General features: G+C 62.8%; 47 protein-coding genes and 1 tRNA gene (1 of these 48 running past the window's edge). 17 read left to right on the top strand and 31 right to left on the bottom strand.

What is annotated here, in order from left to right:
* Positions 1-1,097, top strand: partial view of a glycosyltransferase family 2 protein gene (locus KBY67_RS00240; protein ID WP_255107353.1) — the 3' portion only. It extends 334 nt beyond the left edge of the window; 1,097 of the gene's 1,431 nt are visible here — the last part of the coding sequence; its start codon lies beyond the left edge, outside the window; the stop codon is at positions 1,095-1,097.
* Positions 1,098-1,133: 36 nt separating this feature from the next.
* Here the strand turns inward: KBY67_RS00240 and KBY67_RS00235 are convergent, their stop codons facing one another.
* The 5 genes from KBY67_RS00235 to tig all read right to left on the bottom strand — a co-directional run bounded on the left by KBY67_RS00235 (position 1,134) and on the right by tig (position 7,228).
* Positions 1,134-2,954, bottom strand: coding sequence for a DNA polymerase III subunit gamma/tau (locus KBY67_RS00235; RefSeq protein ID WP_255107345.1), 1,821 nt, complete (start codon positions 2,952-2,954; stop codon positions 1,134-1,136).
* A 34-nt stretch (positions 2,955-2,988) separates the two neighbouring features.
* Complete coding sequence (locus KBY67_RS00230) at positions 2,989-3,669, bottom strand: lecithin retinol acyltransferase family protein (protein ID WP_255107343.1); 681 nt, start codon at positions 3,667-3,669, stop codon at positions 2,989-2,991.
* Between the two features lie 83 nt (positions 3,670-3,752).
* Positions 3,753-5,093: an ATP-dependent protease ATP-binding subunit ClpX gene (gene clpX / locus KBY67_RS00225; RefSeq protein ID WP_255107341.1), complete on the bottom strand. Its 1,341-nt coding sequence runs from the start codon at positions 5,091-5,093 to the stop codon at positions 3,753-3,755.
* A gap of 90 nt (positions 5,094-5,183) precedes the next feature.
* Positions 5,184-5,825: an ATP-dependent Clp endopeptidase proteolytic subunit ClpP gene (clpP, locus tag KBY67_RS00220; RefSeq protein WP_255107339.1), complete on the bottom strand. Its 642-nt coding sequence runs from the start codon at positions 5,823-5,825 to the stop codon at positions 5,184-5,186.
* A gap of 47 nt (positions 5,826-5,872) precedes the next feature.
* Positions 5,873-7,228 carry a trigger factor gene (tig, locus tag KBY67_RS00215; RefSeq protein WP_255107338.1) on the bottom strand — a complete coding sequence of 452 codons (1,356 nt, stop codon included), beginning with the start codon at positions 7,226-7,228 and terminating at the stop codon, positions 5,873-5,875.
* A 398-nt stretch (positions 7,229-7,626) separates the two neighbouring features.
* Between tig and KBY67_RS00210 the strand changes: the two genes are divergently transcribed.
* From KBY67_RS00210 to KBY67_RS00200, 3 genes are all read left to right on the top strand, one after another.
* Positions 7,627-8,712, top strand: a complete 1,086-nt coding sequence (locus KBY67_RS00210; RefSeq protein WP_255107596.1) for an aspartate-semialdehyde dehydrogenase — start codon at positions 7,627-7,629, stop codon at positions 8,710-8,712.
* 68 nt (positions 8,713-8,780) lie between these two features.
* Complete coding sequence (gene dapA, locus KBY67_RS00205; protein ID WP_255107337.1) at positions 8,781-9,647, top strand: 4-hydroxy-tetrahydrodipicolinate synthase; 867 nt, start codon at positions 8,781-8,783, stop codon at positions 9,645-9,647.
* 109 nt (positions 9,648-9,756) lie between these two features.
* Complete coding sequence (locus KBY67_RS00200) at positions 9,757-11,790, top strand: ribonuclease J (RefSeq protein WP_255107336.1); 2,034 nt, start codon at positions 9,757-9,759, stop codon at positions 11,788-11,790.
* A 48-nt stretch (positions 11,791-11,838) separates the two neighbouring features.
* Here the strand turns inward: KBY67_RS00200 and KBY67_RS00195 are convergent, their stop codons facing one another.
* Both KBY67_RS00195 and tilS read right to left on the bottom strand, forming a co-directional pair.
* The gene (locus tag KBY67_RS00195; RefSeq protein WP_255107335.1) at positions 11,839-12,381 is read right to left on the bottom strand and encodes a hypothetical protein; all 543 of its coding nucleotides are present in this window, start codon (positions 12,379-12,381) and stop codon (positions 11,839-11,841) included.
* Positions 12,378-13,475: a tRNA lysidine(34) synthetase TilS gene (gene tilS, locus KBY67_RS00190; protein ID WP_255107334.1), complete on the bottom strand. Its 1,098-nt coding sequence runs from the start codon at positions 13,473-13,475 to the stop codon at positions 12,378-12,380. The genes KBY67_RS00195 and tilS overlap by 4 nt, the downstream gene beginning before the upstream one ends.
* A gap of 15 nt (positions 13,476-13,490) precedes the next feature.
* Between tilS and KBY67_RS00185 the strand changes: the two genes are divergently transcribed.
* The 3 genes from KBY67_RS00185 to uvrB all read left to right on the top strand — a co-directional run bounded on the left by KBY67_RS00185 (position 13,491) and on the right by uvrB (position 16,922).
* Complete coding sequence (locus KBY67_RS00185; RefSeq protein ID WP_255107333.1) at positions 13,491-14,246, top strand: DUF561 domain-containing protein; 756 nt, start codon at positions 13,491-13,493, stop codon at positions 14,244-14,246.
* Between the two features lie 107 nt (positions 14,247-14,353).
* Positions 14,354-14,785, top strand: coding sequence for a phage holin family protein (locus KBY67_RS00180; RefSeq protein ID WP_255107329.1), 432 nt, complete (start codon positions 14,354-14,356; stop codon positions 14,783-14,785).
* 130 nt (positions 14,786-14,915) lie between these two features.
* Positions 14,916-16,922 carry an excinuclease ABC subunit UvrB gene (uvrB, locus tag KBY67_RS00175; protein WP_255107328.1) on the top strand — a complete coding sequence of 669 codons (2,007 nt, stop codon included), beginning with the start codon at positions 14,916-14,918 and terminating at the stop codon, positions 16,920-16,922.
* A gap of 43 nt (positions 16,923-16,965) precedes the next feature.
* Here the strand turns inward: uvrB and KBY67_RS00170 are convergent, their stop codons facing one another.
* From KBY67_RS00170 to holA, 3 genes are read right to left on the bottom strand one after another with little or no spacing between them, the layout of a single operon-like run.
* Positions 16,966-18,300, bottom strand: coding sequence for an exopolysaccharide biosynthesis polyprenyl glycosylphosphotransferase (locus KBY67_RS00170; protein ID WP_255107327.1), 1,335 nt, complete (start codon positions 18,298-18,300; stop codon positions 16,966-16,968).
* Positions 18,300-20,105 carry an aspartate kinase gene (locus KBY67_RS00165; RefSeq protein ID WP_255107326.1) on the bottom strand — a complete coding sequence of 602 codons (1,806 nt, stop codon included), beginning with the start codon at positions 20,103-20,105 and terminating at the stop codon, positions 18,300-18,302. The genes KBY67_RS00170 and KBY67_RS00165 overlap by 1 nt, the downstream gene beginning before the upstream one ends.
* 31 nt (positions 20,106-20,136) lie before the next feature.
* Entirely contained in the window at positions 20,137-21,105 is a 969-nt protein-coding gene (gene holA / locus KBY67_RS00160) for a DNA polymerase III subunit delta (protein WP_255107325.1), read from the bottom strand.
* Here holA and KBY67_RS00155 point away from each other — a divergent pair.
* Entirely contained in the window at positions 21,098-21,760 is a 663-nt protein-coding gene (locus KBY67_RS00155; RefSeq protein WP_255107324.1) for a precorrin-8X methylmutase, read from the top strand. The two genes, holA and KBY67_RS00155, sit on opposite strands and share 8 nt — an antisense overlap.
* On the opposite strand, the gene mutS is transcribed toward KBY67_RS00155, so the two are convergent.
* A complete protein-coding gene (gene mutS / locus KBY67_RS00150; protein ID WP_255107323.1) occupies positions 21,730-24,507 on the bottom strand; it encodes a DNA mismatch repair protein MutS in 2,778 nt (925 codons plus the stop codon). The genes KBY67_RS00155 and mutS overlap by 31 nt on opposite strands.
* A gap of 203 nt (positions 24,508-24,710) precedes the next feature.
* Between mutS and psbZ the strand changes: the two genes are divergently transcribed.
* Positions 24,711-24,899, top strand: a complete 189-nt coding sequence (gene psbZ, locus KBY67_RS00145; RefSeq protein WP_255107321.1) for a photosystem II reaction center protein PsbZ — start codon at positions 24,711-24,713, stop codon at positions 24,897-24,899.
* A gap of 5 nt (positions 24,900-24,904) precedes the next feature.
* Positions 24,905-25,384 carry a 6,7-dimethyl-8-ribityllumazine synthase gene (gene ribH, locus KBY67_RS00140; RefSeq protein WP_255107319.1) on the top strand — a complete coding sequence of 160 codons (480 nt, stop codon included), beginning with the start codon at positions 24,905-24,907 and terminating at the stop codon, positions 25,382-25,384.
* Between the two features lie 18 nt (positions 25,385-25,402).
* On the opposite strand, the gene KBY67_RS00135 is transcribed toward ribH, so the two are convergent.
* The 10 genes from KBY67_RS00135 to KBY67_RS00090 form a co-directional block, all read right to left on the bottom strand.
* Entirely contained in the window at positions 25,403-26,764 is a 1,362-nt protein-coding gene (locus tag KBY67_RS00135) for a glycosyltransferase family 1 protein (RefSeq protein WP_255107316.1), read from the bottom strand.
* Between the two features lie 79 nt (positions 26,765-26,843).
* Positions 26,844-27,629: an ABC transporter permease gene (locus KBY67_RS00130; protein WP_255107314.1), complete on the bottom strand. Its 786-nt coding sequence runs from the start codon at positions 27,627-27,629 to the stop codon at positions 26,844-26,846.
* The gene (locus KBY67_RS00125) at positions 27,613-28,353 is read right to left on the bottom strand and encodes an ABC transporter ATP-binding protein (protein ID WP_255107311.1); all 741 of its coding nucleotides are present in this window, start codon (positions 28,351-28,353) and stop codon (positions 27,613-27,615) included. Before KBY67_RS00125 ends, KBY67_RS00130 begins: the two co-directional genes overlap by 17 nt.
* Complete coding sequence (locus KBY67_RS00120; protein ID WP_255107309.1) at positions 28,350-29,438, bottom strand: glycosyltransferase family 1 protein; 1,089 nt, start codon at positions 29,436-29,438, stop codon at positions 28,350-28,352. The genes KBY67_RS00125 and KBY67_RS00120 overlap by 4 nt, the downstream gene beginning before the upstream one ends.
* The gene (locus KBY67_RS00115) at positions 29,432-31,489 is read right to left on the bottom strand and encodes a glycosyltransferase (protein WP_255107306.1); all 2,058 of its coding nucleotides are present in this window, start codon (positions 31,487-31,489) and stop codon (positions 29,432-29,434) included. Before KBY67_RS00115 ends, KBY67_RS00120 begins: the two co-directional genes overlap by 7 nt.
* 4 nt (positions 31,490-31,493) lie before the next feature.
* Entirely contained in the window at positions 31,494-32,210 is a 717-nt protein-coding gene (locus KBY67_RS00110) for a hypothetical protein (RefSeq protein WP_255107297.1), read from the bottom strand.
* Between the two features lie 313 nt (positions 32,211-32,523).
* Positions 32,524-33,849: a glycosyltransferase family 1 protein gene (locus KBY67_RS00105; RefSeq protein ID WP_255107295.1), complete on the bottom strand. Its 1,326-nt coding sequence runs from the start codon at positions 33,847-33,849 to the stop codon at positions 32,524-32,526.
* A 1-nt stretch (position 33,850) separates the two neighbouring features.
* A complete protein-coding gene (locus tag KBY67_RS00100) occupies positions 33,851-34,939 on the bottom strand; it encodes a glycosyltransferase (protein ID WP_255107292.1) in 1,089 nt (362 codons plus the stop codon).
* Positions 34,940-34,977: 38 nt separating this feature from the next.
* Entirely contained in the window at positions 34,978-37,935 is a 2,958-nt protein-coding gene (locus KBY67_RS00095; protein ID WP_255107290.1) for a glycosyltransferase, read from the bottom strand.
* 26 nt (positions 37,936-37,961) lie between these two features.
* Positions 37,962-38,510 carry a hypothetical protein gene (locus tag KBY67_RS00090; protein WP_255107288.1) on the bottom strand — a complete coding sequence of 183 codons (549 nt, stop codon included), beginning with the start codon at positions 38,508-38,510 and terminating at the stop codon, positions 37,962-37,964.
* Between the two features lie 142 nt (positions 38,511-38,652).
* Between KBY67_RS00090 and KBY67_RS00085 the strand changes: the two genes are divergently transcribed.
* The 3 genes from KBY67_RS00085 (at position 38,653) to KBY67_RS00075 (ending at position 41,088) form a co-directional block, all read left to right on the top strand.
* Positions 38,653-39,399: a sulfotransferase gene (locus tag KBY67_RS00085; protein ID WP_255107286.1), complete on the top strand. Its 747-nt coding sequence runs from the start codon at positions 38,653-38,655 to the stop codon at positions 39,397-39,399.
* Between the two features lie 85 nt (positions 39,400-39,484).
* The gene (locus KBY67_RS00080) at positions 39,485-40,144 is read left to right on the top strand and encodes a class I SAM-dependent methyltransferase (protein ID WP_255107284.1); all 660 of its coding nucleotides are present in this window, start codon (positions 39,485-39,487) and stop codon (positions 40,142-40,144) included.
* Entirely contained in the window at positions 40,141-41,088 is a 948-nt protein-coding gene (locus KBY67_RS00075) for a DUF5672 family protein (protein ID WP_255107282.1), read from the top strand. The genes KBY67_RS00080 and KBY67_RS00075 overlap by 4 nt, the downstream gene beginning before the upstream one ends.
* Positions 41,089-41,190: 102 nt before the next feature.
* Here KBY67_RS00075 and KBY67_RS00070 read toward each other — a convergent pair whose 3' ends face one another.
* Positions 41,191-42,438, bottom strand: coding sequence for a glycosyltransferase family 4 protein (locus KBY67_RS00070; protein WP_255107279.1), 1,248 nt, complete (start codon positions 42,436-42,438; stop codon positions 41,191-41,193).
* Positions 42,439-42,584: 146 nt separating this feature from the next.
* Between KBY67_RS00070 and KBY67_RS00065 the strand changes: the two genes are divergently transcribed.
* Positions 42,585-43,385 carry a hypothetical protein gene (locus KBY67_RS00065; RefSeq protein WP_255107277.1) on the top strand — a complete coding sequence of 267 codons (801 nt, stop codon included), beginning with the start codon at positions 42,585-42,587 and terminating at the stop codon, positions 43,383-43,385.
* 90 nt (positions 43,386-43,475) lie between these two features.
* Here KBY67_RS00065 and KBY67_RS14720 read toward each other — a convergent pair whose 3' ends face one another.
* The 4 genes from KBY67_RS14720 to KBY67_RS00045 all read right to left on the bottom strand — a co-directional run bounded on the left by KBY67_RS14720 (position 43,476) and on the right by KBY67_RS00045 (position 49,919).
* Entirely contained in the window at positions 43,476-44,780 is a 1,305-nt protein-coding gene (locus KBY67_RS14720) for a calcium-binding protein (protein ID WP_255107275.1), read from the bottom strand.
* 272 nt (positions 44,781-45,052) lie between these two features.
* Positions 45,053-46,240 carry an HlyD family secretion protein gene (locus KBY67_RS00055; RefSeq protein WP_255107273.1) on the bottom strand — a complete coding sequence of 396 codons (1,188 nt, stop codon included), beginning with the start codon at positions 46,238-46,240 and terminating at the stop codon, positions 45,053-45,055.
* Positions 46,240-49,185 (bottom strand): peptidase domain-containing ABC transporter, encoded by a 2,946-nt coding sequence (locus KBY67_RS00050; RefSeq protein ID WP_255107271.1) that lies wholly within the window; start codon positions 49,183-49,185, stop codon positions 46,240-46,242. Before KBY67_RS00050 ends, KBY67_RS00055 begins: the two co-directional genes overlap by 1 nt.
* A complete protein-coding gene (locus KBY67_RS00045) occupies positions 49,182-49,919 on the bottom strand; it encodes a peptidylprolyl isomerase (protein ID WP_255107268.1) in 738 nt (245 codons plus the stop codon). The genes KBY67_RS00050 and KBY67_RS00045 overlap by 4 nt, the downstream gene beginning before the upstream one ends.
* A 95-nt stretch (positions 49,920-50,014) precedes the next feature.
* Between KBY67_RS00045 and KBY67_RS00040 the strand changes: the two genes are divergently transcribed.
* Positions 50,015-50,086 (top strand) — tRNA-Gly (locus KBY67_RS00040).
* On the opposite strand, the gene KBY67_RS14715 is transcribed toward KBY67_RS00040, so the two are convergent.
* Positions 50,078-50,413 carry a GNAT family N-acetyltransferase gene (locus KBY67_RS14715; protein WP_315855529.1) on the bottom strand — a complete coding sequence of 112 codons (336 nt, stop codon included), beginning with the start codon at positions 50,411-50,413 and terminating at the stop codon, positions 50,078-50,080. The genes KBY67_RS00040 and KBY67_RS14715 overlap by 9 nt on opposite strands.
* 400 nt (positions 50,414-50,813) lie before the next feature.
* Between KBY67_RS14715 and secA the strand changes: the two genes are divergently transcribed.
* Positions 50,814-53,651: a preprotein translocase subunit SecA gene (gene secA, locus KBY67_RS00030; protein WP_255107266.1), complete on the top strand. Its 2,838-nt coding sequence runs from the start codon at positions 50,814-50,816 to the stop codon at positions 53,649-53,651.
* A 218-nt stretch (positions 53,652-53,869) separates the two neighbouring features.
* On the opposite strand, the gene KBY67_RS00025 is transcribed toward secA, so the two are convergent.
* The 3 genes from KBY67_RS00025 to KBY67_RS00015 all read right to left on the bottom strand — a co-directional run bounded on the left by KBY67_RS00025 (position 53,870) and on the right by KBY67_RS00015 (position 55,267).
* On the bottom strand, positions 53,870-54,112 hold the full coding sequence (locus tag KBY67_RS00025; RefSeq protein WP_255107264.1) for a hypothetical protein: 243 nt from the start codon (positions 54,110-54,112) through the stop codon (positions 53,870-53,872).
* Between the two features lie 162 nt (positions 54,113-54,274).
* Positions 54,275-54,502 carry a hypothetical protein gene (locus tag KBY67_RS00020; RefSeq protein WP_255107262.1) on the bottom strand — a complete coding sequence of 76 codons (228 nt, stop codon included), beginning with the start codon at positions 54,500-54,502 and terminating at the stop codon, positions 54,275-54,277.
* A 201-nt stretch (positions 54,503-54,703) separates the two neighbouring features.
* Complete coding sequence (locus tag KBY67_RS00015) at positions 54,704-55,267, bottom strand: hypothetical protein (RefSeq protein WP_255107260.1); 564 nt, start codon at positions 55,265-55,267, stop codon at positions 54,704-54,706.
* A gap of 594 nt (positions 55,268-55,861) precedes the next feature.
* Between KBY67_RS00015 and KBY67_RS00010 the strand changes: the two genes are divergently transcribed.
* Positions 55,862-56,041, top strand: a complete 180-nt coding sequence (locus KBY67_RS00010; protein WP_255107259.1) for a hypothetical protein — start codon at positions 55,862-55,864, stop codon at positions 56,039-56,041.
* 57 nt (positions 56,042-56,098) lie between these two features.
* Here KBY67_RS00010 and KBY67_RS00005 read toward each other — a convergent pair whose 3' ends face one another.
* Positions 56,099-56,953 carry a calcium-binding protein gene (locus tag KBY67_RS00005; RefSeq protein WP_255107257.1) on the bottom strand — a complete coding sequence of 285 codons (855 nt, stop codon included), beginning with the start codon at positions 56,951-56,953 and terminating at the stop codon, positions 56,099-56,101.
* Positions 56,954-57,407: the final 454 nt, after the last annotated feature.

Raw genomic sequence — 57,407 nt, 5'->3', positions numbered from 1 at the left:
TCAGCCGACTGCGCTACCGCCATGGGGTTCTGCGTCTCTGGGTGGTGGATGACGGCAGCGAGGACCGCACGCCCGAGTTGCTCCAGGCCCTGGAAGCGAGCACGCCGATGCTGCGGGTGCTACGCCGCCCCCGCCTGGCCGGCGGCGGCAAATCGGGAGCTCTCAATGCGGTGCTGGAGCAGCTCGAAGGCCGCTGGATGCTGGTGCTCGACGCCGACGCCGGCTTCCAGGAGGATCTGCTCGAGAGGCTGATCCCCAGGGCTGAGCAGGGCGGCTGGTCGGCGATGCAGCTGCGCAAGGCGGTGGTGAATGCGGGCAGCAATCTGCTCACCCGCGCCCAGGCGATGGAAATGGCCCTCGATGCTGTGGTGCAGGAGGGCCGTCTGGCCGGCGGCGGTGTGGCGGAGTTGCGCGGCAATGGCCAGCTGCTGCGCCGGGACGCGATCACCCGGGTGGGTGGCTTCAACGAGGAGACCGTCACCGATGACCTCGACCTCAGTTTTCGGCTGTTGCTGGCCGGTGAGCCTGTGGGTGTGCTCTGGGATCCCCCGGTGGAGGAGGAGGCGGTGCTCACCATTCCGGCCCTCTGGCGCCAGCGACAGCGCTGGGCGGAAGGCGGCCTGCAGCGCTTCTTCGACTACTGGCCGGGGCTCCTCTCCCAGCGCTTGAATCCGGACCAGAAGCTCGATCTCACCAGCTTCTTCCTGCTGCAGTACGTGCTGCCGATGGTTTCGGTGGTCGACCTGCTCAGCGCCCTGGCCACCCGCACCGCGCCCACGGCCTGGCCCCTCTCGATCGTGGCCCTCGGCCTCTCCGGCGCAGCGATCGTGGCCGGCTGCCGCCGCCCCAGCGAAGGTCCTCCCCTGCCGGCGATGAACCCCTTGGCGGCGGCGCTGGGGATCACTTATCTCATGCACTGGTTCGTGGTCATCCCCTGGGTCACCCTGCGCATGGCGCTGCTGCCCAAGCGCCTGGTCTGGGCCAAGACCCAGCACCTGGGCAGCGACAGCAGCATCGAGAGCAGCGACGACGCTCTCACCGCCAGCCTCGATCCCCTGGCGGATCCCCTCTCGGATCCCTCCACCCAACCCTCATGAGCCGGCCGGTTCACTCCCCAGATTCACCCCTGGGATTCACTCCTCCAGACTCACCACTTCGCCGTTGAAGAAGTCGGCCAGGAGTCGGGCCTGATCATCGAGTGGTTGCCGTTCAGGCCGCTCAGGGGTTGGGTTCGTTGCCGCCTGAGCCTGGGGCGGCGCGGCCGGGATGGTTGTTGCCTGGGAGGCCACCGCTGGCGGCACAGTGGGCCTGGGTGCCACGGGCCTGGTTATCACAGCTGGGGTGACCACCGGGCCGCTGGGCTGGTCGGCGGAGGCCTCCAGCAGCACCTGGCGGGGGCTGCCCAGGGCCTGGTGCAGTGCCGTCTCCAGCAGGGGCAGGCGGCTCTGCACCATGGCGATCCACTTGCTGCTGACCCGCACCACCGCCCGCTGGTCATCGAGGCGCAGCAGGGAGGCCTGCTGGGAGAGGAGCATGCGGGTGGAGGGCAGCTCCAGGCTGGAGAGAATCTGCTGCCACATCTCGCCGAGATCCTGATGCTCCTGTCCGGGTGCCGGGCCGGGTGCTCGAGCGGACGCCGGAGCGTTGGCTGCAGCCAACGCTGGGCTGGCTGAACTGCGGACTGGGGCAGGCGCAGGGGCCGTGGCTTCCATTGCTGTTGGCGTTGGCGCTGCTGCTGGCTGGGGGGCTGCCGTGGTTGGTGTGGCTTCAGATGCCTGGGGCAGAGCCACCGGAGCCGGAGCCCGCGGTCGTGCCGCCGCCGTGGCTGCTACTGGGGCTGCAGCCGTCGCCGTCGGTTCCGCCAGCAGTCCCAGCAGCAGCACCTCCAGCCAGAGCCTGGGTTGGGCGCTCTGGCGCAGCTGCTGCTCACTGCCCTTGAGCTGCGCCTGCCAGCTCAGCAGCCGCGCTTTGCCGATGCGGCGGGCCTGCTCTGGCAACAGTGGCTGCAGCTGGAGGCTGACTGCGGTCAGCTCCAGCCGGTCCGGGGCCACACCGGCCAGCACCAGATCCCGCAGCAGGCTGGCGAGCCCCTGCAGCACCGCCCCGGGTTCCCTCCCCCGCTCCAGCAGGCGCCGGCAGGTCTCGAGGATCGCCAGGGGATCGCCCTCCCCCATGGCGGCCACCAGTTCGAGAAGCTCCTGCTCCGGCACCGCGCCCAGCAGCTCCCACACCGCCGCGGCCTCGATCGGCGCACTCAGCAGGCTGAGCTGATCCAGCAGGCTCTCGGCATCGCGCAGCCCCCCCTGGGCCCGCAGCGCCACCACGTGCAGGGCTTCGGGGGTGATGCCGATCTCCTCCTCTCCGGCGATGAAGCGCAGATGACCCTCCAGGGCCTCCAGAGGAATGCGGCGGAAGTCGAAGCGCTGGCAGCGGGAGAGGATCGTGGGCAGCACCCGCTGGGGATCGGTGGTGGCCAGCACGAACACCACCCGTGGCGGTGGTTCCTCCAGGGTCTTGAGCAGGGCGTTGAAGGCGGCGGTCGAGAGCATGTGGCACTCATCGATCACGTAGACCTTCCAGCGTGCCTGCACCGGCGCGAAGCGGGAGCGCTCGATCAGCTCGCGGATGTTGTCGACGCCGGTGTTGGAGGCGGCATCGATCTCGATCACATCGAGGGCGTTGCCGGCGGTGATCGAGCGGCAAAGCTCACAACTGCCGCAGGGCTCGGGGGTGGGCCCTTCCGCAGAGAGGCAATTGAGGGAGCGCGCCAGGATCCGGGCGCTGGAGGTCTTGCCCGTGCCCCGGGGACCGCTGAACAGATAGGCCGGCGCGATCCGGTTCTGGCGCAGGGCGCTGCTGAGGGTGGAAGCGACCGCCTCCTGGCCCACCAGCTGATCGAAGCGCTGGGGTCTGTACTTCTGGGGCAGGGGCAGGTAGGCCCGGGCCTGGGTCATGGAGGCTGCTCCCCGGACGGCCTGGCCCCTGAGGCTACTCAGCGGGTTTCGGCTCCAGCAGGCGCTCCAGGCGCTCCTCCATCACCTCCACCTCCTCCAGCTGGTCGGCCAGGTTCTGGGCCGCCAGACGCAGCTTCGTGAACGGCTCCGAGGGGCCGTCCTGGCCCTCTCCCCAGCGGGCCTCCGCCCGGGCCAGCTCCGCCTCCAGCTTCTGTTGCAGCTTCAGGCGCAGGCCATCGAGCTGCTCCAGGCTCTGCAGGGCTAGGGTCCGGCCCTTCTCCAGCTGCTCCCCATCCAGGTTGAGGCCCTGCCGAAGCAGCAGACGCACGCCGGTGATCAGGGCCGCCGGCACCAGCTGGCCGAGCATCAGGGCCCCGAGGCTGCCGGTGTGCAGCCAGCCCTCCACCTGGGCGCTGCGGTGACGGCCGGTCTTGCACCAGATGGCGAAGTGCTCGCAGTTGTTGAAGATCAGGTTGTAGCGCTGCTCCCCCAGCCGGCCCATGGCACGGCGCAGGGTCGTGCCCAAAGGAGAGATCTCGGCGGGGTCGTAGGCCACCACCGCCAGGGGTTCACCACGGCTGAACTCCTGCAGCGGTGAGCGCAGGATTGCCCGGCCCTCCAGGTAATGGGCCACGCTGCCGTCGCCCAGGTCGATGCCGTGGTGGTTGAACAGACCGTGCTGCCGGGGCACCTGGAGATGGTCGGCGGCTGCCATGGGCCGTGATCGCGGGTCAGGACCGCTTCACCCTGCCGCCTGGCTTGCGGGCGGAGCAAGGAGGGTCGGGGGTGGATAGCCGCTCAGGCTGTTTCCTGCTGCGTGACCACGCTGGGGTAGGGCAGCACCTTGGCTTTGCTGCGCTGCTCCACCAGCTCACGGGTGATCGTGTAGCTGCTGACCTCGTTGTTGGAGGGCAGGTCGTACATCAGATCCAGCATCAGTTCCTCGACGATGCCCCGCAGCGCCCTGGCCCCGGTGCGGCGACGGTGGGCTTCGAGGGCGATCGCCTCGATGGCGCCGGGCTCGAACTCCAGGCGCACGCTGTCCATGCTCATCAGCGTCTGGAACTGCTTGATCAGGGCATCGCGGGGTTCGGTGAGGATCGACTCAAGGGAGCGCACATCCAGGGGCTCCAGCACGGCGCTCACGGGCAGCCGGCCGGTGAATTCGGGAATCAGGCCGTAGCGCACCAGGTCGTCGGGTACCAGGTGACGCAGCACATGGCTGGCCTTGAGTTCGCGGTGCCCACGGCCGCGGCCATCGGCGGGCAGGAAGCCGATCGAATTGCGGCCCAGGCGCCGCTGCACCACCTCTTCGAGGCCCACGAAGGCGCCGCCGCAGATGAACAGGATCTGGCTGGTGTCGATCTGGATGCAGTCCTGGTAGGGATGCTTGCGGCCCCCCTGGGGCGGAACGTTGGCGACGGTGCCCTCCAGCATCTTCAGCAGGGCCTGCTGCACCCCTTCTCCAGAGACATCACGGGTGATCGAGGGGTTCTCGCTCTTGCGGGCGATCTTGTCGATCTCATCGATGTAAATGATGCCGCGCTGGGCCTGCTCCACATCGAGATCGGCCTTCTGCAGCAGACGCAGCAGGATGTTCTCCACGTCTTCCCCCACGTAGCCGGCCTCGGTGAGGGTGGTGGCATCGGCCACGGCGAAGGGCACATCGAGCAGCTCGGCCAGGGTCTGGGCCAGGAGGGTCTTACCGCAGCCAGTGGGGCCGATCAGCAGGATGTTCGACTTGTGCAGCCGGGTGGCGCTGCGGTCGGTCTCGCCCTTGCCATCCCCTTGCCAGGCCAGGCGCTTGTAGTGGTTGTAGACCGCCACCGAGAGCACTTTTTTGGCCTCGTCCTGGCCCACCACCTGCTGATCGAGGAAGGCCTTGATCTCCTGGGGCCTGGGGATGCTCGCCAGGGTGGGGGCGGGCTTGCTGCTCTTCTTGACGGCGGGTTTACGGCCCTGGTCGCTGTGGGGCCTGGCGCTGCCATGGCTCTCCACCAGCTCTTCATCGAGGATCTCGTTGCAGAGATCGATGCACTCATCGCAGATGTAGACCCCGGGTCCGGCGATCAATTTGCGCACCTGCTCCTGAGATTTGCCGCAGAACGAGCACTTGAGATGGGCGTCGAACTTGGCCATCGGGCTGGGGCGTCCTGGTCAGGGGGTTGGGGCAGGGGCCGGCCATCCAGAATCGGCCGGAACCCAGGGTTTGTCAGCAGAACTTAATGATCAAGCCGGAGTGGTGTCATCCACGACACGATCGATCAATCCGTAACTGACGGCCTCGGTCGGAGACAAAAAGTAGTCCCGGTCGGTGTCCTCCGCAATCTTCTCCAGGGGCTGACCGGTGTGTTCCGCCATCAGACCGTTGAGGGTGTCTTTGAGGAACAGGATCTCCTTGGCCTGGATTTCGATGTCGACAGCCTGGCCCTGGGCGCCGCCGAGGGGCTGGTGGATCATGATCCGCGCGCTGGGCAGGGCCATGCGCTTGCCCTTGGCGCCACCGGAGAGCAAGAACGCCCCCATGCTGGCCGCCAGGCCGTAACAGATGGTCACCACATCAGGGGCCACCTGCTGCATCGTGTCGTAGATGGCCAGCCCCGCCGTGACGGAGCCGCCCGGTGAATTGACGTAGATCTGGATGTCCTTTTCGGGATCCTCCGCTTCCAGGAACAGGAGCTGGGCCACCAGGGAGTCGGCCACCTGGTCGTCGATGCCGGAGCCCAGGAAGATGATCCGCTCGCGCAGCAGGCGGGAGTAGATGTCGAACGCCCGCTCACCGCGCCCCGACTGCTCCACCACCGTGGGCAACACGCCTGGCGAGGCCTGCCAGCTGTTGTGGATCGGATGGGAGCGAAGGGCTTCGATCACGCGGCCGGGGCAGGGGAAATGGGACAGACCGTCAATCTATGGCGGCCTCAGGCCTGGTCGTCGTCGGCACTGGCGGCCGCCTCGGCCTCAGGGGCCTTCTCGGTGAGGGTGCTGTGGGCCTCAAGCCACTCCAGCAGGCATTCGCGCAGCAGGTCCTCGCCCACCGCTTCGCGCAGGCGCAGCGGATCGATCGAACTGGTGTCGCTCAGACCCTGGCTTACCTCTTGCACCTTGGCTTCGATCGCGGCGGCCTCCGGACGGATGCCTTCGGCTTCGGCCAGGGCCTTGAGGGCGAAGCTGCGCCGCAAACGCTGCTCGGCCTCGGGGCGGGAGCTATCCACCAGGCTGCGCACCAGATCGGGGGTGAACAGCTTCTTGATGTCCATCCCCTGCTGGGCGATCTGGGAGGCGGTCTGCTCGATCAGTGAGCGGATCTCCTGCTGGATCAGCGTCTCGGGCAGGTCCACCTCTAGCTGCTCCACCAGGGCCGCCAGCAGGGCGTCGTGGCGGCTGCTGCGGGCCCTCCGTTCGGCGTCCTCCCGCAGACGGGTCTCCAGGTCGGTTCTGAGCTCTTCGAGGGTCTCCTTGTCACTGGCCTCCTTGGCGAAGGCGTCATCAAGGGCCGGCAGTTCGCGCGCCTTCAGTTCCTTGAGGGTGATGCTGAAACTGGCCTCGCGGCCCTGGGCCGCCTCTTGGGGGTAGTCGTCGGGGAAGCGGCAGCTGACCTCACGCTCCTCGCCCACGGCCATGCCGAGGATGCCCGCCACGAAGCCGGGGATCATGCGCTGCTCCTCGAGTTCCACCTCCATGGCGTCGGAGCTGCCACCCTCGATCGCCGCGCCGGTGTCGACAAAGCTGCCGCTGAAGGCCACCACCGCCACGTCACCGGTGGCGGCGGGACGATCCTCCACGGGCACCAGGGTGGCCAGTTGGCGACGTGATTGCTCGATCATCTCCTCGACCCGCGCGGGGTCGTAACTGATCAGCTCGACTTCGGCCGTGAGCCCTTTTGTGGCCTTAAGGCTGGGGGTGGGCTGCACGTCCAGCTCAAGGATGAGAGTGAGGTCTTCACCGGGGCTGAAGCGCTCCAGCAGAGCTTCGAAGCCCTCGCTCAACTCGGGGCTGCTGAGGGCCTCGATCTTCTCCTGCTCCAGGGCATCCCGCCAGACACTGTCCACCAGGTCTTCGAGGGCGGTGGCGCGAATGCGCAGGGGGCCGATCTGCTGCAGCAGCACCGGACGGGGCACCTTGCCCTGGCGGAATCCGGGCAGACGCACGCTGCGGCTGAGTTTCACCACCGCGGCTTCGTAGCTGGCCTGGGAGCGGCCACCGGGGACGGCCACCTCCAGCGCCAGGCGGCTGCCGGGGCGGGGGCTGGTCTTGACCTTCAGGGCGGTGCTCATGGCGAAACGGCCGTGCCGTGGCATTGCAGCCCCCGATTCTAGGAAGTCGTCCTCCAGCTGATTCAGTGGGCCCGCCAGCGGCGCGGGCAGCGTATTGTGTGCGCAACGACATGTGGTCGTTGATAGCCACCAGGACCTTTCGGTTCCTCTCGAGCCTCCGGTCCGGCGTGCACAGCTCCCTCCGCCCCGCGGAGCGTGACGCTGGCCCAGGCTCCCCCCAGTCTTTCCTGTTCTCCCGCACTTCTTCTTCTCCCCCTCCAGTTCCGCCTGATGGCTCTCCGGTTCAACCGGTTCATCCTTCCCTGCGTCCGTTGCTACTGCCCCAGCCGAACCAGGCCATCGCCCTGGCCGGGCTCCAGGATCAGTCCTCCCTTCAGTGCATTCACTCCTTCCTGCCGTTGTCAAGCACCGCCTCCTTCCCATCTCTCCCCAACCGTCCCCTGACAGTGGCTGTCCTCGGCGCCACCGGCGCCGTGGGACAGGAGCTGCTGGAGCTGCTGGCGGAGCGCCAGGTCCCGATCGCTGAGCTGCGCCTGCTGGCCTCTGAGCGCTCCGCTGGACGCCAACTCGTCTGGAAGGGCCGCGAGCTCACGATCGAGGCCGTTGCTGCAGGCTCCTTTGAGGGGGTGGATCTGGTGCTGGCCTCTGCCGGAGGCTCGATTTCACGGCGCTGGGCGCCGGTGGCGGTGGCGGCGGGCGCGGTGGTCATCGACAACTCCAGTGCCTTCCGCCTCGATCCCGAGGTGCCGCTGGTGGTGCCGGAGGTGAATCCTCAGGCGGCCCTGGAGCATCAGGGCATCATCGCCAACCCCAACTGCACCACGATCCTGCTCACCTTGGCCCTGGCCCCCCTGCAGGCGCGCCGGCCGATCCGCCGGGTGGTGGTTAGCACTTATCAGTCGGCCAGCGGTGCCGGGGCCCGGGCGATGGAGGAACTGCGCACCCTCAGCCGCACCGTGCTGGATGGCGGTGAGCCCCTGAGCGAGGTGCTGCCCCATTCCCTGGCCTTCAATCTTTTCCTGCACAACTCCCCTCTGCAGCCCAGTGGCTACTGCGAGGAGGAGCTCAAGATGCTGCACGAAACCCGCAAGATCATGGCTCTGCCGCAACTGCGGCTCACGGCCACCTGCGTGCGGGTGCCGGTGCTGCGGGCCCACTCCGAGGCGGTGAACATCGAGTTCGAGCAACCCTTCCCAGTCGAGGAGGCCAGGGCGCTGCTGGCGGTGGCCCCGGGGGTGGAGCTGCTGGAGGATTTCGCCGCCAACCGCTTCCCGATGCCCACCGATGTCACCGGCCGCGATCCGGTGGCCATTGGCCGCATCCGCCAGGACCTCAGCGACCCCAACGCCCTGGAGCTCTGGCTCTGTGGTGATCAGATCCGCAAGGGGGCGGCCCTCAACGCCGTGCAGATCGCCGAGTTGCTGCTGAAGCCGGCCCAGCCGGCGCAGGTCCCAGCCCCTTCAGCCGCCCGAGGTGCCGTTTGAGCAGCACAGCGGCACAGCCCAACGCAGCACAGCTCAGCACGGGTCCACCACAACCGCCCTTCGGCAGGATGCTGACCGCCATGGTGACCCCGTTCAGCCCGGATGGCGCGGTGGACCTTGATCTGGCCGCGCGCCTGGCAGGACACCTGGTGGACCATGGCTCCGACGGTCTGGTGCTTTGCGGCACCACCGGTGAGTCACCCACCCTGAGCTGGCAGGAGCAGCACGAGCTGTTTGAGGCCGTGAAGGGTGCGGTGGCGGGTCGGGCCTTGGTGCTCGCCGGCACCGGCAGCAACTGCACGGCCGAGGCCATCGAAGCGATCGGACGGGCGGACGGGGAAGGCGCCGACGGAGCTTTGGTGGTGGTGCCCTATTACAACAAGCCACCCCAGCAAGGCTTGGAAGCCCATTTTCGTGCGATCGCCCAGGCGGCCCCCGGCCTGCCGGTGATGCTCTACAACATCCCGGGCCGCACCGGCTGCAGCCTTGAGCCGGCCACCACGGCCCGCCTGCTCGACCTCGCCAATGTGGTGAGCTACAAGGCCGCCAGCGGCAGCACCGATGAAGTGAGTCAGCTGCGGCTGCTCTGCGGCGATCGCCTGGCGATCTACAGCGGCGACGATGCCCTGACCCTGCCGATGCTGGCGGTGGGTGCCGTCGGCGTGGTGAGCGTGGCCAGTCATCTGGTGGGACGCGAGATCCAGCGCATGATCTCCGCCTTTCTGGCCGGCGAGCTGGCTGCGGCCCTGGCCCTGCACGAACGGCTGCTGCCCCTCTGCCGGGCCCTATTCGCCACCACCAATCCCATTCCCGTCAAAGCCGCCCTTGAACTGGAGGGCTGGCCCGTGGGCGCCCCCCGTCTTCCGCTGGTCTCCGCCGACAGCGACGTCCGTGCTCGATTGACCTCCGCCCTGGCTGCCCTGCGTCCTACCTGACGCCACGGCTTAGCTCCAGCGCAGTGCCGCCTGGAGTTCTCGCAACAGCAACACTCCGATTCAGTTCAGTTTCCGTTCATTTTTCCTGCAACCCTTCGTTTCCTCTCCCATGAGCTCAAGCAACAGCAAAAATTCCCCCACCAACAAGCAGCCGGCCCTGCGGGTCATCCCCCTCGGCGGTCTGCATGAGATCGGCAAGAACACCTGCGTTTTTGAATACGGCGATGAGCTGATGCTGGTGGATGCCGGCCTCGCCTTCCCCAGTGATGGAATGCACGGCGTCAACGTGGTGCTGCCGGACACCAGCTACCTGCGTGAAAACCAGAAGCGCATCCGCGGCATGATCGTGACACATGGTCACGAAGATCATATCGGCGGGATTCCCCACCACCTCAAGAACTTCAGCATTCCTGTGATCTATGGCCCGAGGCTGGCCATGTCGATGCTTCAGGGCAAGATGGAGGAGGCGGCCGTCACCGATCGCACCATCATCCAGACGGTGAGCCCTCGGGATGTGGTCAAGGTGGGCCAGCACTTCCAAGTGGAGTTCATCCGCAACACCCACTCGATTGCCGACAGCTTCAGCCTGGCGATCACCACCCCGGTGGGTGTGGTGATCTTCACCGGCGACTTCAAGTTCGACCACACCCCTGTGGATGGCGAGTACTTCGACATCCAGCGGATGGCTCACTACGGCGAGCAGGGCGTGCTTTGCCTGTTCAGTGACTCCACCAACGCCGAGGTGCCCGGCTTCACCCCGCCCGAGCGCTCGGTGTTCCCGAACCTCGACCGCCACTTCGCCAATTCCGACGGTCGGGTGATCGTCACCACCTTCGCCAGTTCGGTGCACCGGGTTTCGATGATCCTGGAGCTGGCGATGAAGCACGGCCGCAAGGTGGGTCTGCTGGGCCGTTCCATGCTCAACGTGATTGCCAAGGCGCGTGAGCTCGGGTACATCCGCTGCCCCGATGAGCTGTTCGTGCCGATCAAGCAGATCCGCGACCTTCCCGATCGCGAAACCCTGCTGCTGATGACCGGCAGCCAGGGCGAACCCCTGGCGGCCCTCAGCCGTATTTCCCGTGGTGAGCACCCCCAGGTGCAGGTCAAACCAACCGACACGATCATCTTCTCCGCCAGCCCGATCCCCGGCAACACCATCTCGGTGGTGAACACCATCGACCGGCTGATGATGATGGGCGCCAAGGTGGTCTACGGCAAGGGCGAAGGTATTCACGTGTCGGGCCATGGCTGCCAGGAAGACCACAAGCTGATGCTTGCCCTCACCCGGCCGAAATTCTTCGTGCCGGTTCACGGCGAGCACCGCATGCTCGTGTGCCACTCGCGCACGGCCCAGTCGATGGGGATTCCCGCCGACAACATGCTGATCATCGACAACGGTGATGTGGTGGAGCTCACCCCCACCACCATCCACAAGGGGGTTCCGGTCAAGGCCGGCATCGAACTGCTGGATGCCTCCCGCAACGGCATCGTCGACAACCGTGTGCTCAAGGAACGCCAGCAGCTGGCCGAAGACGGCGTCATCACCCTGCTGACCGTGATCAGCACCGATGGCGTCATGGGCGCTCCACCGCGGGTGAACCTGCGCGGTGTGGTCACCACCGCCGATGCCCGCCGGCTCTCGGTTTGGGCCGAGCGGGAGATCGGCTGGGTGCTGGACAACCGCTGGAATCAGCTGGCCCGTAACACCGGCGGCACGGCCCCCGAGGTGGACTGGGTGGGTGTGCAACGGGAGATTGAGGTGGGTCTGCAGCGCCGCTTGCGGCGTGAGCTGCAGGTGGAGCCGCTGATCATCTGCCTGGTGCAGCCGGCTCCGGCCGGCACCCCGGCCTACAAGGGCCGCGCCGATGCCGAGCCCGATAGCCGTCCGGCCCCCCGCGGCGGTCGCCGCGAGAGCTCAGGCCGTGAACCCGTGATCCGCAACCATGCGGCTCCTCAGCGGGTTGTGGGCACCGTCGCCGTGGCTGTCGCCGCTATGGCCACGGCTTCGGCGACGGCCACCATGCCCGTCGCCACCAAGATCCCCGTCAGCGCCCCCGTGGACCAGGTGGTGGAAACCAAGCCGGAAGAACCGGAAATGCCCGCCAACCGCGTGCGTCGTCGCCGCTCCACCGCCGCCAGCTGAGCGGCTGCGGGCTGGGTGGCTCCGGGGGCTGGGTGGCTCCGCTGCTGCTCAGCCCAGCACCACCCGCAGCAGTCCCTTGGCCAGCTCCGCATCCTCCTCCGGGCTGAAGCGCCTTCGGCCTGTGTCCTTGTTTGGGCTGACGCTGGGCTCCACCAGCACCTCCACCCGCACCTCCTCCAGCTCGGCGCTGTCACGAGGAGCAGGAGCCAGGCTCAGGGGGGCTGCCCCCATCGAAGTCAGATCCGCGGCCCAGGGCATCGCGGCGGCCTGGCTGGCTTCGGGCTGGCTGGCTCTGGGCTGGCTCTGCTCACAGAGGGCCAGTCCCTCGGCGGCCAGATCGTTGTAGGTGCTCCCCTGGGTGGCCGTGGCCTGCACCTGGCTGTAGAGCTCGCCGGCGGCGTCGGGCTGACGCAAGCCATAGAAGTGAATGTGCCCCAGCAGCAGTTTCAGCCGCAGGCTGTGGGGATCGCTGGCCTCCAGTGGCGTGGCGTTGAGCAGGTCCTGCCCCTCTTGCAGGGCCTCGGTGAAGCGGCCCTGGCTGTAGGCCAGCTCCACGCTCTTGTAGGCCTGATCGAAGCCGCTGGTGGTCATGGGTTGGTGGGGGCTGACGCCGACCCGGCTGCGGGACGGCTGGATGGATCCGCGTGATCGCTTGGCTCCAGTTGCAGCCGCAGGCTGTAACGGTCCCAGTGGAGGCTTCTGCCTCCGGGCAAGGACAGGCTGCCAGGCCCCTGGCTGAGCGGCAACCGGCGCCTCAGGGCTTCAAGGCTCCTGGCCCCCAGCCTCACCCCAGCGCTGCGCTCCAGCCAGAGATTGAGCAGCAGCGCCTGGCTGCTGGCGGAGAGCTCGCTCAGCCGTCGGCGCTGCAGAGCTGATCCCTGCCCCCTCTGGCCTGCAGCAGCCTCTGGGGCTGGCGGGGTCTGCAGGGCTGTGAGGGCCAGCAGGGCCAGCTCCTCGCTGAGGTCCTGGGTGCTCTCCAGACGCTCGGCGAGGGCCCCCAGACGGCGCCAGGCCCCGGGGTGGAGGTCCTCCAGCACCGGCAGCACCTCGTGGCGCAGGCGGTTGCGGCTGAAGCGGGGATCGGCGTTGCTGGGATCCAGCCACAGGGGCAGCTGCTGCTGCTCACAGAAGGCTGCGGTCTCGGCCCGGGAGAAGCCGAGCAGCGGCCGCACCAACTCAATGCCGCCGCAGAGGGGACGCCGCGCGCGCAGGCTGCTCAGCCCGCGCAGGCCGCAGCCCCTGGCCAGGTTGAACAGCAGGGTCTCGGCCCGGTCACTGCCGGTATGGCCGCTGACGACGCGGGGGCAGCTGAGGCTGAGGGCCTGCTCCCTCAGGCGCTCGTAGCGCCAGCGGCGCCCAGCCTCCTCACGGCCGCTGCTGGCGGAGGCGGCTCCAGCGGGGGCCTGCTCCACCCGCATCGGCAGCCCCAGGCCGGCGGCCCAGGCCGCCAGTTCCCCGGCCTGATCAGCGGCTTGCTCGCGCCAACCGTGATTGCCGTGCCAGAGGTGCAGCTCCCAGCCATGCAGGTGCCTCAGCTGCAGCAGCAGGACCGTCAGGGCCATCGAGTCCTGGCCACCGGAGACGGCCAGCAGCAGACACTCCCCCCTGGGCAGGAGCTGGGGGTCCGCCAGCAGCCGCTGCTGCAGCCGCTGCTGCAGGGGACCCCATGGGAGGATCGCTTTCATCTGCCCTGTTCGCCGATGTCGCGCCTCACCAGCCTGCCCGCTTCCCTGCAAGCGGCGCTGCACTCCCGGCGGCTGTTGAAGGTGATCGCCGGCCTGGCCAACTTCGAGGCGGCCAGCGTGGAGCGCATCAGCCGGGCCGCCGGAGCCGCTGGCGCCGACCTGCTCGATGTGGCCTGCGATCCGGCCCTCGTGCGCCTCTCTGCTGAGGTCTCCGGCCTGCCGGTATGTGTTTCGGCCGTGGATCCTGCGCTGTTCCCTGCCGCCGTGGCCGCTGGCGCCGCGATGGTGGAGATCGGCAATTTCGATTCGTTCTATCCCGAAGGGCGGATCTTCGGGGCCGAGGAGGTGCTGGCCCTCACCCGCCATACCCGGCAGCTGCTTCCGGATGTGGTGCTCTCGGTCACGGTGCCCCATGTCCTTCCCCTCGATCAGCAGCAGCAGCTGGCCATCGAGCTGGCCGCCGCTGGCGCCGACCTGATCCAGACCGAAGGGGGCACCAGCGCCCGCCCCTTCAGCCCCGGAGTCCTGGGCCTGATCGAGAAGGCCGCGCCCACCCTGGCGGCGGCCCACGCCATCAGCCGGGCTGTGGAGATTCCCGTGCTCTGCGCCTCTGGCCTCTCGGCGGTCACCTTGCCGATGGCTATCGCCGCCGGTGCCCATGGCGTGGGGGTGGGCTCGGCGGTGAACCGTCTTGATGACGAGCTGGCGATGATGGCGGTGGTGCGCGGCCTGCGCGAGGCCCTGGCCGCTGTGCCGGTGGCGGTGGGCTGAGTCGCCGGGGCTGAGGCTGGCCTGCCGGCTTGTGACGGTTCGGCAGCCTTGGCTTGGCTAAGTCAGGGGCCCTTGTTTAGCCTTAGGCCCTTGTTGTTTCCTTTCCCATGGGCGCGTTCATCTGGCTCCTGCAATGGCCGATCCGCGCGGTTGTGCTGTTGATCGTGGGCGCCCTGCCCCTCGGTGTCGAGTTCAGTGGCTTTGGCACTGCTCTGCTGTCCGCGGCGGTGATCGGTCTGCTGGGCACGCTGCTGATCTGGCCGTTGAGGCTGGTGCTGGCGCTGCCCTGGGCGCTCACCAGCCTGGGCGGGATGGTGACACCGATCACCGCCGTCTACAACTGGGTGATCACGATCGTGCTGTTTGCCCTGGCGGCCTGGCTGATTCAGGGCTTCCGGCTCAAGAACGGTCTGATCAGTGCGGCCCTCGGCGCCATCGTCTACAGCGTGCTCAGCACTTTGATCCTGGGCTGGCTCGGCCTTGATGTGAGCTTCACCCGGGCGGCGGCCGCCCTCTCCGCGGCGGTCGGCGTGGGCTGAGGGTGATGGCTGTGTTGTCTGCGTTCGCAGTCTGTCTCTGCGATGGGCATCCAGAACAGCGAACGCAGGCCTTGGCTGATTCCTAGGATCGGTGCTGTATTTGTCCAGGGACCACCTGGATCCAGCGGCCATGGCGCGCTTCGAGCTCCAGGCTCCCTACGAGCCCAAGGGCGACCAACCCACGGCCATTGAGGCCCTGGTGGAGGGTGTCGATGCCGGTGAGCGCTACCAGACCCTGCTGGGGGCCACGGGCACCGGTAAAACCTTCACCATCGCGAATGTGATCGCCCGCACCGGCCGCCCGGCCCTGGTGCTGGCCCACAACAAGACCCTGGCCGCTCAGCTCTGCAATGAGTTGCGGGAGTTCTTTCCGAACAACGCCGTCGAATATTTCATCTCTTACTACGACTATTACCAGCCGGAGGCCTATGTGCCGGTCTCCGATACCTACATCGCAAAAACAGCATCGATCAATGAGGAGATCGATATGCTGCGTCACTCCGCTACCCGCTCATTGTTCGAACGGCAGGATGTGATCGTGGTGGCCTCGATCAGTTGCATCTATGGCCTCGGCATTCCCTCGGAATACCTCAAGGCGGCCGTGCGCTTTCAGGTGGGCGAGTCTCTCAATCTGCGCGGATCCCTGCGCGAGCTGGTCAACAACCAGTATTCCCGCAACGACATCGAAGTGGGCCGCGGCCGCTTCCGCGTCAAAGGGGATGTGCTCGAGATCGGTCCCGCCTATGAAGATCGGCTGGTGCGCATTGAACTGTTCGGAGATGAGGTGGAGGCGATTCGCTATGTCGATCCCACCACCGGCGAAATCCTCCAGAGCCTCGAAACTATCAATATCTACCCTGCCAAGCACTTCGTCACGCCCAAGGACCGGCTGGAATCCGCGATCGCCGCCATCCGCGATGAACTGCATCAGCGCCTGGAGGTTCTCCATGGCCAGGGACGCCTGTTGGAAGCCCAGCGCCTGGAGCAGCGCACCACCTACGACCTGGAGATGCTGCAGCAGGTGGGCTACTGCAATGGCGTTGAGAATTATGCACGCCATCTGGCAGGGCGCCAGGCTGGCACACCACCGGAGTGCCTGATTGATTATTTCCCCGACGATTGGTTGCTGGTGGTGGATGAGAGCCACGTCACCTGCTCCCAGCTCCATGCCATGTACAACGGCGACCAGGCCCGTAAGCAGGTGCTGGTGGAGCATGGCTTTCGGCTGCCCAGCGCCGCCGACAACCGTCCGCTCAAGGCCGAGGAGTTCTGGTCGAAGGCCCGCCAGACCATCTTCGTGTCAGCCACCCCAGGCACCTGGGAGATGGACCAGAGCCACGGCCATGTGGCCCAGCAGGTGATCCGCCCCACAGGGGTGCTTGATCCGGTGGTGGAGGTGCGCCCCAGCGAGGGTCAGGTGGATGATCTGCTCGGCGAAATCCGCCTGAGGGCAGGCCGGGATGAGCGCACCTTGATCACCACCCTGACCAAACGGATGGCCGAGGACCTCACCGATTACCTCGCTGAAAATGGCGTGCGGGTGCGCTATCTGCACTCGGAGATCCATTCGATTGAGCGGATCGAGATCATCCAGGATCTGCGCAACGGTGAATTCGATGCCCTGGTGGGGGTGAACCTGCTGCGGGAAGGTCTGGATCTGCCGGAGGTGTCCCTGGTGGCGATTCTCGATGCCGACAAGGAAGGATTCCTGCGGGCGGAGCGCTCCTTGATTCAAACCATCGGCCGGGCGGCCCGCCATGTGGATGGGACGGCCTTGCTCTATGCCGACAACCTCACCAATTCGATGGTTCGCGCCATTTCCGAAACCGAGCGGCGCCGGGCGATTCAGCAGACCTACAACGAGACCCACGGCATCACCCCCAGCCCTGCCGGCAAGCGGGCCGGCAATGCCATTCTCAGCTTCCTGGAGGTGTCCAGGCGCGCTCAGGAGGACGCACCAGCTGCAGACGTTGAGCCGGCATCGTTCGCGATGGTGCCCCTCGATGCCCTGCCGGAGCTGATCCTGGAGCTGGAAGACAAGATGAAAGCCGCCGCCAAGAATCTGGAGTTCGAAGAGGCCGCCAACCTGCGCGACCGCATCAAGAAGCTGCGTCAGAAACTGGTGGGGAGGGCCTGAGGGTAGAGTGAAAAGCTCTCAGCTTCTCGCGCTGCGTTGAAGCTCAGCGGCCGGCGGCCTTGAGCACGATCTTGATCGTCTTGAACAGGATGAGCAGATCCAGCCAGACGCTGCTGTTGCGCAGATAGAAAAGGTCATAGCTCAGCTTCAGCTCAGCGTCCTCAACCGTGGAGGTGTACGGCATGTTCACCTGGGCCCAGCCGCTCAGCCCCGGCCGGATCCAGTGGCGCAGGCGGTAGTTGGGAATGCGTCGCTCCAGGTCTGTTTCCAGCTCCGGCCGCTCCGGCCGCGGGCCGATCAGGCTCATCTCCCCCCGAAGCACGTTGATCAGCTGGGGCAGCTCATCGAGCCGGGTGCGCCGCAGCCAGTGGCCTACAGGGGTGATGCGCCCGTCGTTCGGATCCGACCAGATCGCCTCCCCCTCCTCCTCCGCATCGGGAACCATCGTGCGCAGTTTGATCACCTCGAAGCGCTTGCCCTGCAGGCCCGTGCGCTTCTGCCGGTAGAGCACCGGTCCGCCATCGGTTATGCGGATCAAGGCAGCGGCGATGGCCAGCACCGGAGTGCAAATCAGCAGCAGCAGCAGACTCACCATCACATCGGCATAGCGTTTGAGCTGTCGCTCGAAGCCGCCACTGCGCTGCTCGCTGCGATCGGAGAACAGCAACCATTGATCTTCCACCCAGTGGGGCGGGATGCGCTGCAGCTCCTGCTCCGCCGCCAGTGCCAGGGAGGTGACGGGCCGGCCTTCAGCCAGGGCCCGGGCGCAGGAGTCGAGGCCATCGGGTTGCTTGAGCACCCCCTGGCTGAGGGCGAGGCCGCTGCTCTGGTTGCCGTCCGGCCCGCTCTCCAGCTGGCTGAAGCAGTCACCCAAGACATGGATGGATGGAGCCCGCGTGGCGCCGATTCGCTCCCATTCAGCCCGGATCGCCTCCTGCTCGCCGGGAAGAGTGACGATGGCCCACTGGTCCTGCTGGGTGGAGTGGGCCAGCTGGCGCAGCATCAGCCGCACGCCGGCGCTCCAGAGTGCCGCCAGGGTGAAGAGTGGCATCAGGCTGCCGCGGTGCAGCAGTGTTACCTCCGGCGCGGCCCGCAGCAACCAGCCCACCACCGCACCGGTGGCGGTGGTGGCGGCGCTGGTGATGACCAGGCGCACCACCAGCTGGCTCCAGCGCAGGCGCCGGGTCTTGACCAGGGTGAAGGACCCGAACAGCCAGCCGAGGCTGAGATAAGCCGCCACCAGCATGGCCAGCAGACCCAGCTGATTCTCCAGGACGCCATCCCGCTCCCGCACGATCCAGGCCGCCAGCAGGCAGACCCCCAGGGCATCGAGGCCCGCGGCCAGGGCCAGCCAGCGGCGGTGGCGCAACCAATGCACTAGGCCATGGCCTCCATCTCTGCGGTGGTGCTGCCGCCCAGATGGAAGCAGGCATGCACCGCCTGCAGGGCCTTGATCCCATCGGCCTCCGCCACCACGCAGCTGGTGCGGATCTCGCTGGTGGCGATCATCTCGATGTTCACACCGGCCTCCGCCAAGGCCCGGAACATGCGGGCGGCGGTGCCGTGGGTGCAAGGCATGCCCGCGCCCACGGCGCTCACCCGGGCGATGGCCAGGCCCTCCTCGAAGCGAGCCTCAGGCCAGGGGGCGAGCACCGGCTGCAGGGCCTGGCGGGCTCGGTTGAGGTCATCGCGGCGCAGGGTGAAGCTCATGTCGCGGCTCAGCTGCGGGCCCGAGCCGTGGGTGCGCTCCGACTGGACGATGGTGTCAAGGCTGATGCCGGCGTCGGCCAGGGCCCGGCAGACGGCTGCGGCCGTGCCAGGGCGATCGGGAACCTGGCGGACCACCACCTGGGCCTGGTTGCGGTCGAGGGCCACGCCGCGCACGGCCGGATCGCTCACGTCGCAGGGGAGCGGATTCTGGCGGAGCTGGTAGTCCTGCAGTTCGAACACCTCGGCGGCGGCGCGCAGGGCCCGCGCACCCTGGCTGCCCTCCACCAGGCAGCTCACTTTCACTTCACTGGTGGCGATCATGCGCAGATTGATGCCGTAGCGAGCCAGGGTGTCAAACAGGCGCGCGGCGATGCCTGGCCGCCCCATGATCCCGGCCCCGGAAATGCTGAGCTTGGCCAGCCCGCCCTGCGTGCTGAGGGCGCTCTCCTCCACCGCCAGTTTCTGGAGCAGGCCCCGGCAGACTTCGCGGGCCGCCTCCAGCTGGCTCTCCGAGAGGGTGAAGGCGATGTCGTTGCTCGCCCCGACATGGGTGGCCTGCACGATCAGATCCACGTTCAGCCCCGCCGCGGAGAGGGCCTCGAACAGCAGGGCGGCCACCCCGGGGTGGTCGGGCACCCTGGTGAGGGCCAGCACGGCTTGCTGGTGCTCCAGATCCGCCCCATCCACCGGCCGGCCCAGCTCCAGCCCTTCGCTGCCGATCGGCCGGGGGAAGCCGCTGATAAGCCGGGTGCCGGGGGCGTTGCTCCAGCTGGAGCGCACCACCAGGGGCACGCCGTAGTTGCGGGCGATCTCGACGGCGCGGGGATGGAGTACAGCCGCCCCGAGGCTGGCCAGCTCCAGCATCTCGTTGCAGCTCACCTCCTCCATCAGCTGGGCATCGCTCACCTGGCGCGGGTCGGTGGTGAGCACCCCGGCTACATCGGTGTAGATCTCGCAGACATCGGCCCCCAGGGCAGCGGCGAGGGCCACGGCGGAGGTGTCGGAGCCACCCCGGCCCAGGGTGGTGATCTCGGGCGTGCCGGCACTGCCGCTGCTGGTGCCCTGGAAGCCGGCCACCACCACCACCTGGCCATCCTCAAGCCGTTTGCGCAGCCGCTCGGTGCGCACCTCGAGGATGCGGGCACGGCCGTGGGCCGATTCGGTCACGATGCCCACCTGCGGTCCGGTCATCGACACGGCCGGCACGCCGATGCTGTGCAGAGCCATCGCCAGCAGGGCGATCGACACCTGCTCGCCCGTGGCCAGCAGCATGTCCATCTCCCGCTGGGGGGGCTCAGGGCAGAGCGCCCGCGCCAGGGAGGTGAGCTCATCGGTGGTGTGGCCCATGGCTGAGACCACGATCACCAGGTCGTGACCCTGCTCGCGGCTGGCGGCGATCCGCTGGGCCACCGCCTGGATCCGCTCCACGCTGCCGACGGAGGTTCCCCCGAATTTCTGAACCAGCAGGGCCATTCCGCTCGGCAGACGCGATGTGATGTCGCGATTATCGGGCGGTGGCCAGCAGCAGCCCATCGCGGAAGGCCTCACCAGCCTCGGCGCCCCGTTTGAGGGCGGCCTCCACCTCCAGCACCTGGGCCAGCAGGGTCAGCAGCCGGGCGGGGGTCCGTCCGCGGATCTGCCGGCGCATCACATAGATCCGCTTGGGGTTGCCGATGCCGGCGGCCTTGGCGATCACGGCCACGTCCTGCTCGCCGTGGCTTTCCAGCAGGCAGACCCAGAGCCAGCCCCTGACCTGGCTGGTGAGCGAGGCCACCAGCCGCAGGGCCGGCTCCCCCGCCTGCAGCAGGTCGTCGACCAGGGCGATCGCCGCGCCGGCATTCCCTTCCAGCAGGGCATCCCCCACCGCCAGGCTGGTGGTGCTGTGACCGCCCACCAGGGCCGCCACCGCCGCCACCTGAACCGGTGCCTCGCCGCTGTAGAGCGCCAGCTTCTCCAGTTCGCTGCTCAGCCGGGCGCTGTCGCTGCCGATTGCCTCCGCCAGGGCTTCGGCTGCCCCCGCCGCCAGCTTCACCCCCAGTTCTCTCGCCGTGCGCGCCACCAGCTCGATCTGGCCGGCCCCATCCCAGGCGGAGGGCAGCTGAAAGCTCTTCTCCAGGGCCTGCTGCCGCAGCGCCTTGGTGGTGCGCAGGCGGGCATCGGGTTTGCCGCTGCTCACCAGCACCAGGTGGCAACTCTCGGGAATCAGCTCCAGGCAGGCGTCCAGCTGGCCCGCCAGCTCGGCGGAGCAGGGGCTGGTGAAGGGACTGCGCTGCAGCAGCACCAGCCGGGCACCGCTGCCGAAGGGCGGGGTGCGGGCTTCGCTCAGGGCCTGGGCAGCCTGGGCGGCGTCTGAGCCATCGAGGCGGGTGAGGTTGATGCTGTGCCAGGCCGGGTCCACCTCCTTGTTGATCAACTCGTCGATCGCTCGGGTCCTGGCGGCCTCGTCGTCACCCCAGTAGAGATGGATGGGCATGGGGCGGCCTGGCTTGGATCTGGATCATCCGATCTTCAGCGAAAGTGTGCGGCGCATCCGCCAGTGGCTGGGTCCCACCGATCTCGACCCCGTGCAGCAGGAGCTGCTGGAGCGTCTGGTGCACAGCAGTGGTGATCTGGCCATCGCCGCCGATCTGCGCTTCAGCCCCGGTGCCTGCGGCTTGGGCCTGGAGGCCCTCGCTGCAGGGGCCGTGATCCTCACCGACACGGCCATGGCGGCCGCGGCCGTGGCGCCGATGGCCCGGCGCACCTTCGCCAACCCGGTGCGCTGCATCCTCGAGTGGGCCCCGGCCGTGGCGCCCCCCGGCGGTACACGCAGCGCCGAGGGGATGACGGCGGCACTGGCGGCCTGCCCCGGTGCGGTGGTCCTGATCGGCAGTGCCCCCACCGCCCTGGAGCGCCTGCTGGATCAACTGGAACAGCCCGGCGGTAGCCAGCGGCCGGCCCTGGTGATCGGCATGCCGGTGGGCTTCGTGGGAGTGGCCGAGAGCAAGCGGCGGCTGGCGGCCAGTGGGTGGCCCCAGATCCGGCTCGAGGGCAGCAAGGGTGGGGCCGGTCTGGTGGGGGCCAGCTGCAACGCCCTGCTGCGCCGGGCCTGGCTGAATCAGGCCGCGGCCCCAGGGCCCACGGCCTGAAGACCCACCGCCACATGGCTGTTGGCCTCGATCCGCCCCAGCACCTGGCGGGCCCGCTGCACCACCTCGGGCGGCACGCCCGCCAGCCGGGCCGCCTCGATGCCGTAGCTGCGACTGGCGCCACCCGGACGCACCTGGTGCAGGAACAGCAGGCGGTCGCCCGTTTCCTCCACCAGCACCTGGTAGTTGGCGACGCCCGGCAGCAGTGAGGCCAGTTCGTTGAGCTCGTGGTAGTGGGTGGCGAACACCGCCCGGGCCCGCAGCCCCGCCGCCAGGTGCTCCGCCACCGCCCAGGCGATCGAGAGGCCATCGAAGGTGGCGGTGCCGCGGCCGATCTCATCGAGCAGCACCAGGGAGCGGTCGGTGGCGTGGTGGAGGATGTTGGCGGTCTCGGCCATCTCCACCATGAAGGTGGACTGGCCGCTGGCCAGGTCATCGACGGCCCCCACCCGGGTGAAGATGCGATCAGCCAGGCCCAAGCGGGCTGAGCGGGCCGGGATCCAGCTGCCGATCTGCGCCATCAGCTGCAGCAGCCCGTTCTGGCGTAGGTAGCAGCTCTTGCCGCTGGCATTGGGGCCGGTGAGCACCACCAGGTCGGGGTGGCCCGGCTCCCCCAGGTGCAGATCGTTGGCGCTGAACGACTCCTCCACCAGCAGCTGCTCCACCACCGGGTGCCGCCCCGCCTCCACCTGCAGGCAGCGGCTGTGCTCCAGTTGCGGCCGGCAGTAGCCATGGCAGGCGGCCACCTCTGCCAGCGAGGCCAGGGCATCGAGGCCGGCCACGCCTCGTGCGGCCTGGCGGATCGGGGCGGCCAGCGCTCCCACCTGCTGGCGCAGCTGGGTGAAGAGGTCGTACTCCCGCTGGGCGGCGCGGGCGCGCAGCTCCAGGATGCGGCCTTCGCGGGCCTTGAGCTCCGGGGTGACGAAGCGCTCCTCGTTGGCCAGGGTCTGGCGGCGGATCCAGTGCTCGGGCACCCGCTCGGCCCGCGCCCGGCTCACCGAGAGGAAGTAGCCGAAGCTGCGGTGGAACTGCAGCCGCAGGGTGGGGATGCCGCTGCGGCGGCGCTCCTCCTGCTCCTGGGCCGCGAGCCACTGGTCCTGGTCATCGAGCCGGTTGCGCAGCCCATCGAGGCGGCCATCGACGCCGTCGTGGATCAGGCCCCCCTCGCTGAGGCTGAGCGGTGGGGCCTCCACCAGGGTGTGGCGCACCAGGGCCGCCAGCTGGGCCAGCTCTGGATCGCAGTGCTGCAGGGGGCTGAACACGGCGGCGGCCGCGGGCTCCAGCAGGGCGGCGAGGCGGGGCAGGCGCTCCAGACCGTCGGCGATGGAAACCAGGTCGCGGGCGGAGGCACTGCCGGCCCCGGCCCGGCCGGAGAGGCGCTCCAGGTCGCCCATGGGCCTCAGCAGCCGGCGCAGGGCCAGACGCAGGGGCCGCTGCTGCACCAACACGCCGATGCCCTCCTGGCGCCGCTCGATCGCCCCGAGATCCATCAGGGGGGCCTCCAGCCAGCGACGCAGGGTCCGGGCGCCCATGGCGGTCATGGTGCGATCGAGGGCCCAGAGCAATGACCCCTGAAACTGGCCATCCCGCTGGGTCTGGGTGATCTCCAGGTTGCGGCGGGTCTGGGCGTCGAGCACCAGCTGATCGCCGCGCTGCTGCAGGCAGGGCCGATCCAGGGGGATGCGGCCTGCGGTGGTAGCGGCGGTGGTGTCAGCTGGGTCGTCGGTGACCGGCTGGGTGTCATCGAGATAGCGCACCAGGCCGCCGGCGGCCCTCAGGGCCAGGGGCGCCTCACCCAGGCCCAGGCCTTCAAGGCTGGCGAGCTCGAAGCGCTCCAGCAGGGTGCGGCGCGCCTCCGGCAGGGTGAAGGGGGTGAGCGGCAGCTGGGTGCGCTGAATCGACTGCGGCGCCCAGGCCGGCTCGCCGGTCTCCGCGCTGGGCCAGAGCAGCTCGGCCGGCTGCAGCTGCAGGAGGTCCTGGTGCAGCTGATCGCTGCCCTGGCGCTGCAGCAGCTGGAAGTCGCCGGTGCTGACATCAGCCACCGCCAGCCCCCACTGGCCCTGCTCCAGCACCACCGCCGCCAGCCAGTTGTTGCGGCGCGCCGCCAGCATCCCCTCCTCCAGCACGGTGCCGGGGGTGAGCACGCGGGTGATCCCCCGCCGCAGCAGGGCGCCGGGGGCGGGGGTGCTCTCCAGCTGGTCGCAGAGGGCCACGGCGAGGCCGCGACGCACCAGTTCGCCGCAGTAGCGCTCGGCGGCGTGGTGGGGGATGCCCGCCATCGGCACCCGCCCGATGCGTTTGCCCCCCTCCTTGCCGGTGAGGGTGAGCTCCAGCAGCCGCGACACCCGGATGGCGTCCTCGAAGAAGCACTCATAGAAATCGCCGAGGCGATAGAGCAACACCCGCTCAGGGTGGGCCGCCTTTAGCTCCACGTAGTGACGCAGCACCGGCGGCAGCGCTTCCGGATCCACCAGGCTGTGGTGGTGCCAGGGGGGCAGAGCGTCGGCGGGATCCCCGGACTCGGCCAAGTCGCCGGACTTGGCCGGCTCGGGACTCTCAGCTTTGGAATCACTGGCCCTGGCCTGGCGCCGCCGGGGGCGGGCGGTGGCCTCCGCCATCAGCTGGTCATCGCTCTCGCCAGTGGGGCTGTCAGCGGCGGCTGTCCGGGCCGCGCTCCTCGGGGCAGGGTTGGCCTCCAGGCCGAGGGCAGCCACCAGCGAGAGCTGTTCTTCGGGCGGCGTGGCCACGGCTTGTTCAGGGGCTGAAGCGATCGTAGGGGGGGCGGCGAGACCCACCGGCCGACCGGCAATGCCCCGCGGCTTAGGCACTCCCCACAACTTGTGAAGGATGGCCAGCCCGGGCCGGAAAACCCCAGAAGCCCCATGGGAGAATCCAGCCACTGCCTGCCCCGGCCCGCGTGCCAGGGACCGCGCACTCCGCCCTCCCAACCATGCAGATCCTCAACACCCTCACCGTTCTGGCCCTGGTGGTTATGTCGTTTGCCCTCGTGGTGGCGGTCCCGGTGCTCTACGCCAGCACCGAGGACAGCGGCCGCTCCAATCGGCTGATCCTGCTGGGCGGCGCCGCCTGGGTGGCCCTGGTGCTGCTCAACTGGGGCATGAGCTATTTCGTGGCCTGAGTCCATTGACCGTTTTTGAAGGCCGCTTCACCAATATCAGCGCCTTGCGCATTGGCATCGTGGTCGGTCGTTTCAACGATCTGGTCACCGCCAAGTTGCTTAGTGCCTGCCTCGATGCCCTCTCCCGCCACGGCATCGACACCAGCCCCAGCAGTGAGCAGCTGGACCTGGCCTGGGTGCCCGGCAGCTTCGAGATTCCCCTGGTGGCCCAGCGCCTGGCGGCCTCGGGCCGCTACCAGGTGCTGATCACCCTGGGTGCGGTGATCAAGGGCGACACCCCCCACTTCGACTACGTCTGCGCGGAGGTGAGCAAGGGGGTGGCGGCTGTGTCACGCAGCACCGGTGTGCCGGTGATCTTTGGCGTGCTCACCACGGACACCATGCAGCAGGCTTTGGAGCGTGCCGGCATCAAGAGCAACCTGGGCTGGAGCTATGCCCTACAGGCCCTGGAGATGGGCAGCCTAATGGCGGTGCTGCCGGGCTGATGCTTGAGGCTACAGTTGTCATGATGGAGACGGATTAATGCTGCTGTAAAGGTCGAGCATGCTTCCACTGAAGCGTGCCATGCTGAACTCTCTAGCCTTGGATAGACCTTTGCGAGAGAGGTCCCGGCCGAGTTCGGAACTACTGAGCAGATCTAAGAGACGATCTCTTAATTCATCCACGCTGGTGGGGTCTTCGATGAAGAGCGCCGCATTGCCACAGGATTCACGACAGGGAGGTATCGAACTGGCGATCACCGGGCACCCCATGGCCATCGCTTCGAGGGGCGGGAGGCCCCATCCCTCTACTAAGGATGGAAAGACCAGCGCCAATGATCTCTTCATGTATGCCTCCAGAACTCTTCTTGAGGCAGAGCCAATCCATTCAATGCCATCAGCCTTAGCAGTAAGCATGTAGTCGCAAAGACTGTTTGAGAGCCATCCGTTTTTGCCGATAATTACAAACTTCAAATTGGGATATTGGGAGCGAACTTCTTTGAAGGCGGCAATTGACGTGGAATGATTCTTTTTTGGCTCGATGCTGCCAACCTGAATGATGAAAACTTCTTCTCCATTGTAAAGGCGATTGTAGATATGCTCACGGCCATGGATGCATGCATCATCCCCCTCGTTAGTGTGTGCTTCGTCTGGAACAGGCTGGGGAATAACCTTAAGTTTCCCTGATACGCTGCTCCCGTAGATATTCAGGAGCTGATCTGCGGTATATTGACTGATCGCGTGGACTGCCGATGAGGATGAGATTAGTTGTCTGAGTAGACGATAAAATGCTTCTGGATGATCGAGGCACAACTCAGGATGGGTGAGTGGTATCAGGTCGTGAATTGTTGTAACAGTCGGACAATTGCTTGCAATCAGTGGGAAGGGGAATGGATTGTGGAAGATGGTGCTGTCTGAAGAGGTGAGTTTAAAGGCTCGATTTTTTGCAGACGGTACTGCTATTCGGGTGCAGCTGGCTTTCCTATTGAAGCGTTCCTTGGCCAATTTGAACAGCTGCTTGGCCATAAGAAACTGAGCTGGTGGCAGTTCTCCTTGACCTGGCAGTCGCGCTTGTGCCACAGAGCTCAGTGGATCCTGCGAGGAAACTCGCTGAAGCCGCCTGGGAAAGAATCGAAAAGGCGGTAAATATAGAAGATCGGTTTTTAGCTTTAGTCTAATCTTTGCAATTGAACTAGTTTCACTATAAAGATCAAAAAGAGTCGAGCTAGCAAGTTCGCTGCCATCTTTATCTGATTGATGGCCTTCAAGTAGGATGTCTAGATCTAGGCTCCGTCTTCGTAAAGCATCAATCAAGGATCGACTAAAATATTTAATTCCGCTTCCATTGGAAGAAAAAGCTTCGGACGAATTGATAACAATGCGCATGTTACAGACCAAGTCAGATTTTATTGATCATGGCTTGAGTGGGGCTTGAAAGGCTTGGCTGTGCTAGGGGTAATAAACTCTAGACGAGAAAGGGAAGATGTCTTCGTTCCTTTTCCAACAGCCAGAGCGAGATCAACAAGCCAACGATGTTAATTAGAAGGCCGGAAAGGACTGGAGTCCACTGGAGCTGCCCAGCAATCAGACAATCGCGTAGAGAACTCAAAATCTGGTAGAGGGGGTTAAAGGTGGCTGTCCACATCAGAGGGCCAAGCCGTTCTTTCTCATACAGTATTGGAGACAGTAAAAAGACTAGCTGCAATACAATTGGAACCAACTGATAGAAGTCACGATATCGTGCGCCGAGGAGGCAGATGATTAACGGCACCCAAAACATAAAGGCAAAAAGGTTGAGTAGTGGGAGCCAGGATAGCCAGAGAAAATTGAGGATCAGGGAGTGCTGGATAAAACTAAGCGCTAGAACAATGAGAATAAATGACTGCAGAAATGTCTGAACATGAAATGACCATTCTTCAAGGGTGTAGAAGACTGGATTAATATTGGTATTATGGAGATGATTGGCATTGTGCTCAAATAGGGTTGGAGCAGAGCCGAGAGCCATCGATATCCCATTCCAGATGGTGAGTCCAATGCCCAGAAAGACCACGTAGGTTGAAAAGTTTTCGATCTTGAAAACTGTACCGTAGACAATAGCGAGGACTCCAATTGAGAAAAGGTTAGAAATCCCAAGCCAGAAGCTCCCAAACAGTGTTCTTGCGAAACGCGCGCGAGTTCGCGCTGTTGCAGTGAACCACCAGGCCCTGCGGGAGCGCCAGGCATAGCAAATGGTGTCAGCAATAGGTGTCATGATAATAGGAGAGTGATTCTTCTAGGCTGGAATCGCAAACGATGCGTCCCTGATCAAAGACAAGACCACGCGTGCAAAACTTTCGCAGCAAATCATCGGAGTGAGACGCCAGAATCAGCGTGCCGGCTGACTCAATAAAGGCCCTCATGCGCTGCTCTGCTTTGTCGTAAAAGCTGCTGTCCCCTGCTCCAAATCCCTCATCCAAGGCCAAGCACTCATGCTGGCTCCCTGTCAGTAAGGAAAAAAGTAATCTGGCTCCCATCCCTTCGCTATAGCTTTTGACTGGAAGGTGAATGAAGTCCCCAAGTCCGGAGAAGTTGATAACATCGTCAAGAAATTGCTGAAAGCCACGCAGATGGCCATTGACGAGGAGATAGTGCGCTTTGGCAGCCTGCAGTCCGCTGAGCTCATTGCTGGTGATGAAGCTTTTCTGAATCATTGGATGGACGACGACTCGGGTCGTCAGTTGACCTTGAGTTGGCTGATAGATGCCACTCAGCAGTTTTAGAAAAGTGGACTTTCCTGCGCCATTGTGACCGATCAAGGCCACACGCTCGCCATGCCTGATCGTGCAGGTGACCCCACGAAGCGCTTCAATCTCCGCTCCTGCACTAACCCTGCGCAGATTGCCTCCAGTGACTGAGCGGAGAAGTGCAGTTTTTAAGCTGCGAGTTTCACTAGAGTAAATCGGGATGCGTAGCCAGACGTCATCGGTAGAGATCACCGGCTCACGGAATCCAGCAATGCCTGGATGCCCTGCTGTTGACGGCTGAGGTCGAGTCGTTTTGCCAGCTGGTATCCCCTCTCTGACAGCTCTGTCCATAGGGCGGTGTTTTGCGCAAGACGAATCAGTGCGTTCCTGAATTGTTCGCCCCCGTCATCAAGGCTGAAAAACAGCGAGGAACCGCTGTGAAGCTCGCGATGGACAGGGATGCGACTGATCAGGGTGGGCAGGCCTTCGGCTTTGGCCTCCAGGACAGGATAGTCGAAGCCTTCCATGACGCTCGCTGAAACCAGGGCCAGAGACGTTCGTAGCCTCTCTACCAGAGCGGGACCGTCCAGGGCTTCCACGAATTCGACCCTCTCTGGGTGCGATTGAGAACGTCGAAGCGCCTGCAGGCTGAGTGTCTGCCGCCCAGAACGTCCTACTACCACCAAGCGTCCAGGCCAGTCAGGCCGTTGCTCCAGTAGCTGTCCGAAGGCGCGCAAGACAAAGGCGACATTCTTGTTTGCATCATGACGTGCCAGCATAACCAAGTCGTGGCTGGATGGACAGGTGAGACGCGGCCGCTCTAGGGCAATCCCATTCCAGACCACCTCCACCTTGCTGGCGGGTACGCCCAGATCAACCAGCTGATCGGCGACGTATCCGCTGATCGCCACGATGCGATTGGCACGTCGAAGATGGATGGGAGTCCAGAACCGGTAGCGTAGCCAGGCCTTTCGGCTGTTCGGGAAAAAGAGAGGTGTGAGATCGTGACAGGTGATGACCTGCTTTAACAACGGCAGTGCGAACAGGTAGTCGCAGTAAGGACTGTAAACCGCTTCAATGTCGTCTGCCATGATTCCGGCAGTGGAGATTGCTGCCCGCACGCTGACGCCATGCTGAGTCAGGGAGAGCCGCTGCAGCCAGCGTATTCGCCTGGCCCTGGGTAGATCAGTGGGCAGCTCGTTATCGATAATACAATGCAGTCCAGAGATGTTGTTGATCTGTAGCCTGAATCCAGGCAGGCCAGGCATTACCCTTTGAACATAGCTGGAAAAGCCCGAATAACCTGGTTGGTAGAGCAATAAGTTGCTGACTAGCATATTGATGTAAGGGCTTCCTGCTGTCGTTCCCAGATCGCTCTGGCAAACACGTGCTCATACCTCTGTCTTGCTGATACCGATGCTTTCCGATGCCAGTCCGGTCGCACGACCAGCAACGTGATCGCTTTCGCAAGATCCTGCGGACCGTGCAAGGGCCAGGGGGGGGGGTTCCCCAGTGCCTCTCCAAGGCCGCTGACCCAGGCCATGCCAGATCGAGCTCTCTCCAAGGCCAGAGCGGGTACACCACACGCCATCGACTCGAGTTGCACGATCCCGAACGCCTCGTTGCTCTGGTCGGCAGGCAGAACCAGCAGGTCGCTGCCCTCCAGGAGCGTGGCTTTGAACTGTTCAGTGACCCGGCCGTGAAAGTGGATCGACCGGGCCTTGGGACTGCGACGGGCAAGCACCTCGAGGTTCGCGCGCCATGGTCCATCTCCCACGATGTTCAGAGAGGTGGCCTCGCTGACCGTGAAGGCTTCGATCAACCAATCCACTCGCTTGTATCGGTTCAGCCGGCCAATGAAGAGGACATTGAACTCCGCTGACGGTTCCTCTCCCAACATCGAAAGCCGCCGCTTCCAGATGGCCGTAGCCGTCAATTCTGCTGATTGACCCAGGCAGCAGGGCAGCACAGTCAGCCGCTCGACCGGAACCCCCTCGGCTCGCAGGGCTGCCGCCAGCACCGGTGATGTGGTGACCACGTGTTGAACCCCCCGCGCTGCCCATCGCAGGGCCAACCATTGATAGGCAGCGATCAGCCAGCCTCGTGGTCCGGGTTCTCGCTCGAGGAAGACATGCCAGTGGAGATCGATTCGACGCCCAGGCCGCAGCAGCCTGGCGAGCAGGCCGATCGACAGCAGGGCCGGGCAGGGGAGGTGGATGTAAAGAGGTGTTGAACTGAACAGGATGGCAAGCAGCAGCCGATGTGGCAGGGGAATGAGCAGCTGCCCAAAGCTCAGGTGGGGTAGGCAAGAGCGGGCATAGGGAACCGGAAGGGGATCCGGATTCCGTTGTTGATTGGCATTCAGGCTGAAGGTGATGCAGGACATTCCTCTGCAGTGCCATGAGGACGCCATCTCATGTGCCACTCTCTCGACGCCGCCGTAGCCGGGTGGCCATTCCCTCAGTAGTTGAATCCAACCCGTTGCCGTGAATGATGCGATATCGTGAAAGGAAGGTTTTGCGTCTGTCGCGACGAATTCACAAGCGTCTTGAATCTGCAGGCTAGGTTGAATAAACTCTGTATAGGCTGTGGGTAGCTTCTGAGGCGCTTTAAATTTTGTTGCGGCCAGTGAAGTCACCAGGGCAAAGGAGCGTATCAACAGCCATATCGCCGCAGTGCAGAAGCTGATCCAGCGACTTCCTGCCTGCTCGCGAAACAGCTTTTCAACCGCCAGAACGCTCCATTTTCTCTGAGAAGAAAGAGAGGTGCTGTGCAGGCGATAGGCCATCAAGGCCTCCTTGATGCATCCGTAAGTCGGTGGTGGAGTGTTGCGATAAATGCGCAGCCAAAGGCCATAATCTTCATGTCTTTCTGGCTGAAAGTGAGAAGTAAAAGATGACTTTCGAATTATAACAGAAGATAGCGGAATGGTGTTTCCCAGAAAGAGTAGGGGGTAGCTGATGTGCCTAGGAGGGATCCTGTATTCCCGTACTTTGAGGTCACGATCCTCGAATCGGTAATACCCTGTGACGGACATGTCGACATTCTTTCGGGCATGAAAGTCCAGCTGCGCCTCAAGCTTTGTTGGATGCCAGAGGTCGTCGGCATCCAGAAAGGCAACCAGCTCTGCCTGTGCGGCGGAGACCCCCAGGTTGCGTGCCAGCCAGGGACCCGGGAAGTGCTCGGCATCGGCGACCCGCAACAGGCGGAAGCGTGGGTCGGTGGCTGCCAGTTCGGAGGCGATGTGAGCGGCTTCATGCCCTGAACAGTCGTCAACCAGCAGGCATTCCCATTCGGCCACCGTTTGCGCCTGCAACGACCGGCAGGCTTGGGCCAGCAAGGTCCCTTGGTTACGGAACGGAAGGACAATCGATACCTTTGGTGGCATCAGGTCAAAGGTCAGGGAGCCAGGCAGTTTTCATCAGTGGATGGCAGAGAAGGTAGTGGCGTTGGCGATGGGCCAGTCGCCTGCGCAGAGGTTCTGAGCTGCATAGGCGACGGCAATAGTTGCTCAGCTGGCTGATGCTGCAACTCTGCCAGTGCAGGGACCGAAAGGAATCCCACAGGGGCCAGCATCCCAGGATCGGCACGATGCAGCCGTGGGCGACGGCTTCCAGTTGTGCGAGTCCAAACGATTCGTAGTCTGCCGGGATGACCATCAGCTTCGCCTCTTCCAGCAGCCGGGATATCTCCGTGTCGCTCGGGGCCACCTCCAGCTGCAGCTCCGGGATCGCGGGCTCGGTTGAGGGGATGACCGGCACGATCGCCATGGCGCCAAGGCCCGTGGCGCGCACCAGCTCCAGAAAGCGGGGCCAACCTTTCTGCACCGTCGGTCTTCCGAGGAACAGCAGATCGATGCGGCGGCTGGAAGCCGGTGGCAGCCGCCCCAATTGTGTCCGGATCTGCGGGCCTAAGGCGTGACTGGACAGCCGGCAGCGAGGTCCCGCCAGCAGGCGCTGCTCGTGGTCAGTCTGGACGTAGATCACGATCCCGAGCCACTGCACTGCCTGCAGCATTCGCTGGGCCAGCCATGCCCGCCAGCGATGGCGGACATGGGCGGGATCGTGGAAACTCGGCAGCCAGCTCACACGGATGGATGGTCGTGCCACCCGCAGCCTCAGGGCCAGGAGATAGGCCCAGCCACTGTCACAACCGAAAATCAGAAGGTGATCGTGCCGCCGGAGCCTTCGGATCGCCACCGTTCCCGGCAGAACTCCATCCTGCAAAGACATCGGTCTGGAGCCATCAATGGGTGGTGCCGCCACCACGATCGTCGCTAGGTCTGCATGGCCGTCGGCTGCGGGGCCGCTGCTGAGAACTCCGACGACCTCAAGTGCAAGCCGCCGAATGCCGCCAATCTGCCGGAAGCCCTCTGGTCGGTAAGCCAGAGCAATCGCAGGGGGCAGGGGAGGTTGTTGCACCTCAGCGTCCAAGGGCCTTTTCATAGATGTCTGCCGTGTCTTCAGCGGTCCGTCGCCAGCTAAAGAGGCTGGCCTGTTCGAGCGAGCGGGTCGAAAGGGTGCGACGCAGGGACGGTGAGGCGAGCACCTGCTCGATGGCGGCACGGAGTTCTGCGGCGCTGCGGGGGTCGACCTTCAGGGCTGCTTCACCGGTGACTTCCGGCAGGGAGGAGGTGGCACCCACGATCACGGGTGCTCCACACTGCATTGCCTCCAGGGGAGGCAGACCAAACCCCTCGTACAACGAGGGGTAAACGAAGACAGCAGCAGTGGAGAACAGCGCCGCCAATTGCTGGTCGGGCACATGCCCGGTGATCACGATCGACTCGCAGGCTGGACTGTCCTGGATCTGCTGCATCAGGGCTGTCGTCTTCCAGCCAAGGGAGCCTGCCAGCACCAACTTGAGGGAGTCGTGTTCTCCATCAGAGTGGATCGATTCGAACACCTCGATCAGGAGGCGGAGGTTCTTGCGAGGCTCCAGTGTGCAGAGGCTGAGAATGATGGTGTCCGTTTCTCCCAGACCATGGTGTTGCCGGGTCTTCGCCAGCGCTGCGGGGTCGCGGATGGGGCCGAGTTCGGGGGAAGCAGCCAGTGGTGTCACGTGGATCTGCGATTCGGGAATGCGTTGGCTGAAGCGCAGAAAGTCTTTTCGGGTCGAGTCCGACACGCAAATGACATGGTCCGTGGGCTGGAGCGTATCGACCAATTCTCTGAAATGGCGGATGGTTTCCTCTGTGAAGAATTCGGGATGGATCAGCGGCAGCATGTCGTGGACCGTGACCACCGAAGGCAGGCCGGCGCGGCGCACCTCAGGAGGAACGCACTGAAACGGTGTGTGGAACACGGTGGAGCCCGGATGACAGCGGTCCAGAGCCTTCCGTAGCTTCCCTTCAGCGCTCTGGCGCAGCAGCTTGGAGGCGAGCACCCTGCGGTAGAGCGGCTTCAGTATGGCCTTGACCGGTGCAGGCGGCCGCAGGAGCCAGCTGGGCGTGCGCCGAGCGAGGACTGGTGCACCCATACTCCGTTGCCGTAGTTGAGTCAGTTCCGCTGCCACGGATTCCGCCAGCAGAGGATCGGGGCAGTAGGGGAGCAGGCGATTCCTCTGAAGCCGCTCGAGGCTGATCAACAGCTGGCTCGCATATCGGTAGATCCCCCCGCGGGATACGGCTGCCCGATGGCCCTGTCCGAGAATCAATGCGTCGAAGACAAGATCAATACCGGCATCGGCCCTGGGATCCTGCGTGGGGTGCGTGTTCACAGGCGCGTTCCTGGGCTTGACCAGATGCAACTTAGGGGGTGGGCCTGGCCCCGAGCCGCTCGCTGATCGAGCGCAGCGGCGCCGTGAGTTTCCAGGATGTGCTCTGTAGGAGGTCCCGGATCTTCTGCTGGGCCGCGATCGCTTCAGCGCGAGCCTGATCGCGTTCCTGGATCAGTTGGGTTCGATCGTGGTGCCACTCCTTCTGCTGTTCCTGCAGCAACTCCCGTAACTCCTTCAGTTGCTCGTCACGTTGCTGCCGGGCTCCGTCCCGTTCGCCTCGAAGTTGTTGGCAGAGACGCCACATCAACGCCGACTCCTGAACGGCCCAGTGGCTGAACTGGGCACGCAGCTCAGGATGCTCATTGGCGAGGTCTTGCACGAGGCGACCCACCGCCTGGATGTCGTAGTGATCCAGGCTATCGCCGCGGGTGCTCTTCTCGTCATGGATGGCCGTCACATCGCTGGCGTAGTAAGGCGTCTTGCCCAGGTGGCTCCAGCAGTCCAGACAGAGGGCCACGTCCTCGCCGCAGACCCGGAAAGTCTCCCGGAAGCGCAGGCTGAGAAAGTCGCTGCGGCGGATCACCATGAGCGCCCCGGTGACGGCCGGCATCGGCCCCGATTCCTGCACTTCAAGGCCATCGGGGTCGATCAGGGGGCCAAGCTGATCAGGCCGGAAGCGGTTGTAGGGGCAACCATCATTGGCAAACAGCAGGCCGGCGTGGGTGAGCATGCCTTCAGAGTTGCGCAGCCGTCCACCCACCAACCCGACCTCGGGGAGTGTCTCCAGGATCTGGGCGGCCCGATCGAGGCAGCCGGGATCGAGCACGACGTCGTCGTTGACCAGAACCAGCAGCTCGCCGAGTGCCTGTTCGGCCAACCGATTCATGTTGGCGGCGAAGTGGTATGCCGTTCGGCTGGCGATTCGGAAGGTTGGGTGGGCTGGGGCTTCGATCCTTTCTTCATCGGTGCTGGAGCCATTCCAGGAACAGAGGACTTCGTCGCTTGGCTGCCAGAACCGCCGCGCCTGCTCCAGGCTGGCCAGCATCCGGTTCAGGAGCTGCGGCTGGCGCGAAATCACCAGGCAGGACATTGTGGGGATGCTGGGAGAGATTGCGGCCACGGGGATGGGGGGCTGGAAAGAACGGCCTGAGGCCGGTATCAGAGGGTGACTTCCGCCGTCGCCTGAGCGAGGGGGAGGGTGAGCCAGGGGTGCAGTTGTTGCAGCTGACGGGCAACAGCTCGCCGTTGCCGGTTGGTTTCGGTGGCCAACATTGAGGAGCCATGGCTGTAGTAGGTGGCGAGCCGCTGGGGACAAAGCACGCCCTCGAATCCCGCCTCGATCAGGCTGCACCAGAAGTCGTAGTCCTCCCAGCCGCCGGGGATATGGCGGTAGCCTCCGACCTGCTCCCAGGCGGATCGTCGCACCAGGGCCATGGCGTCCACATGGTTGCCCTGCTTGAAGTGGGTCCGCTGCCAGCTCCGGCCCGTCATCAGGGTGCGCTGCTCATCGGGCCGCTCGGAGCTGGCCACCACTTCCAGCAGGGGATGCACCACCGCGATGGCGGCAGGAGCCGCTGTGGCGATGCTCAGGGTGAGGGCCACTGCCTCCGGCTCGAGTCGGTTGTCAGCATCGAGCACGAAGCACCAGGGAGCGGCAGCAGCGGCGAAGGCGGTGTTGCGGCTGGCGGCCAGACCTCCATTGCTCTCGTGCTGCAGCAGCAGAGCTCGCGGGAAGCGGGATCCCTTCTCCTCCAGCCAGCGGATCACGGTCTGCGCTCCCCCGTCGCCAGAGGCGTCATCGACCACGATCAGCTCCAGGTCTGGATGGGTCTGGCTGAACACGCTCTCCAGTGCTGTCGTGATCCGATCGCCATAGTTGTACAGACTTATGCAGACAGCCGCTGTGACCGGCTGGGGGGAGTTCCGGTTCCAGAGCTGCCGCACTTCGGGCCGTGGCGTGGGAGCAAGAACGGGAGGCTGGCGCCCGCAGGCGCGCCAGTTCAGCTCCTCCAGCAGCTCAGGAGGGCTGAGTGGGGGCATGAAAGCCTGGGCAGGTAGCCAGCCGGGGGCGGGATCGCGAGGCCTGGCCAGGGCGTGCCAGGCGCGGCTATGGCGCTCCGCTTCGCTGGGTTGCAGACGCACCAGCTGCAGGCCCTTGGCGCTGCAGGCATTGAGCCAGCTGGTCAGCAGCCGGGCCTCCTCGGGTTCCGAAATCACGACCTGATCAAACGCTGGCCAGGCCCATACGGGTGGCCGCAATTGACGTTCCCAGGCTTCGCCCGCACTGCCCAGACAAAGCACCCCCGCAGGGTTGCCCGCTGGGCAGGTGCTGGATGCGACCAGGGCGGCAGGGTCTGGTAGCCCCAGCCGAAGGCTGGCGGCGGCTCCATCACCGGCTTGTTGCAGCCAGCCATTGGCCGGAACGTCGGCATCGAGTTGCCGGGCGTTCACCCCAAGCCGCCGCAGAAGCTCCACCGTGTCCGCGTCCGGGGCCCAAACCTGCGCCAGGTGGGCCAGGGAAATGAGCTCCAGGCTGGCCGGGCCGGCTGGCACGGGCTCCAGGACGAGTGCCAGGCGGCCGGCGCCGGTTTCCTCTTCGCTCTCTTCGAGGAGGCTGAACCCGTCTGGCAGGGGGCAGCGTTGCAGCCAGGCATGCAGGCGCCAATCGCTGGGGGAAGTTCCGATCCCCACCAGGCGGCAGCGGGAGGGCAGCGGGAAAAAATCCGGCAGGAGTCTCTCTACCAGCGCGAAATCGGCGGGCTCGGCCCGGCGGATGGCTGTCAGGGTGTCCGGGTCCAAGCCATGGCGCAGCCAGCCCTGCAGCCGCTCGATCGCAGCGCCCAGCTGGCCGCCGCTTAGGGCCAGTGCGGCGGCGCCCCAGGGGTGCATCCCATCCAGCTGGGCCGCCCGCCACAGCGCCCAACGCTGGGGTGCTGCCCGTGCCCAGGCCGGATCGGCCAGCGGACAGGGGGAGAGACCTCGAGCCAGGCCCAACGTCAGAAAATGATGGAGTGGAGCTCCCGTGGGCGTGAGGCCCTCGCTGCGGCAGACGGCCTCGTAGTGGCCGGGATCAAACAGGGGGTGGGGGGAGCGATGCTCCCTCCAGCCGCGCCACCAGTAGTGCAGCAGGGGGGGATGGTCGGCCGGCAGGGCAGGCACCTGGGCGCGGTAGTGGGGCTCGTCAAACCAGCCACCCGTTGGGCACTGGGGTGCACGACGGGCCCGCGCGGCGATCAGGCGTGAGCGCAGGCTGCCGCCGTGGGGCGGAAGCTCGGGGAGGGGGTGGCAGTCCTGCTGCTTCAGCCAGCGTCGCAGCGCCTGCAGCCCCAGGGCATCGCAGTCATGGCCGGCCAGCTCGCTTAGGTTCCGCTGAAATTGCCGCAGGCGAGGATGAACGGGTAGCGGCAGGGTCGCCGCGTCGTGGCGGCTGCGGCGATAGCCGGGCCGAATCCTGAGCCGCAACCGCTCCAGGTCCGTGGGGATCGGATCCCTGATACCGCAGAACGCAGCCAGGACACGCAATTGCCGTTCGGCTGTACTGGGCTCGAACCAGGCGCCGTAGTCCAGCGCCAGCAGGGGCAGGTCGCCCGCATCCAGCAGTGCCTGGCGGTTGTGCTGCCACCAGAGCCGCTGGGCCCGCCAGGGGGTCATGCCTGCCGTCTGGCTGTCGCGCTCCAGCAGTGAGACCATCACCTCGGCCGGATTCCGCACGCTGATCACCAGGCGAAGCGGCAGAGAGAGCTGCTCAGCCAGTTGCCGCCAGAGGGGCAGCAGCAGGGAGATGCGTGGATCCTTGATCGCCCAGGGGCCCGTTTGCAGGTCCTTTTCCCCCTTCAGGAGCTGCTGCAGCGCGTTACGAGCCCGAACGGTGCTGGGCAGCTCCAGCCAGCCGTCGGGGAGCGGCAGTAGACCGGCCTCGGTGGGCCAGCAGCGTCCGAGTTCGCGCAGCAGCTGCTCCTGGATCGCCGTGGTGTCTTCCCGCTCGTAGTAGCCACCAGGGTTGTATTGATCTCCGGCGATCAGCCTGCCGGGCAGAGGAACCCCCAGCCCCGCTAGCAGCGAGCCGAGCAGGGAGGTACCGCTGCGGTGCATGCCCAGCAGCAGGATCAGGGTCACGTCAATGGGCCAGGGCGAGATTCAGCCTACGGGTGGGTTTCGGGCCCATAGACCCTCCCCTCCCAGGCGCTCCAGCGGGGGTTGACCGCCCTGATCCGTTCCAGATCCGGGGAGCTGAACCTTTGCTGCCAGAGGCTGTCGGCTGGTTTGGCGTTCTCGCGGGGCAGCTTGGGGGCCCTGACGGCGTGGGTGCCGGCCGGCAGCAGGGGCAGCAGTTCACGGTTCAGGTCGTCGGCCAGGTGCTCGAGCCGCAGTGCGGTGGTGTCGGTGTCGGCGGCGAAGTACTGCAGCCACCAGTCGGCTGCCACCCAGGTACCGCCCAGTCGAAGCGAATAGGTCAGGCCGCTGCGTACCGGTTCGAATGGGAGATCGGGCAGGTGCATGTGTCGCCTTTTGTGCTCCCAGTCGCTCACCAGCCAGGCGGCGAGCCGGCGAGCGGTGATGAAGCGCTGCCGCGAGCCGGCCCGCCACTGTCCTCGGCTTTCTCGCAAGGCCACCGAATCGTGTTTGGCCGGGGTGTCGTCGGGGTCGATCTCAATCCCGGGCAGGTTCCAGTCACGGAACAGGCGGGTCATGGATGTGCCGCCGCTCTTGGGAAGATGCAGCCACAGAAAGGAGTCAGCAATGATCATGGATTCCGGTGAAGTGCGCGTGCCGGAACTGCCGCAGCCCAGGCAGGCAGGGTCGGTACGGTGATTCACTCTGCTGAGCCCATGGGTGCCGCTCCCACACTTTCTCGGCCTTGGGGCTCAAAAGGCTGGTACTACTACGCTTCATGTCTGGTTGTCGTCCCATCCTCGGGTCCATCTACCGGCTGGCAAGGAGCTGCAATACTTCACGCTGTTCCATGACCGCGGGGCAGACTGGTACGCCGAGCAGTTCGCAGCGGCAGGGCCAGGCCAGCGTTGCGGAGACATCACTCCCTACTACCTGTTTCATCCAGCTGCCCCTGGCCGAATCAGGGATCTCCTCCCCGAGATCCGTCTGATCGTGCTCCTGCGAGACCCGGTGGAGCGGACCCTCTCCGGTCTGTTTCACTCCCTGCGACTGGGTCTTGAACCGCTGCCGCTGGAGGAGGCTCTGGCCGCTGAGGACCAGCGGCTTGCGGAGGCCGAGGCCATGTTGCTCGCCGGTGAGGCGGAGCACCACTCCCACCAGGTGCACAGCTATCTCAGCCGCAGTCGCTACGAGCATCAGCTGGAGCGCTACGAAGGCCTGTTCCCGCCACACCAGCTCCTGGTGGCCCGCAGCGAGGATCTGTTCATGGCCCCGGACCGTCTCTGGCCCCGGTTGCTGGCCTTCCTCGAGCTTCCTCAGGTGCCGCCACCGACCCGCTTGCCTCGGGAGAATAGCGGCCGTGGCGAAGCAAGGAGCGTGGATCCAGCCCTCCGGCAGCACCTGCGCCACACCTTGGCCCGGACCTATGACGCCATGGAACGGCGTTATGGCTTGCGCTGGCCCTGACTGCTCAGGCTGCAGCTGGGGCACTGCCTAAACTTGCCTCGATGGGGATGAACGGATGCGCAGGATCCTGACAAAGTTGCAGGGCTTGCTGAGTCGCTCCGTCCCCGCGAGCGACTCCCTCGACCCGGAGGGTGAACGGGGCCTTGAGGTTCGTGGTCACCGGGAGTACGTGGGTGGTCTGTGGGAGCCGATCGGACAGCTGCAGTTCGATTTCCTGCGGGCGCGTGGGCTGCGGCCAGACCACTATCTGCTGGATATCGCCTGCGGCGCGCTGCGGCTGGGGGTGAAAGCCATCCCTTACCTGGAGCCGGGCCATTATCTGGGGATTGAGAAGGAGCGCAGCCTGATCCGCGCTGGCCTGGAGCAGGAGTTGGGCGAACAGCTGCGGCGGAGCAAGGCACCCCGGATCCTTTGCGACAGCCAGTTCCGCTTCGGCCGCTTGCGACAGTCCGTGGACGTGGCCATCGCCCAGTCTCTGTTCACCCATCTGCCGCCGGCTTTGATCGAGCGCTGTCTGGAACAGTTGCGCCCTTGTCTGCGACCTGATGGGGTGCTCTACGCCACCTTCTTCGAGGTGCAGCAGGAGCGGGCCAATCCCAGCAGCCCCCACGACCACGGCTTTTTTGCCTACACACGCGCCCAGATGGAGGCCTTCGGCCATCAGCATGGCTATCGGCCCGAGTACATCGGCGCCTGGAATCATCCGCGTGACCAGGTGATGATGGCCTACCGTCCGGCCCGATGAACACAGCGGGGCAGCCAGCACCCAGCTCCAGCCGCCAGCTGGAGGCCTACCGCATCGCCATGTTCCAGGCCCATGCGGCGCTGGTGTTGGCGACCTACCTGGAGCCATGGTCGGAAACACTGCCCGGGCTGGCCGCCCGACCGGAGCTGCAGGCCCGCCTGGATCCGGGAGTGCAAGCCCTGATCGTGGATGACCGTCCGACACCTCTGCTGCGGATGACGGTGCTCAACACCTTGCTGATGGGCCGGTTGCGCTGGCGCCTGACCCTGGTGACGGCCCCGGCGGTGCTCGAGCGCAGCCGGGCGCTGTTTGCCGGCCTGGAAGACTGGGTGCAAGTGGTGGGGCTGCGGGCAGAGGGCCGCGAGCGCTTCGACTGGAACACGTACAACACCCTGCTCAAGAGCCCGGCCTTCTGGGACCTGTTCGAGGCCCCCCATCTGCTGATCGTTCAGACGGACACCCTGCTGATCGAGCCCCCAGATCCGGCCGCCTTCGCCTACGGCTATGTGGGATCCCCCTGGGCCAAGGGCCGCTTCCGTTCGGAGGTGTTTCCGCGCTACGGACCGCATCTGGAGCGACTGGCGCCCCGCTGGGAAACGCGCCGCTTCTGCGACACCGTGCCCGAGGGCCTCAGCAACGGCAATGGCGGCCTCTCGATCCGCGACCGGGAGCTGATGCGGCGTATCTGTGCGGCCGAGGCAGCCGGCTCACCATCCGAGGAGCCCGAAGACATCTTCATTGCCCGCCACCTGAAGCGTTACGACACCAATCCGGCTTCGCCGCAGGTCGTGGAACGTTTCTCCTGCGAGACTGCTTATGAGCGAAGTGCCGGTGCACACGCCGCTTGGCGCTATCTGCCCGCCTCGGAGGTTGCGGAGCTCTTTGAGCGGCACTTGAAGCAGGTGATGGCACTCACAGCCGTGACATCGTTGTGTTCTAACTGATGCGATCCCCATCCATGGAGTAGCTCCTGGAGCGCTGATGAGGGTCAGGCCAGCGGAGATCAACCTCACTGCTCTGGAGATAGATAGCCGGGTTGGCTCTGATCAATGAGCGCCAATGGCTCCGCTAGCCACCAACGACATTAATGCTAGCTGGCGGGAAACGCATTTTTCAAGATTATACTGAGATAGTATGGTTTGTCGTGCCGCCTGGCCCAGCCTGGCGGCTAAAGCCCGGTTGCAGAGAAGCTCCGCCACAGCAGCGGCCAGTTCGGTGGGCTGGAAGAAATTCACCAACCTTCCATTCTCCCCATCCCGGATGACCTCCTGCACGGGAGGAGTGGCGGATCCCACCACCGCACAACCGCATGACATCGCCTCCAGCAGGCTCCAGCTCAGCACGAAGGGATAGGTGAGATAGACGTGTGCGGCACTGAGCTGTAGCAGGGGGATGAACTGCTCGTAGGAGAGTGTGCCAGTGAAATGCACGCGGCTGGGGTCATATCGGCCTTCAATCTCAGCAAGGAAAAAGTCTTTCCATTCGCCTTTCTTGCACGCGGCGCCATAACTTACCCCCTTGGTCTCACCCACGATCACGATCCTGACTTTTGGCACCAAGCGTTGTAGCTCAGGGATAGCGCGGATCATTGTGTGACACCCCCTGTAGGGCTCCAGGCGCCGGTTCACAAAAGTGACGATAAGCTCACCCTGCCGAAGTTCCGTGCCATCGCCAAGAGTAAGGGGTGCAGCATCCTGGTTCGGCTGTACATGCGTGGTGTCGATGCCGTCGTGGATCACGCTGATGCGTGACTGCCAGGCCTCGGGGAAGCTGCTGCGCTGGAACTGGGTCGGGGTGACACACCAGCTGCTTGCATCGAGGTTGAGCAGCGGATTCACGGTCTTGAGACGGATTCGAGCACTAGCTTCCCAGTCGGGATCACCTTGCAGCTCAGGATCGAAACCGAAATCAAAACCTCTGGGACGATAGAAGAATTCCTGATAGGTGAGAATCGGCACCTGGGACCAGATATCGCGGAGGAACAACATTTCCCCCCAACCGGGATGGCCACAGATGAGGTCGGGCTGGAAGCCTTTCTGACGCAGCCGATGGGCTGCTTGCCCGCAGGCTTCGCCGCGGATCGCCTTGGTTTCGACGTCTTGCACCCAGGGCTGGAGATCCCGGGAGCTGGCGCGACGGATGCCGTAGCGCAGATAGGTGACGCCATCAGGAATCTTTTCGCTGGGGCTCTCGATGCCGAGGGCCACCAGCTGATGTGATGCCTGGGCCGCCAGGGCCCGCACGATGTGACGGTACTGCCCGGGGAAGTTCTGATGGACGAAGAGAATGTTCAAGGCTGTCGGGGGAGGTGACCGTAGGATCGTCTGTACTAGCGGTGATCGGCGCGATGGTGAGGCCGTGCAGGGTGAGGGTTGTGATTCCCCACCACTTTTCAGCGGAGCCCTGCGAGGAACGATACGGCTCCACGAGCGGCAAGACGATGCGCCGGGCTGTTGCCCTCGGTCGTTGTTTGGGTTCGGTGCTCTCTTTGGCGCGCAGCGAGGAGGAGACGATCCTCGACATCGGCCATCAAGGCCTTCGCAGCGCTCCCCCTTCCACGATCCGCAGCTGTCTTGCTGGGGTGCGGATCGATTGCCACGTATTCGTGAGCGGAGAGGAATGCCTCTCCGATGTGCTCGAGTGCTTCGCCGGCAGGATCCAGGTGCACCACGAGGTGCTGGAGAATCCACGCCTGCTGCCGGCCGCCGCACGCGACTACCTGCTCAAGGTCGAGGAACCAGCCGATCTCTCCCTCTACCTCGAAGACGATCTCGTCATCCACGACCGCTTGTTCGTCGACAAATTGATCTGGTTCAGCGAACGCACGCAGCACAAGGTGGTGCTGATGCCTCACCGCTACGAGTGCAGCCGCGATCCAGAGCATGCCCGTCTCTACGTGGATGGGCCGCTGCGTGACGACTTCATTGGCCGGTACTACCGCCCGATGACGCAAGTGGCCGAAGGCCGCTTCTGGGATGGCCAGGAGGTGACCTTTGATGCCCCTGGCAACCCGCACAGTGGTCTGTTCGCGCTCACAGCCCCCCAGCGGCAACATCTGCGTGGCCGACCGCAACCGATTGACGGTTTCGTGGGACCTCTGGAGAGCGTGGCCACCTATACGGCCCTTTCGGTGTTTCCCGTCTGGAAACCTGCCTGGCACTGCCGAGACTTTCTCGCCATCGAGCATGCGTTCCCGTCGTTCTTGGGCTATCTGGGGCGATTGCCGCAACTTTTGGGCTAAGCCCGCCCAAGCAACCAACAGGCACAACCAATAAAAAAGCCCCCTCGTAGGAGGGGGCAGGAATGTGATGCGATCTGGTGCTATGTAGCGTCAGACGGTGACAAAGGTACCTTCGGTGATAGTGGTATTGAAGTTGATACCAGTGCCATCAAGGATGGTAACGTTGTTCTGGACAAAACCAAATGCAAATTCCGAAGACCAAACAGCGATATCTGAGCCAAGAACATCTATAAAGAAGTTTCCAGTAGAATCATCGTAGCTGCCGCGGACGGCATTGTTCTGTTCGATTCCATTGAAGATACCAAAGCCCAAGGACATAAAGTTGCCAAAGCCATTGAAGCTCAAAAGGCCGGAGATGCCGGTGTCCAGGGTGTTAACGGTACCGGAATTCCAGTCGGTGATCACATCAGCAGTTCCGGCTAAATCGGTGGTGATGGAATCACCAGTGGTGATAAGACCATTGCCGTCAAGGTCGTTGAAAAAGGGAAAACCGCCAGAAGATCCATCACGAATCACGAAACGGTTGGTTCCGGTTCCGCCACTGAGGATATCTCCTGTGAAATCACCGTCGTATACGTTGCCATCGTAAAAAGAACCAGTGATGAGGTCATTGCCCCTACCACCGTCAACGACGTCAGCGCCGTCGCTTCCAGCAAGCCAGTCATCGTCATCGTTGCCTTGGACGGAGTCTTCACCGGATCCACCAAAGATAGTGTCGTCTCCAGTACCACCAATCAGGGAAAGATTGCTGGAGCTGAGGGTAGCGTCAATGAGATCTTGGCCGTCACCACCGTCGGCGACTGATCCGGCAAAAGAGCCAAAAACGTCGAGGTTGATGACATCGTCACCAATATTACCAGCAATGCTGGTGTTGGTAACAGTAGAGTCTTGGAATGAAGTGGTGACTTCAATGATGTCATCTCCTTGACCACCCCAGATAGATGAACTGTCTACGGAGACAAAGCCAAATTGATCATTGACCGAGAGGTAATCAGCGCCGAGGTTCCCAGCCACTAGAGTGGATTGGATGGTCCCAGCAAAGATTCTATCTTCGCCCTGTCCGCCTTGGAGAGTGGAGAGGGTGGCTGCAATGCCCAGACTTGCATTGCCAATGGTGTCGTTGCCAATGTTGCCAGCCACAAAGCTGGTGGCAAGAAAACCGTTTCCGACAATATTCTGGGTGATCAGGTCATCGCCTTGACCACCTCTGATGGTGCTGTCGGTGCGTGTGCCTGAGTAGTTGATCGTGTCGTTTCCGGCTTCGCCTTGTGCAACGAAGCTGCCAAAGGCAAGAGCGTTGGCGTCAGTGCCAACGATGGCAATCGAATCGGCACCTTCAGTTCCTTGGAAGGTGGTGGGGGCGCCGTCGACGCCAGGAAGGGTTGTAAAAGCCACGTTTGGTTTGGAGGAGGTGGGTTGCTGAGCGCCCACTTATACTACGTGCTTCCGCCCAGCTTTTCAATTTTAACACCCTGCAAGTGGGACGGCAATTTACCTGGCACAACCCCAGGTGGGCAATGACAAGGGGCTATGCAGTAACAAAGTCGTTTTTTTATTCTCAGGGTGCTTCCCCACTGCTCAGGACGACACCCGATCAAAATTACTAAGATTTTGAAATCCTAACATAAATGGCGTTCTGATGTGACCAAACGAAGGAGGGGTGCTCATCAGATCCTTTTCAGAGACTCCGCCTTGTCGCGGAAGGAGCCGAGCAGCAACTGCAGATAGGAGACTTTGCGGAGCTTGATGTTGGCATTCAGTGACATGCCCACCTGTAGTGGAAGTTGCTGGCCAGTTTTCAGTTCGAGCTTTTGGCTGGCGAGCTGGACTGTCGCTGGATAGCGATATTCTTCTCCAGAAAAGCCTGCATTCTCGGCTTGGCGGTTACGCTCAGGCTCCAACGCATCAGATCCAATCCATTTGAGCGTTCCCTTGAGAGTGCCAAAATCAGTGGCAGGGAAGGAGTCAATGCTGATTTCGGCTGGAACGCCAACGCGCACGAGCCCAATTTTAGAGCTTGGAATCTGAACCGAAGCCTGAAGTTTGTTAAACGGAACCACCTTCATGACTGATTCGGTTGTTTGAGCCGAATAACCTGGTGATTTGGGTTTAAGGTCGAAGATGATTCCATCGACTGGGGAGCGCAGAGTTTGATAGCGAATGGTTACGTCAATCTCCGACAGTTGGCCTTGCAAGCTAGACAGTTCGCCTCGCAACTGCTTCATACTTTGCTCCATGATGGCAAGCTGTCTAAAGCGATCAATCTTTGCTTGCATGAGCTGTCCTCGAGCTTCTTTAGCTTTATTCGATTGCTGGAGATATTGGAGTTCAGAAGAGGCTCCTTGCTTGGCGAGAGTTTCAAGGCGTTTTAGGATAATTTCTTGAAGACTCAGCGACTCAGCGAGTTGCGTGACTTCTTGACTATTCATTTCCAGAAAGCGCTGAATCTCAACGTCCTTCAGGGCAAGCTGGTTCTTAGTAAGGCTGATTGTTTGAGCCAGGGCCTTTTGTTTTTGACGACTGGCCTCAGTGTCCATGCGCATCAAGGGCTGGCCTGCTTTAACTTGATCACCGTCCTTTACCAAGATCTCTGCAGCTACACCTCCTAATGGCATCTGAATATCTTTTACAGAACCTATGGGTTCGAGTTTGCCGCGTGCAATAATAACCTCATCGGTTTGCGCCAATGCAAGCCAAGCCAGGGAGAAGGCGGTAGTACCAACTAAGCACCAAGTAGTAGCCCGCATCCATGTATTGGACTGCTTCAGGCTTAACTCGTCAAAATAATTTGCCTTACCCTGCTTTTTCAATAAACTACGATCTAAGTTTCGCAGCTCGGGAGATGCTTTGGCCATCAACTTGCCTCCTGCTGGCGATAGAGTGCAAAGTACCGTCCCCGCAAGGCCATGAGCTCGGAATGTGTCCCAGTCTCAGCTACAGTTCCTTGATGCATCATTACAATTATATCAGCTGTTCGGATTGTTGAGAGCCGATGGGTAATGAAGAAAACAGTACATTGCTTGAGTCCATTGGAGAGATTTTCGCATACTCTGCGTTCAGTATCATAGTCAAGAGCGCTTGTTGCTTCGTCCAGAACAAGTAGCTTGGGGTTACTCAGAAGTGTTCTGGCTATGGCCAAGCGCTGTCTTTGACCGCCGCTGAGTGAGCCACCGCGCTCTCCTACAGGAGTGCTGTAGCCACTGGGGAGTTCCATGACAAATTCATGCGCGCAAGCCATTCTCGCTGCCCTTACGATATCATCACTATCAGCATCAGGCCTGGTCAGAGCAATATTCTCATTGACTGTTCCAGCAAAAAGCAAGGGATCTTGTGGCACGATGCCTACTTGACGCCTAAGCGAATACAGCTCTACTTTGTCTACATCATAGCCATCAATTAGAATCCTTCCGGTATCCGGATGGTACAATCTAGGCAGTAGCTTCATTAGAGTACTTTTGCCGCTACCACTTTGACCTACAATTCCCACAAAAGTGCCAGCAGCTATTTTGAGATTTATATTACTAAGTACTGGTTTTTGATTCGCTTGAAATGAGAAGTTTATTCCGTCAAAAACAACTTCTCCAGTAATTGAAGGCAGTGGGATTTTTGCTTGATCAACTTCTGTCGATTCTTGTGGTGTGTCAATGACGTCTGCAAGCCTCTCAAATGAGACCCTCAGCTCTTGAATGTTCTGCCAAATGCTAGATAGTCGCAAGAGTGGCTGAGTCACGAATCCACTTATGATGCGGAATGCAATCAGTTGCCCAAGAGTGAGTTGGCCATCTAAGACCATCGACGCTCCTACCCATAAAACCATTAATTGTGATAGTTTTTGGAGAACCTGGCTGAACTGATTAATGGCTGTTCCAGTAATTGTCTTCTCATATGTTCGCGCTATGTAATTGCCATATAAGTCTTGCCACTTCCAGCGGCTCACCATCTCGACATTTTGTGCCTTGACGGTTTGGATGCCACTGAGAACTTCGACAAGATGGCTCTGGGTTCGCGCATTTTCTTCTGCTGCTTGACGGAATTGCCGCCGAAAGAGTGGAGCCCCAAGAACTGTTACCCCAACTTGAATCGGCAGTACAGCTAAAGCAATGATGGTAAGTAGCCAGCTATAGAGTGACATCACTAAGATATAAATAACCGAGAACGCAGCATCAATGACTGTGGTCAGAGCTTGACCAGTCAGAAAGTTGCGAATCTTTTCCAGTTCGGCAACACGCGAACTAAGTTCCCCAACAGGACGACGATCAAAATAACCAAGAGGTAGACGAAGGAGGTGATCGATTACCTCAGCCCCGAGGCGATGATCTATTCGATTAGTAGTTTCTGCAAACAGGAATGTGCGCAAGCTGCCGAGAACGCCTTCGAGTAATGTAACCACTACGAGTGCTATGCCAATGACCTGGAGTGTGTCGAGGCTGCGTTGGCTGATCACCTTGTCGATGATCACTTGGATGAGTAATGGGTTGGCAAGTGTAAAGAGCTGAACAACGAAGCTGGCGATCAGAACTTGGGTAAGGACGCTACGATACTTTTCTATTGCAGGCCAGAACCACCCAGGTCCAAATTTGTGCTCAGGTGATCGGGTAGTCCGTTCAACAATAAGAAGTTCTAGTCCAGAAGTAAAAGAATTCTTTATCTCGGCTGGAGTTAGCTCCACCATGCCATCAGCTGGAGAGGCCAGGGTGATACCTTCATTATGGCTTTCTACGACGAGAGCAAAACCTCCTTTCCAAGAAAGAATCGCAGGAGTTTGAATCCGTGTACCTAACTCTGCCGGTACCTTGACGGACATTGCATGAAGGCCTAAAGAAGCAGCCAACTGCCCGCAAAGTTGGAGTGTCGGCGCCTGTCCTCGACTCAATGTATCTTGGAGTACCTTATCGATGGAATCCCGTCGGAAGGGAAGTTTCATTTCTTCAGAGAGCATTTGAAAGCATGCAAGCGTCTGCTCGCTTGGGCTTTCCCCTCGCACAAGTCGAACGGGTTTATTGCTACGCAGTTTAAAACTGAGATGACTGACTTCTGGAGACTCCGGTGCATCCAGAGGCTGTGTGTTGAAGTACAAAGACGATTCAGGGCTTTCCGGCGTGGAGGCCCGATCGAGTCCTTCATTCACCATGAAGATGGTGCTGGAAAGGCTCAGCAGTCGTATCCCGAAGGGAGAGACAGGCTTCGGAAGCTCATTGCTCCCGTCCAGGCGAAGGCCCGGGCCATGCCCTTCGGCGACGCTATCGAGGAAAACAACGCGACCTTCCTGATGTTCTCGCTGCACGGCAGCACGTTCTGGTTCCACGATCCTGGCTTGATCTACTGCTGTTGTAAGCACTCTCAGCAGTGACCGATCACTAGTGGCATCAAGACGATATTGCTCCTCTAAGATTGAGGCAACTTCCGCAGGCCATACGTTCGTTTGGCACCAACTTCTGAATCCTGGCTCTGTGCGATATAGTTCAACAATTAGTCGATCGTCTATTGAGGCCGCCAGGAGCTCTTCCGAAGCACTGACCGACTCACATGGCTCGCCACGTAAGAGTGACACCAGGCCAACGATATTTCCCGGTTCCAGCCTTGCTAGGGTGATGGTTCGACCCTTTTCCTTGCCAAGGAGGCGGGCGTGCCCCTTAACCAGTATTAAAACCTTGGCAGGGAGTACTGATGAATCTGTGAGGCTTTGACCGACCCGATATCGAAGCAAAGAAGTTCTAGTCTCAAGGAGCTCTTTTGAATCGGAGCTCAGAGAACGAAAGGCAGGATGCAGAAAGAGGGAAGCGGCGAGGGTCTTTGTCATTCCGTGGGAGAGTTGTCTTTAAATATGGGAAGTTTGGCAAGTCTACGGCTGGTTTCTTCCTGCACCCACAGTTCAAACAACTCTCCAGCCATCCGTCCTGCTGACTTCTCGTCAAAGGTTGCTGGCTGAAGACTTTCTAGTCTCAAAATGAGCCACCAGCCTTCAATAGAGATTGGCTCTTGGACCTCGCCTGGAGTACTGGTTCGCAATCGCTCAGCGAGCAATGGATGTGCTCTGGTAAGAGGGGCTGGTCCAACAATTCCCCGCGTGCTTTTCTCCATACCTTCGGAGTGTGTGGAGGCAAGTTCTGCAAAATCTGCCTCTCCAGCGTCAAGGCGAAGATAGAGCTCCCGTGCCAGATATGGATCTCTAACCCTGATGAGGCTATAGACAGCTTGATCGAGTTGGTTCTTCCGGCTCAGAAAGTGCGACTCTGCTTTGCCCATGAAGTGCTCAAGGCAGTGACGCTTGATCTTGCTGGGGAGTTGGATCTGCCACTCCAAGGCCTCCTTTGTTAGCCCCTGATGTTGAGTGAACGTAGCGATGGCCTCTTCGTTTTGATTGTTGAAACGCTGACGAAACGCCTTGGCGGCCTCTTCTGCTTCCGCGTCGCTCAGAGCCTCAGTGCCGACGGCGGCCTGGACGACCTCGGCTTGGACTAGCTTGCGAAGGAGGCTGTGGCGGCTGAGCAGTTTGAGCACTTCAGGGGGCAGTTTCTCGAGATGGGGGGTCATCCTTCCTAATTTACCCCCCCTCCATCCCCGTACCCCTGGGATTTGACCCGGGGGGCCTCCATGGGGCATGATTCCGGAGTGGGCAGCCACGATATGCGGATGTAGCTCAGTGGTAGAGCATCTCCTTGCCAAGGAGAGGGTCGAGAGTTCGAATCTCTTCATCCGCTTAACCTCGTTGATCCTTGGTTGATCACCAGCAGGTTTTGAGTGCCGACTTCGTTGAACCCAAGCTGGCGGTAGAAGGTCTGACCACTGGTCGTCATCAGGTACACACGTTCGGTTTTGACTAGGGCAGGTGCCTCCAGCAAGGCGCGCACCATGAGACGCCCTATCCCCTTCCCTCTGTAGCTGGCAGATACCACAACATCCCATAGTACCGCCCGGAACAACCCGTCACTGGTAGCTCGCCCGAAACCCACCAGCTGAAGCGGCTTGCCATCGCTGATCGCAGAGGATGTCCAGGCAGTTACCGCAGCGTCACTGCCTGCCAGCATCCGTCTCAGCTGGCGCACACTGCGTCCCCGGGCCCAGAAACTATCCTGATCGAGTAGGCATTTCAGTTGCCGCATGCCTTCCTGTGGACGGCCTGCAGGGCCCAGGCCCAGGCGCAGGCCAGGGGAGCCCGGCAGGTGACGGATTAATTGGATCTGACCCGCCCGGTGGGCGGTGGCTGGTTTTGCTGAGCTCAAGGGCTGGTCGATCAGTCCACTTAATGATCCTCTGCCTCGGGCACTCCAGGGCCGAAGCGTGGGGGGTCCTGTGGACTGACTAGGGCTGGGGTGGCGGGGGTGTGAGTGAGGGCTGCGGGTAGCAAAACCCTTGCCCCAGCTCACTTCTCGGCAGCAGGGCCCTAGCCTCCGATGTTAGGCTGGTCCAACCTGGCCGATGGAATCCATGCTCAAGCTGCTGCTTGGTGATCCCAACGCCCGCAAGCTCAAGCGTTACCAGCCGATTGTTTCGGACATCAACCTGCTGGAGGAGGAGATAGCCCCCCTCAGCGACGATCAGCTGCGCGGCAAAACCGCCGCGTTCCGCCAACGGCTGGAGAAGACCGCCTCCACATCCAGCCAGCGCCAGCTGCTGGATGAGCTGCTGCCCGAGGCCTTTGCGGTGGTGCGTGAGGCCGGCAAGCGGGTGCTGGGCATGCGCCACTTCGATGTGCAGCTGATCGGCGGCATGGTGCTGCACGAGGGCCAGATCGCCGAGATGAAGACCGGCGAAGGCAAAACCCTGGTGGCCACCCTGCCGGCTTACCTCAACGCCCTCACCGGCGCCGGTGTTCACGTGGTGACCGTGAACGACTACCTCGCCCGCCGCGACGCCGAGTGGATGGGGCAGGTGCATCGCTTCCTAGGCCTCTCCGTTGGCCTGATCCAGCAGGACATGGCCCCGCTCGATCGGCGCCGTAACTACGCCTGTGACATCACCTATGCCACCAACAGCGAGCTCGGGTTCGACTACCTTCGCGACAACATGGCCAACGACATCGAGGAGGTGGTGCAGCGAAATTCCAACTACTGCATCATCGATGAGGTGGATTCAATCCTCGTGGATGAGGCCCGCACCCCCCTGATTATTTCCGGTCAGGTGGAGCGTCCCCAGGAGAAGTACATGCGTGCGGCCGAGATTGCCGCAGCCCTGGAACGTGCGCAGGGCATGGCCAAGGACGGCATCGATCCGGAGGGCGATTATGAGGTGGACGAGAAGCAGCGCAATGTGACCCTCACCGATGAGGGCTATGCCAAGGCAGAGAAGATGCTTGGTGTGCTCGACCTGTTCGATCCCGCTGATCCCTGGGCCCACTACATCACTAATTCCCTCAAGGCCAAGGAACTTTTTGTGCGTGATGTGAATTATATCGTGCGTGGCTCCGATGCCGTGATCGTTGACGAGTTCACTGGCAGGGTGATGCCGGGCCGGCGCTGGAGTGATGGGCAGCACCAGGCGATCGAGGCCAAGGAGGAGCTGGAGATCCAGCCGGAAACCCAGACTCTTGCCAGCATCACTTACCAGAACTTCTTCCTGCTTTACCCGCGCCTGGCCGGCATGACCGGCACCGCCAAAACTGAGGAAGTGGAATTCGAGAAAACCTACAAACTCGAGGTCACGGTGGTGCCCACTAACCGGCCCCGCTCCCGCCAGGATCTGGTGGATCAGGTCTATAAGAACGAAGCTGCCAAATGGCGCGCCGTTGCGACGGAAACGGCTGAGATTCACCAGTCTGGCCGCCCGGCCCTGGTTGGTACCACCAGCGTCGAAAAGTCCGAATTGCTCTCTGGGCTGCTTTCAGAGCAGGGAATTCCCCACAACCTTCTCAATGCCAAGCCCGAGAATGTGGAGCGCGAGGCCGAGATCATCGCCCAGGCCGGCCGGGCTGGCGCCGTGACCATCGCCACCAACATGGCTGGCCGCGGTACCGACATCATCCTGGGTGGCAACTCCGATTACATGGCCCGCCTCAAGTTGCGGGAAGTGCTGTTGCCGCGCCTGGTGCGTCCTGAGGAGGATCATCAGCTGCCGGTTCCCATGCCGCGCCAGGCTGCTGCGGCCGGTTTCGGCAAGGAATCAGAACAGGCGCAGCCGGCGGCCCCGAGTGAGGCGCGGGCCATCGCTTCCCTCTACCCTTGCGCCCTCAGCGACGACAGCGAACATGAGCTTGGCGAGCTAGCCCGGGAGCTGGTGAAGTCCTGGGGTGACAGGTCTCTAACGGTTCTGGAGCTGGAAGATCGCATCGCCCAGGCAGCCGAGAAGGCTCCCGCTGAAGATCCCCAGATTCAGCAGCTGCGCCAGGCGATCGCCCGTGTGCGCGGCGAGTACGACGCGGTGGTGAAGCAGGAGGAGGAGCAGGTGCGCCAGGCCGGTGGCTTGCATGTGATCGGCACCGAGCGCCATGAGTCACGCCGGGTCGACAACCAGCTGCGCGGCCGCGCCGGCCGTCAGGGCGACCCCGGCAGTACTCGCTTTTTCCTCTCGCTGGAAGACAACCTGCTGCGCATCTTCGGTGGTGATCGCGTAGCCGGGTTGATGAATGCCTTCCGCGTCGAGGAAGACATGCCGATCGAATCCGGCATGCTCACCCGCTCGCTGGAGGGGGCCCAGAAGAAAGTGGAAACCTACTACTACGACATTCGCAAGCAGGTGTTCGAGTACGACGAGGTCATGAACAATCAGCGCAAGGCCGTCTATGCCGAGCGGCGGCGCGTGCTTGAAGGCCGTGAGCTCAAGCTGCAGGTGATCGGCTACGGCGAGCGCACCATGTCCGACATCGTTGAGGCTTATGTGAATCCCGACCTCCCCCCCGAGGAATGGGATCTGGGCCAGCTGGTGGCCAAGGTGCAGGAGTTCGTTTACTTACTGGAGGATCTCACCCCTGACCAGCTCGCGGGCCTCAATACCGAAGAGCTCAAGGCCTTCCTGCGCGAGCAACTCCGCAATGCCTATGACATAAAGGAGAGCCAGATTGATCAGTCCCGCCCTGGTCTGATGCGGGAGGCTGAGCGCTTCTTCATCCTCCAGCAGATAGATACCCTCTGGCGCGAGCATCTCCAGGCCATGGATGCCTTGCGCGAATCCGTGGGTCTGCGCGGCTACGGCCAGAAAGATCCCCTGATCGAATACAAGAATGAGGGCTATGACATGTTCCTAGACATGATGACCTCAATGCGTCGCAACGTGATCTATTCGATGTTCATGTTTCAGCCCCGCCTTGAAACCTCAGCTGCAACTGCCTGAGTGGTCGGGTGAATGTCCAGCTTCGGGAGTTCCGCATCGCTTTCAACTAGTTGTCCCGTACGGTGAGCTTGGCTTGTCAAGCGGTTCTGCTGTGTGACAGCTTTGTGATCAACCCATGGATTGTGCCACTGCCGGGTTTGGCGTTGATGGAGCTGGTCCCGATGCCACTGGCGCTGGATCCTCATCTGACCAGGGCCTGGTCTGATTCAGAGTTCTAATCAGGGCTTGGTTCCGGTTGTCTTATCGCCATCGCCAAGAGCGTCGTGATGTTGTGAATCACCGCCTGCCTGCCCGGATCGTCTGAAATCCAGCCATCCGGCCAAGGTTGAGCTGGAGGCAGAAGCCGCTGCAGCCAAGCCCGTCGGCGCCAGAAGCAGGCGGAAGCTGCCGCCAAGGAGGCCGAGCAAGGCGACGACGACAGCAAAGAAAAGCTCAGCAGCCGGGTGCACCAGAAGCAGCAACGCGCCGATACCGCACGCGAGCTGGCACTGCAGAAGCTCCAGGAGCAGAGTCTCGACGCGGAAACGTTGGGACTGGGGGCAGCCGATCCACTGGCCATGCCAACCCGGGGACTACTGCCTGGTGTCAACTACGTAGGCGGGCGCGTTGCCTCACGTGATTTGTTACCCATCTAGTTGACGCCTGGTCTGCAGTGACTTCTTGCTGTTGAGCTGGCTGTTTTCCTGGTCCCGGATTGCCCCCATCTGCTGGCCGACCACCTGTTCGGCATGGGTAACGCGCCACTCACCCATCCGCCTCTGCAACGTGCGCAGGCTGCCGAGATACAGCCCCGGGTGCTCCTGCTCCAGCCGTGGCATCGCCTGCTGGCCTGTGAGCAAGGGATCGGCCATGAGCCCGGCAACACCAGGGGCCAACACCCCAGGGTCGGATCCACCCGCGTGCGGTAGGTGCGCTTTGGCACATCCCAGCCTCCGCGCTTGGCAGGTTCGCTCTGCCGCCACAGCAGCCGTAGGCTGCCCAGAAAGGCGTTCAGCTCCTGATTACTTGCTGATCGATCGGTCTCGCTGCTCGGTTCGCTTTCTCCGTCCACCTCACTCCACCGGTTTGGCAGCCTCGGCGCACCAGCGCTCAAGCTCCTCGTTCATGAATGCCGTGTCGTTATCCACGTCGAGACCGCGCAGCGGCAGTGGCATCAGCGTCTGCAGCTCCTGCAGCGCAGAGCGCACCATCAGCCCATCGCGGCTGGGCAAGGGCACACATTCGCTCCAGCCGCTCGCCACATCGGTGAGTACCAGTGTCCACAGGAACGGGCCCTCCATACGCCCGCCGCAGTGGGCCACCAGGTCCATCTCAAACCAGCCCGGCTCGACGCCTTTCCAGCCGTTGAACGTGCGCACCGTGGTACGCCGCCGTACCCCCGTGACAACGCGTGTACGGCGGCGGCGATGCTGACCGCCCTGGGCAGAGCGGGCGGGTGCCAGCAGTCGATCCATCGTCGCCGGGCTGATCTGCAGCAGCTTTTGCCGTAGATCCGAATCAACTTGCCAATGGCCATGGCGCTCCAGCGCCGTCATCAGTGTGGGAAGTACCGCCGCCAGGCGTTTACCGCAGAGATGGTCACTCGCCTCCCAGAGCGTTTCCAACAGCTGAACCACCTCCGGGCCATAGCGGCGGCTCCTGCCAACCTCAGCTGAATCGTGACCAGCGTCAGCACCGATTTGCGGTGGAACCCGCTCAGCTCAACCAGCTCATCCACCAGGGCACCCTTCTCCTGATAGCTCAAGGTTGGGTAACGGCTGCGGGCAGCCTCCAGAAGCTGCTGGCGCCGCAGACGCTGGGCCCTGGGATCAGCTGATGTCGAGCGATCCACAAAAGGAGCATTTTCAGTGAGTCAACACAGATCCTAGGAGTAACAAGACTGACGAGTCAACGCGCCGCCTACGTAGTTGACACCGGGCAGCCTGCGGCGCTTCCTGCTGAGGGGGCGTCAGAAGGTGAACGGAGAGTGGTCGCTGATGAGCACAGGCCACAACCTCCTCAAGTTGTTCAAATTCAGCTGGACGTTGACATAAAGGCCCCCTGGCCCCCGGTGGCTCCCGCCGGGGGCTGCCAACAGATGAAGGCGCCGTAGTCAGAGCGCCGACGGTGGAATCGCAGCAGGTCCGATCCACGCCAGGGCTTTCACGGCAGAGGTGGACTGTTTATTCGTGCAACGGCCTCCTAGCACCAGTCGCAGCAGCCCTTCTGGGGTGGTGCGACTGGTGCTAGGAGAGAAACAGGGTGGCGGCTTGGAACGGCTGGCCGTCGCGGCTGCCGGTTTTTCTCACCTCAACGATCCAGCTGGCGCCGAGCTAGTTAACACTGACGTGTTCTTGGTCTATTTGGCCCTGAGCGTCCAAGTGTTGTCGCGGCCATGGCTGATCTCGTGATCCGTTGCCTCTGAAGGGATGCGCACGCGCCTGGAGGCAGTGAAGAATCATTGGATATTAAAGATAAGATTGGATAAGGTTAGGATTTTGAAGGAATGCATCAGGGGTAAGTTTGCTAAACAAGTCGTCGGCCGTGGTGCCAGTGATAAAATTAGCACTTGATTGGACTTGTTCTAACGTGACATTTCGGATAAAGCATAAATATTTTTGAGAGCCGTCAATTAAGGCTATTACTGATACGCCCGGGATGTTGTCATTCTTCTCGAAATTTCCATCAGGCTGTTCTTCGAAATCTGGAGCTGTCTCCTGGATGAAGGTTAAATCAAAAAATGAGTTAATACCTTTAATGGCAATCCGGTCTTGACCTGCAGTGAAGTCCACGATATGATCAATTTTATTTATGTCTCCAAAGGCATCCGTTTCTGTTCTTATTCCAAAAATATCCCTACCCTCATCTCCTCTCAAGTCGTCATTGTCAAAATCGCCAGTCAGTATGTCGTCGCCGCTGCCCCCGTAGAGCAGATCAAGGCCTTGTCCACCTCTGACTACATCATTGCCATCACCTCCTCTTACTGCATCGCTTCCAAGATTGCCGTTCAGGAAATCATCGCCTCCAAGGCCTGAAACAAAATCATCCCCCTGGCCTCCAAGGAATTGATCTTGAAAACTGCTTCCATTTAGTACGTCGTTGCCTTTATTGCCGCCGACACGGTTAGCGTAACTGCCAGTAATTTCCTTCTCAGATGCGATAACTACGTCATCGCCATCAAGCATCGCGACTAGGCTTCCGGTTCCATTGGTTACTCCAATAAAGTCGTTCAGGTTGACATCGTCGCTTTCTATGGAAAATCTAACGACGCCATCGTCTCCAACGGCTGGGGTATTTCTGACGGCGGATGGAGTTGAAGCCATGAAGCATTACTTACGCAAGCAATTTCATTATTATCCGAGAAATGGGTTGTTAAGTAAGAGATGAAATATTTCTTGCTGATTAGATAGTAGGTTGCTTGAGCGGCCTTTCGGAGCCTAAGCGGGTGAGGTGGACTGGGTTTTCTGGACAGGCCCCATCGTTAACCTCTGAGGCGGGGCACCGCCCCTGAGAAGGGGCTCCCACCGTTGGCGACGCCTTCTCCGAAGGAGTTGAGCAAGCGCCGCACGCACAGCCCCGAGTTCAAGGCCAGGGTCGCCATGGAGGCGATCAGCTGACTGCCCGACACAAGTCTGAGGACCCTTGCAACAGCATGCGTCTCAGTCAATGGGGTGGGCAGGGAGCCATGGGAGCTTGGGGCTGCGAAACCAATCCAATCCCCAGTGGATCCCCAGACCCGGCTCCATCGTGAGCTGATCGGCCTCCTGCGTCAACACA

The sequence above is a fragment of the Synechococcus sp. RedBA-s genome (assembly GCF_024345495.1).
Taxonomy (GTDB): Bacteria; Cyanobacteriota; Cyanobacteriia; order PCC-6307; family Cyanobiaceae; genus Regnicoccus_A.
The sequence above is the reverse complement of the archived record's forward strand: the minus strand, read 5'-3'. Positions and strand labels throughout refer to the sequence as shown.

What these genes read in the sequence shown, in the direction of transcription:
- KBY67_RS00055 (WP_255107273.1), bottom strand. Translation starts at nt 46,240, where the DNA reads ATGGCCAAAGCATCTCCCGAGCTGCGAAACTTAGATCGTAGTTTATTG.
- psbZ (WP_255107321.1), top strand. Translation starts at nt 24,711, where the DNA reads ATGCAGATCCTCAACACCCTCACCGTTCTGGCCCTGGTGGTTATGTCG.
- KBY67_RS00155 (WP_255107324.1), top strand. Translation starts at nt 21,098, where the DNA reads ATGGGCATGGGGCGGCCTGGCTTGGATCTGGATCATCCGATCTTCAGC.
- tilS (WP_255107334.1), bottom strand. Translation starts at nt 13,475, where the DNA reads ATGAAAGCGATCCTCCCATGGGGTCCCCTGCAGCAGCGGCTGCAGCAG.
- KBY67_RS00120 (WP_255107309.1), bottom strand. Translation starts at nt 29,438, where the DNA reads ATGCTAGTCAGCAACTTATTGCTCTACCAACCAGGTTATTCGGGCTTT.
- KBY67_RS14715 (WP_315855529.1), bottom strand. Translation starts at nt 50,413, where the DNA reads ATGCTGGCAGGCAGTGACGCTGCGGTAACTGCCTGGACATCCTCTGCG.
- KBY67_RS00230 (WP_255107343.1), bottom strand. Translation starts at nt 3,669, where the DNA reads ATGGCAGCCGCCGACCATCTCCAGGTGCCCCGGCAGCACGGTCTGTTC.
- KBY67_RS00200 (WP_255107336.1), top strand. Translation starts at nt 9,757, where the DNA reads ATGAGCTCAAGCAACAGCAAAAATTCCCCCACCAACAAGCAGCCGGCC.
- uvrB (WP_255107328.1), top strand. Translation starts at nt 14,916, where the DNA reads ATGGCGCGCTTCGAGCTCCAGGCTCCCTACGAGCCCAAGGGCGACCAA.
- tig (WP_255107338.1), bottom strand. Translation starts at nt 7,228, where the DNA reads ATGAGCACCGCCCTGAAGGTCAAGACCAGCCCCCGCCCCGGCAGCCGC.
- secA (WP_255107266.1), top strand. Translation starts at nt 50,814, where the DNA reads ATGCTCAAGCTGCTGCTTGGTGATCCCAACGCCCGCAAGCTCAAGCGT.
- KBY67_RS00045 (WP_255107268.1), bottom strand. Translation starts at nt 49,919, where the DNA reads ATGACCCCCCATCTCGAGAAACTGCCCCCTGAAGTGCTCAAACTGCTC.
- KBY67_RS00065 (WP_255107277.1), top strand. Translation starts at nt 42,585, where the DNA reads ATGCGCCGGGCTGTTGCCCTCGGTCGTTGTTTGGGTTCGGTGCTCTCT.
- KBY67_RS00195 (WP_255107335.1), bottom strand. Translation starts at nt 12,381, where the DNA reads ATGACCACCAGCGGCTTCGATCAGGCCTACAAGAGCGTGGAGCTGGCC.
- clpX (WP_255107341.1), bottom strand. Translation starts at nt 5,093, where the DNA reads ATGGCCAAGTTCGACGCCCATCTCAAGTGCTCGTTCTGCGGCAAATCT.
- KBY67_RS00165 (WP_255107326.1), bottom strand. Translation starts at nt 20,105, where the DNA reads ATGGCCCTGCTGGTTCAGAAATTCGGGGGAACCTCCGTCGGCAGCGTG.
- dapA (WP_255107337.1), top strand. Translation starts at nt 8,781, where the DNA reads ATGCTGACCGCCATGGTGACCCCGTTCAGCCCGGATGGCGCGGTGGAC.
- KBY67_RS00005 (WP_255107257.1), bottom strand. Translation starts at nt 56,953, where the DNA reads ATGGCTTCAACTCCATCCGCCGTCAGAAATACCCCAGCCGTTGGAGAC.
- KBY67_RS00135 (WP_255107316.1), bottom strand. Translation starts at nt 26,764, where the DNA reads ATGCGCATTGTTATCAATTCGTCCGAAGCTTTTTCTTCCAATGGAAGC.
- KBY67_RS00020 (WP_255107262.1), bottom strand. Translation starts at nt 54,502, where the DNA reads ATGGCCGATCCCTTGCTCACAGGCCAGCAGGCGATGCCACGGCTGGAG.
- KBY67_RS00235 (WP_255107345.1), bottom strand. Translation starts at nt 2,954, where the DNA reads ATGACCCAGGCCCGGGCCTACCTGCCCCTGCCCCAGAAGTACAGACCC.
- KBY67_RS00115 (WP_255107306.1), bottom strand. Translation starts at nt 31,489, where the DNA reads ATGCCACCAAAGGTATCGATTGTCCTTCCGTTCCGTAACCAAGGGACC.
- holA (WP_255107325.1), bottom strand. Translation starts at nt 21,105, where the DNA reads ATGCCCATCCATCTCTACTGGGGTGACGACGAGGCCGCCAGGACCCGA.
- KBY67_RS00180 (WP_255107329.1), top strand. Translation starts at nt 14,354, where the DNA reads ATGGGCGCGTTCATCTGGCTCCTGCAATGGCCGATCCGCGCGGTTGTG.
- KBY67_RS00075 (WP_255107282.1), top strand. Translation starts at nt 40,141, where the DNA reads ATGAACACAGCGGGGCAGCCAGCACCCAGCTCCAGCCGCCAGCTGGAG.
- KBY67_RS00090 (WP_255107288.1), bottom strand. Translation starts at nt 38,510, where the DNA reads ATGACCCGCCTGTTCCGTGACTGGAACCTGCCCGGGATTGAGATCGAC.
- KBY67_RS00185 (WP_255107333.1), top strand. Translation starts at nt 13,491, where the DNA reads ATGTCGCGCCTCACCAGCCTGCCCGCTTCCCTGCAAGCGGCGCTGCAC.
- KBY67_RS00050 (WP_255107271.1), bottom strand. Translation starts at nt 49,185, where the DNA reads ATGACAAAGACCCTCGCCGCTTCCCTCTTTCTGCATCCTGCCTTTCGT.
- KBY67_RS00130 (WP_255107314.1), bottom strand. Translation starts at nt 27,629, where the DNA reads ATGACACCTATTGCTGACACCATTTGCTATGCCTGGCGCTCCCGCAGG.